The 54,155-nt window shown below is 64.1% G+C and carries 61 protein-coding genes (1 of these 61 running past the window's edge); 21 read left to right on the forward strand and 40 right to left on the reverse strand.

Annotated elements, in window-relative coordinates; genetic code table 11:
- Window positions 1-112: 112 nt before the first annotated feature.
- The 5 genes from BLV07_RS28055 to BLV07_RS28075 all read right to left on the reverse strand — a co-directional run bounded on the left by BLV07_RS28055 (window position 113) and on the right by BLV07_RS28075 (window position 6,972).
- Complete coding sequence (locus BLV07_RS28055) at window positions 113-1,108, reverse strand: IS110 family RNA-guided transposase (RefSeq protein ID WP_091892429.1); 996 nt, start codon at window positions 1,106-1,108, stop codon at window positions 113-115.
- A gap of 409 nt (window positions 1,109-1,517) precedes the next feature.
- Entirely contained in the window at window positions 1,518-2,441 is a 924-nt protein-coding gene (locus BLV07_RS28060; protein ID WP_176945807.1) for an MBL fold metallo-hydrolase, read from the reverse strand.
- A gap of 186 nt (window positions 2,442-2,627) precedes the next feature.
- A complete protein-coding gene (locus tag BLV07_RS28065) occupies window positions 2,628-3,842 on the reverse strand; it encodes an acyl-CoA dehydrogenase (RefSeq protein ID WP_091892433.1) in 1,215 nt (404 codons plus the stop codon).
- 146 nt (window positions 3,843-3,988) lie between these two features.
- Window positions 3,989-5,065, reverse strand: coding sequence for a 3,4-dihydroxy-2-butanone-4-phosphate synthase (ribB, locus tag BLV07_RS28070; RefSeq protein WP_091892435.1), 1,077 nt, complete (start codon window positions 5,063-5,065; stop codon window positions 3,989-3,991).
- A 176-nt stretch (window positions 5,066-5,241) separates the two neighbouring features.
- Window positions 5,242-6,972 carry a cation:proton antiporter domain-containing protein gene (locus BLV07_RS28075; RefSeq protein ID WP_091892437.1) on the reverse strand — a complete coding sequence of 577 codons (1,731 nt, stop codon included), beginning with the start codon at window positions 6,970-6,972 and terminating at the stop codon, window positions 5,242-5,244.
- Between the two features lie 67 nt (window positions 6,973-7,039).
- Between BLV07_RS28075 and BLV07_RS28080 the strand changes: the two genes are divergently transcribed.
- Window positions 7,040-7,567 (forward strand): DUF3124 domain-containing protein, encoded by a 528-nt coding sequence (locus BLV07_RS28080; protein WP_349525478.1) that lies wholly within the window; start codon window positions 7,040-7,042, stop codon window positions 7,565-7,567.
- A gap of 51 nt (window positions 7,568-7,618) precedes the next feature.
- The gene (locus BLV07_RS28085) at window positions 7,619-8,851 is read left to right on the forward strand and encodes an aminotransferase-like domain-containing protein (RefSeq protein ID WP_091892441.1); all 1,233 of its coding nucleotides are present in this window, start codon (window positions 7,619-7,621) and stop codon (window positions 8,849-8,851) included.
- Between the two features lie 34 nt (window positions 8,852-8,885).
- Here the strand turns inward: BLV07_RS28085 and BLV07_RS28090 are convergent, their stop codons facing one another.
- Window positions 8,886-9,158, reverse strand: coding sequence for a helix-turn-helix domain-containing protein (locus BLV07_RS28090; protein WP_091892443.1), 273 nt, complete (start codon window positions 9,156-9,158; stop codon window positions 8,886-8,888).
- A gap of 157 nt (window positions 9,159-9,315) precedes the next feature.
- On the opposite strand from BLV07_RS28090, the gene BLV07_RS28095 reads away from it, so the two are divergent.
- Both BLV07_RS28095 and BLV07_RS28100 read left to right on the forward strand, forming a co-directional pair.
- On the forward strand, window positions 9,316-9,768 hold the full coding sequence (locus BLV07_RS28095) for a hypothetical protein (protein ID WP_176945808.1): 453 nt from the start codon (window positions 9,316-9,318) through the stop codon (window positions 9,766-9,768).
- A gap of 81 nt (window positions 9,769-9,849) precedes the next feature.
- Window positions 9,850-10,077: a hypothetical protein gene (locus BLV07_RS28100; RefSeq protein WP_091892629.1), complete on the forward strand. Its 228-nt coding sequence runs from the start codon at window positions 9,850-9,852 to the stop codon at window positions 10,075-10,077.
- Between the two features lie 402 nt (window positions 10,078-10,479).
- Here BLV07_RS28100 and BLV07_RS28105 read toward each other — a convergent pair whose 3' ends face one another.
- The 11 genes from BLV07_RS28105 to BLV07_RS28150 form a co-directional block, all read right to left on the reverse strand.
- Window positions 10,480-11,343, reverse strand: coding sequence for a DUF3108 domain-containing protein (locus tag BLV07_RS28105; protein WP_091892445.1), 864 nt, complete (start codon window positions 11,341-11,343; stop codon window positions 10,480-10,482).
- A 196-nt stretch (window positions 11,344-11,539) separates the two neighbouring features.
- Entirely contained in the window at window positions 11,540-12,154 is a 615-nt protein-coding gene (locus BLV07_RS28110; protein WP_244551233.1) for an SDR family NAD(P)-dependent oxidoreductase, read from the reverse strand.
- 174 nt (window positions 12,155-12,328) lie between these two features.
- On the reverse strand, window positions 12,329-13,306 hold the full coding sequence (locus BLV07_RS28115) for an SDR family NAD(P)-dependent oxidoreductase (protein ID WP_091892447.1): 978 nt from the start codon (window positions 13,304-13,306) through the stop codon (window positions 12,329-12,331).
- 154 nt (window positions 13,307-13,460) lie between these two features.
- Window positions 13,461-14,279 (reverse strand): aldo/keto reductase, encoded by an 819-nt coding sequence (locus BLV07_RS28120; protein ID WP_091892631.1) that lies wholly within the window; start codon window positions 14,277-14,279, stop codon window positions 13,461-13,463.
- Between the two features lie 264 nt (window positions 14,280-14,543).
- Window positions 14,544-16,118: an alkaline phosphatase D family protein gene (locus tag BLV07_RS28125; protein WP_091892449.1), complete on the reverse strand. Its 1,575-nt coding sequence runs from the start codon at window positions 16,116-16,118 to the stop codon at window positions 14,544-14,546.
- A gap of 177 nt (window positions 16,119-16,295) precedes the next feature.
- The gene (locus tag BLV07_RS28130; RefSeq protein WP_091892451.1) at window positions 16,296-16,715 is read right to left on the reverse strand and encodes a hypothetical protein; all 420 of its coding nucleotides are present in this window, start codon (window positions 16,713-16,715) and stop codon (window positions 16,296-16,298) included.
- Between the two features lie 108 nt (window positions 16,716-16,823).
- On the reverse strand, window positions 16,824-17,825 hold the full coding sequence (locus BLV07_RS28135) for an NAD(P)H-dependent flavin oxidoreductase (RefSeq protein ID WP_091892453.1): 1,002 nt from the start codon (window positions 17,823-17,825) through the stop codon (window positions 16,824-16,826).
- Between the two features lie 97 nt (window positions 17,826-17,922).
- The gene (locus BLV07_RS28140) at window positions 17,923-19,542 is read right to left on the reverse strand and encodes a DHA2 family efflux MFS transporter permease subunit (protein WP_091892455.1); all 1,620 of its coding nucleotides are present in this window, start codon (window positions 19,540-19,542) and stop codon (window positions 17,923-17,925) included.
- Window positions 19,539-20,693, reverse strand: coding sequence for an HlyD family secretion protein (locus BLV07_RS28145; RefSeq protein WP_091892633.1), 1,155 nt, complete (start codon window positions 20,691-20,693; stop codon window positions 19,539-19,541). Before BLV07_RS28145 ends, BLV07_RS28140 begins: the two co-directional genes overlap by 4 nt.
- Before the next feature lie 191 nt (window positions 20,694-20,884).
- Window positions 20,885-21,046 (reverse strand): hypothetical protein, encoded by a 162-nt coding sequence (locus BLV07_RS47790; RefSeq protein WP_165405280.1) that lies wholly within the window; start codon window positions 21,044-21,046, stop codon window positions 20,885-20,887.
- Between the two features lie 15 nt (window positions 21,047-21,061).
- Window positions 21,062-21,436 (reverse strand): PRC-barrel domain-containing protein, encoded by a 375-nt coding sequence (locus tag BLV07_RS28150; protein ID WP_091892457.1) that lies wholly within the window; start codon window positions 21,434-21,436, stop codon window positions 21,062-21,064.
- Between the two features lie 158 nt (window positions 21,437-21,594).
- Between BLV07_RS28150 and BLV07_RS49015 the strand changes: the two genes are divergently transcribed.
- From BLV07_RS49015 to BLV07_RS28185, 7 genes are all read left to right on the forward strand, one after another.
- A complete protein-coding gene (locus tag BLV07_RS49015; protein ID WP_143035506.1) occupies window positions 21,595-21,951 on the forward strand; it encodes a thiamine pyrophosphate-binding protein in 357 nt (118 codons plus the stop codon).
- An 8-nt stretch (window positions 21,952-21,959) separates the two neighbouring features.
- Window positions 21,960-22,187 (forward strand): hypothetical protein, encoded by a 228-nt coding sequence (locus BLV07_RS28160; protein WP_091892459.1) that lies wholly within the window; start codon window positions 21,960-21,962, stop codon window positions 22,185-22,187.
- An 86-nt stretch (window positions 22,188-22,273) separates the two neighbouring features.
- Entirely contained in the window at window positions 22,274-22,825 is a 552-nt protein-coding gene (locus tag BLV07_RS28165; protein ID WP_091892461.1) for a DUF4142 domain-containing protein, read from the forward strand.
- A gap of 202 nt (window positions 22,826-23,027) precedes the next feature.
- Complete coding sequence (locus BLV07_RS28170; RefSeq protein WP_091892463.1) at window positions 23,028-23,918, forward strand: SDR family oxidoreductase; 891 nt, start codon at window positions 23,028-23,030, stop codon at window positions 23,916-23,918.
- 99 nt (window positions 23,919-24,017) lie between these two features.
- The gene (locus BLV07_RS28175; RefSeq protein ID WP_091892465.1) at window positions 24,018-24,605 is read left to right on the forward strand and encodes a phosphatase PAP2 family protein; all 588 of its coding nucleotides are present in this window, start codon (window positions 24,018-24,020) and stop codon (window positions 24,603-24,605) included.
- Window positions 24,602-24,949, forward strand: a complete 348-nt coding sequence (locus tag BLV07_RS28180) for a DUF3147 family protein (RefSeq protein WP_091892467.1) — start codon at window positions 24,602-24,604, stop codon at window positions 24,947-24,949. Before BLV07_RS28175 ends, BLV07_RS28180 begins: the two co-directional genes overlap by 4 nt.
- Window positions 24,949-25,434 (forward strand): hypothetical protein, encoded by a 486-nt coding sequence (locus BLV07_RS28185; RefSeq protein WP_091892468.1) that lies wholly within the window; start codon window positions 24,949-24,951, stop codon window positions 25,432-25,434. Before BLV07_RS28180 ends, BLV07_RS28185 begins: the two co-directional genes overlap by 1 nt.
- A 148-nt stretch (window positions 25,435-25,582) precedes the next feature.
- Here BLV07_RS28185 and BLV07_RS47805 read toward each other — a convergent pair whose 3' ends face one another.
- Window positions 25,583-25,741, reverse strand: a complete 159-nt coding sequence (locus tag BLV07_RS47805; protein ID WP_176945809.1) for a hypothetical protein — start codon at window positions 25,739-25,741, stop codon at window positions 25,583-25,585.
- Window positions 25,742-25,915: 174 nt separating this feature from the next.
- Between BLV07_RS47805 and BLV07_RS28195 the strand changes: the two genes are divergently transcribed.
- Window positions 25,916-26,164, forward strand: coding sequence for a hypothetical protein (locus BLV07_RS28195; RefSeq protein WP_091892472.1), 249 nt, complete (start codon window positions 25,916-25,918; stop codon window positions 26,162-26,164).
- 142 nt (window positions 26,165-26,306) lie between these two features.
- Here the strand turns inward: BLV07_RS28195 and BLV07_RS28200 are convergent, their stop codons facing one another.
- From BLV07_RS28200 to BLV07_RS28205, 3 genes are all read right to left on the reverse strand, one after another.
- Entirely contained in the window at window positions 26,307-26,510 is a 204-nt protein-coding gene (locus tag BLV07_RS28200) for a hypothetical protein (RefSeq protein ID WP_091892474.1), read from the reverse strand.
- An 80-nt stretch (window positions 26,511-26,590) separates the two neighbouring features.
- Window positions 26,591-26,722: a hypothetical protein gene (locus tag BLV07_RS49780; protein ID WP_283806538.1), complete on the reverse strand. Its 132-nt coding sequence runs from the start codon at window positions 26,720-26,722 to the stop codon at window positions 26,591-26,593.
- A gap of 112 nt (window positions 26,723-26,834) precedes the next feature.
- Window positions 26,835-27,029, reverse strand: a complete 195-nt coding sequence (locus BLV07_RS28205) for a hypothetical protein (RefSeq protein ID WP_091892476.1) — start codon at window positions 27,027-27,029, stop codon at window positions 26,835-26,837.
- 93 nt (window positions 27,030-27,122) lie between these two features.
- On the opposite strand from BLV07_RS28205, the gene BLV07_RS28210 reads away from it, so the two are divergent.
- Window positions 27,123-27,635, forward strand: a complete 513-nt coding sequence (locus tag BLV07_RS28210) for a DUF4142 domain-containing protein (RefSeq protein WP_091892478.1) — start codon at window positions 27,123-27,125, stop codon at window positions 27,633-27,635.
- Window positions 27,636-27,638: 3 nt separating this feature from the next.
- Here the strand turns inward: BLV07_RS28210 and BLV07_RS47810 are convergent, their stop codons facing one another.
- Complete coding sequence (locus tag BLV07_RS47810; RefSeq protein WP_176945810.1) at window positions 27,639-27,932, reverse strand: hypothetical protein; 294 nt, start codon at window positions 27,930-27,932, stop codon at window positions 27,639-27,641.
- A 278-nt stretch (window positions 27,933-28,210) separates the two neighbouring features.
- Here BLV07_RS47810 and BLV07_RS28220 point away from each other — a divergent pair, with 278 nt between their 5' ends.
- Together BLV07_RS28220 and BLV07_RS28225 are read left to right on the forward strand one after the other, a co-directional pair.
- A complete protein-coding gene (locus BLV07_RS28220; protein ID WP_091892483.1) occupies window positions 28,211-34,507 on the forward strand; it encodes a HAMP domain-containing protein in 6,297 nt (2,098 codons plus the stop codon).
- Between the two features lie 13 nt (window positions 34,508-34,520).
- Window positions 34,521-36,011 carry an HWE histidine kinase domain-containing protein gene (locus tag BLV07_RS28225; RefSeq protein WP_091892485.1) on the forward strand — a complete coding sequence of 497 codons (1,491 nt, stop codon included), beginning with the start codon at window positions 34,521-34,523 and terminating at the stop codon, window positions 36,009-36,011.
- 88 nt (window positions 36,012-36,099) lie between these two features.
- Here the strand turns inward: BLV07_RS28225 and BLV07_RS28230 are convergent, their stop codons facing one another.
- Window positions 36,100-36,321, reverse strand: coding sequence for a hypothetical protein (locus BLV07_RS28230; protein WP_091892487.1), 222 nt, complete (start codon window positions 36,319-36,321; stop codon window positions 36,100-36,102).
- Between the two features lie 140 nt (window positions 36,322-36,461).
- Here BLV07_RS28230 and BLV07_RS28235 point away from each other — a divergent pair, with 140 nt between their 5' ends.
- Together BLV07_RS28235 and BLV07_RS28240 are read left to right on the forward strand one after the other, a co-directional pair.
- A complete protein-coding gene (locus BLV07_RS28235; RefSeq protein WP_091892489.1) occupies window positions 36,462-36,719 on the forward strand; it encodes a hypothetical protein in 258 nt (85 codons plus the stop codon).
- 94 nt (window positions 36,720-36,813) lie between these two features.
- On the forward strand, window positions 36,814-37,056 hold the full coding sequence (locus BLV07_RS28240) for a hypothetical protein (RefSeq protein ID WP_091892492.1): 243 nt from the start codon (window positions 36,814-36,816) through the stop codon (window positions 37,054-37,056).
- Window positions 37,057-37,264: 208 nt separating this feature from the next.
- Here BLV07_RS28240 and BLV07_RS28245 read toward each other — a convergent pair whose 3' ends face one another.
- Genes BLV07_RS28245 through BLV07_RS28255 form a run of 3 tightly spaced genes read right to left on the reverse strand, consistent with a single transcriptional unit; the run spans window position 37,265 to window position 37,952 of the window.
- A complete protein-coding gene (locus tag BLV07_RS28245; protein WP_091892494.1) occupies window positions 37,265-37,468 on the reverse strand; it encodes a hypothetical protein in 204 nt (67 codons plus the stop codon).
- Window positions 37,469-37,502: 34 nt separating this feature from the next.
- A complete protein-coding gene (locus BLV07_RS28250; protein ID WP_091892496.1) occupies window positions 37,503-37,712 on the reverse strand; it encodes a hypothetical protein in 210 nt (69 codons plus the stop codon).
- Window positions 37,713-37,730: 18 nt separating this feature from the next.
- Entirely contained in the window at window positions 37,731-37,952 is a 222-nt protein-coding gene (locus BLV07_RS28255) for a hypothetical protein (RefSeq protein WP_091892498.1), read from the reverse strand.
- Between the two features lie 115 nt (window positions 37,953-38,067).
- Here BLV07_RS28255 and BLV07_RS28260 point away from each other — a divergent pair, with 115 nt between their 5' ends.
- The gene (locus BLV07_RS28260) at window positions 38,068-38,262 is read left to right on the forward strand and encodes a DUF3072 domain-containing protein (RefSeq protein ID WP_091892500.1); all 195 of its coding nucleotides are present in this window, start codon (window positions 38,068-38,070) and stop codon (window positions 38,260-38,262) included.
- Between the two features lie 88 nt (window positions 38,263-38,350).
- Window positions 38,351-38,635: a DUF6496 domain-containing protein gene (locus tag BLV07_RS28265; protein WP_091892503.1), complete on the forward strand. Its 285-nt coding sequence runs from the start codon at window positions 38,351-38,353 to the stop codon at window positions 38,633-38,635.
- Window positions 38,636-38,641: 6 nt separating this feature from the next.
- Here BLV07_RS28265 and BLV07_RS28270 read toward each other — a convergent pair whose 3' ends face one another.
- Window positions 38,642-39,004, reverse strand: a complete 363-nt coding sequence (locus BLV07_RS28270; RefSeq protein ID WP_091892505.1) for a hypothetical protein — start codon at window positions 39,002-39,004, stop codon at window positions 38,642-38,644.
- A gap of 275 nt (window positions 39,005-39,279) precedes the next feature.
- Complete coding sequence (locus BLV07_RS28275) at window positions 39,280-40,824, reverse strand: Do family serine endopeptidase (protein WP_091892507.1); 1,545 nt, start codon at window positions 40,822-40,824, stop codon at window positions 39,280-39,282.
- A 209-nt stretch (window positions 40,825-41,033) separates the two neighbouring features.
- On the opposite strand from BLV07_RS28275, the gene BLV07_RS28280 reads away from it, so the two are divergent.
- Window positions 41,034-41,870 (forward strand): universal stress protein, encoded by an 837-nt coding sequence (locus BLV07_RS28280; protein ID WP_091892509.1) that lies wholly within the window; start codon window positions 41,034-41,036, stop codon window positions 41,868-41,870.
- 20 nt (window positions 41,871-41,890) lie between these two features.
- Here BLV07_RS28280 and BLV07_RS28285 read toward each other — a convergent pair whose 3' ends face one another.
- From BLV07_RS28285 to BLV07_RS28325, 9 genes are all read right to left on the reverse strand, one after another.
- Window positions 41,891-42,103 (reverse strand): hypothetical protein, encoded by a 213-nt coding sequence (locus BLV07_RS28285; protein WP_091892637.1) that lies wholly within the window; start codon window positions 42,101-42,103, stop codon window positions 41,891-41,893.
- Between the two features lie 536 nt (window positions 42,104-42,639).
- Window positions 42,640-43,377 (reverse strand): ribulose-phosphate 3-epimerase, encoded by a 738-nt coding sequence (gene rpe, locus BLV07_RS28290; RefSeq protein WP_091892511.1) that lies wholly within the window; start codon window positions 43,375-43,377, stop codon window positions 42,640-42,642.
- On the reverse strand, window positions 43,374-44,306 hold the full coding sequence (gene cbbX / locus BLV07_RS28295; RefSeq protein WP_164934624.1) for a CbbX protein: 933 nt from the start codon (window positions 44,304-44,306) through the stop codon (window positions 43,374-43,376). Before cbbX ends, rpe begins: the two co-directional genes overlap by 4 nt.
- 98 nt (window positions 44,307-44,404) lie before the next feature.
- A complete protein-coding gene (locus BLV07_RS28300) occupies window positions 44,405-44,812 on the reverse strand; it encodes a ribulose bisphosphate carboxylase small subunit (protein ID WP_091892515.1) in 408 nt (135 codons plus the stop codon).
- A gap of 10 nt (window positions 44,813-44,822) precedes the next feature.
- Window positions 44,823-46,283 carry a form I ribulose bisphosphate carboxylase large subunit gene (locus tag BLV07_RS28305; protein WP_091892517.1) on the reverse strand — a complete coding sequence of 487 codons (1,461 nt, stop codon included), beginning with the start codon at window positions 46,281-46,283 and terminating at the stop codon, window positions 44,823-44,825.
- 29 nt (window positions 46,284-46,312) lie between these two features.
- A complete protein-coding gene (gene fba, locus BLV07_RS28310) occupies window positions 46,313-47,398 on the reverse strand; it encodes a class II fructose-bisphosphate aldolase (RefSeq protein WP_091892520.1) in 1,086 nt (361 codons plus the stop codon).
- Between the two features lie 12 nt (window positions 47,399-47,410).
- Entirely contained in the window at window positions 47,411-49,429 is a 2,019-nt protein-coding gene (gene tkt / locus BLV07_RS28315; RefSeq protein WP_091892523.1) for a transketolase, read from the reverse strand.
- A gap of 31 nt (window positions 49,430-49,460) precedes the next feature.
- Window positions 49,461-50,336 (reverse strand): phosphoribulokinase, encoded by an 876-nt coding sequence (locus tag BLV07_RS28320; protein WP_091892525.1) that lies wholly within the window; start codon window positions 50,334-50,336, stop codon window positions 49,461-49,463.
- Between the two features lie 12 nt (window positions 50,337-50,348).
- Window positions 50,349-51,386 carry a class 1 fructose-bisphosphatase gene (locus tag BLV07_RS28325; protein WP_091892527.1) on the reverse strand — a complete coding sequence of 346 codons (1,038 nt, stop codon included), beginning with the start codon at window positions 51,384-51,386 and terminating at the stop codon, window positions 50,349-50,351.
- Between the two features lie 120 nt (window positions 51,387-51,506).
- Between BLV07_RS28325 and BLV07_RS28330 the strand changes: the two genes are divergently transcribed.
- A complete protein-coding gene (locus tag BLV07_RS28330) occupies window positions 51,507-52,484 on the forward strand; it encodes a LysR family transcriptional regulator (RefSeq protein ID WP_091892529.1) in 978 nt (325 codons plus the stop codon).
- A 257-nt stretch (window positions 52,485-52,741) separates the two neighbouring features.
- Here BLV07_RS28330 and BLV07_RS28335 read toward each other — a convergent pair whose 3' ends face one another.
- The 3 genes from BLV07_RS28335 to BLV07_RS28345 all read right to left on the reverse strand — a co-directional run.
- A complete protein-coding gene (locus BLV07_RS28335; protein WP_091892639.1) occupies window positions 52,742-52,951 on the reverse strand; it encodes a hypothetical protein in 210 nt (69 codons plus the stop codon).
- Between the two features lie 138 nt (window positions 52,952-53,089).
- On the reverse strand, window positions 53,090-53,509 hold the full coding sequence (locus BLV07_RS28340; RefSeq protein WP_091892531.1) for a DUF4118 domain-containing protein: 420 nt from the start codon (window positions 53,507-53,509) through the stop codon (window positions 53,090-53,092).
- Between the two features lie 138 nt (window positions 53,510-53,647).
- Window positions 53,648-54,155, reverse strand: partial view of an MFS transporter gene (locus tag BLV07_RS28345; protein WP_091892533.1) — the 3' portion only. Its footprint extends 686 nt past the window's final position; 508 of the gene's 1,194 nt are visible here — the last part of the coding sequence; its start codon lies off the right edge, out of view — the gene reads right to left on this strand; it ends in the stop codon at window positions 53,648-53,650.

The raw sequence follows: 54,155 nt of genomic DNA on the forward strand, positions 1-54,155 counted from the left end.
GCGGGGAGCAACTGTGTTGAAGTAGCCCGGCGATCGGCCGGCCTCAAGGCTGGCGCTTGCGCGCCACCGCCTCCGGCGGCTGACGGCCTTGACCCCGTCCGCTCACCGGTCTTCAGGCCGTGCATGCGCTCGGCGGAAGCCGAGCGGAGTCGCTCACTTCGTACCGACTGGCGTCCCATTTCTCACCGCGCGCGATCATAACGTTGAGGATCACGATCAGCTTGCGCATACAGGCAGTAAGCGCAACCTTCGGCTCTTTGCCTTTGGTGATCAGGCGATCGTAGAAGGCCTTGAGCACGGGGTTGTGCCGTGTCGCAGCTCCCATACACGCCATGTAGAAGAGATTGCGGACTTTGCGGCGCCCGCCCTGGATATGGCGGATGCCTCGACGCTTGCCGCTGTCGTGATCGTAGGGCGCAGCCCCCAGCAACGCCGCAGCAACTTTGTTGCTCATCTGGCCGAGTTCCGGCATCGACCCGATGAGCCCGGCGGACGTGCTCCCGGCAAGACCCGGCACGCTCTCGATGATCTCGGCGAGCTCGGCAAATCGCGGCGTGGCCTTGATCAATGCTGCGATCGCGGCTTCGAGCTTGGCAATTTCGGCGGCGATCTGCTTTCGCAGGCGATCCTGCATCTTCCGCACGACGTCAGGTGTGGAATGCTCCCTCCTGTTTTGCAAGCTGGTCTGCGCGTCGATCAGAGCCTGGCGCGCAGTCACGATCTGCGCCAGCTTCTCACGTGCCGCATCGTAGGTTTGGCCTCTTGCCTCGATGAAGGTCTCGGTGAACCAGGCGATCATCGCCGCATCGATCGGATCGTTCTTGGCGAGTCGTCCAGCCGATTTGGCGAAGTTCCGCACCCGCTTTGGGTCCACGACCAGGGCTTCGATACCAGCCTCGCGCAGCGCCTTGGCCCACTCCCGCTCATAGCCGCCGGAAGCCTCCATGGCTGCCTTGCCGACTTTGTGCTTGCGAAGCCAGCGGATCAGTGATCGCCGTCCCTCTGGCGTGCTTGGGAACGTCTGCCGTAGCGACAACGAGCGAATGCACGCATCCACCTTGTCCTTGGCCACATCGAGACCGACGACAATCAGCTCATTCTGTGCCATCGTCCACTCCCTTCCTTGCTCGGTTCGGGCTCCAAGCCCTTGCAACTGTTCGGGTTGAGGAAGACACCGGATCTGTCCCTCGCTCCCCGACAGGCTCGAGGCCTTTGAGGTCGGACGGGCTCAGATCCAGCGACGGGCGGTTGGTCAGAACCGCCCGTTCGCACATCCTGGCAAATTTTACAGACACAAGAGGTCGGATTGCTTTGGCGCGCAATTGCGCGCCTGAGCAATCCGGGTCAGGGGCCGCAACATTCGGCGACGCCGTAACCCCTCACCCGGATCGCATCTTTCGATGCGATCCGACCTCTCCCTACGGGAGAGGTGAATTCCGGGCCGCCTAGGATATCGAGATTGTGGCGCAAGATTCCGGGCTCGATGCTGCGCATCGTCCCGGAACGACAGTGGGACACTAGGCGCTAGCCATCCGATATGTCCCGCCGATCACGGGATCGCCATCCGTCGCGACCACGCCTCGCGCGACCAGATCTTCCAGGTGCGCCAGCACGGAGTAGCCAGCGGCGGTTGTCAGCCTGGGATCGATCCCGATATAGATCGCGCGCACCATGGTCGGGATGTCGGCCTCGCCCTTGGCGAGGCGATGCAGGATCGAAGCCTCGCGCGCCTTGCGATGACGGATCAGGAAACGCACGAAGCGCGGACCGTCCGGAATCTCCGGGCCATGGCCCGAGAAATAGAGATCTTCCTCGCGGGACGCGAGGCGGTCCAGCGAGTCCATGTAGTCGATCATCGAGCCGTCGGGCGGCGCTACGATCGATGTCGACCAGCCCATGACGTGATCACCGACGAAGTTGAATTTCCGCTCGGGCCAGGCAAAGGCGAGATGGTTTGCGGTGTGGCCGGGCGTTGCCACCGCCTCGAGCTGCCAACCGGCGCCTTCGACGACGTCGCCATGGGCGATCCTGACATCGGGCGCGAAATCGCGGTCCGCGCCGGATTCCGGATTGTGCTTCTCGCTCTCGAAGCGCGGGCGCGAGGCCCGGTGCGGGCCTTCGGCATAAACAGGCGCGCCGGTCGCCTGCTTGATCCGCGCGGTGTTCGGCGAATGGTCGCGGTGGGTGTGGGTGACGAAGATATGGCTCACCGTCTCACCGCGCACGGCATTGAGCAGCGCTGCCGCATGCGCCGCGTCGTCCGGGCCGGGGTCGATGATTGCGACATTGCCGGTGCCGACGATGTAACTGACCGTGCCGGTGAAGGTGAAAGGGCTCGGATTGTTACAGAGCACGCGCCGCACGCCGGGGCGGACCTCCTCGACGATTCCGGGCCTCAGCGGAAAGTTGCGGTTGAACGGGACATCGTCATTGTCGGACATGGGACTTCCTGTGCACTGCTGCCCCAACCCCCGCCGTCATACCCCGCGAAGGGGTATCCAGTACGCCGCGGCGCCTGTGACGAAGGCGAGGTCTCTGGGATACCGGATCGCCCGCCCCAGTGCGCATTGCGCACAAGGCGGGTGATGACAACGGAGCAAACTAGCCACAGCCGAAGAAAGCGGCGACTAGAAAAACGCCTGAATGCCCGTGATCGCGCGGCCCAGGATCAGGGCGTGGACGTCGTGGGTGCCCTCATAGGTGTTGACCGTCTCGAGGTTATGGACGTGGCGCATCACGTGATACTCGATCGAGATGCCGTTGCCGCCGTGCATGTCGCGGGCGGTGCGGGCGATGTCGAGCGCCTTGCCGCAATTGTTGCGCTTCATGATCGAGATCATCTCGGGCGCGAACTTGCCCTCGTCCATCAGGCGGCCGACACGAAGCGAGCCCTGCAGGCCGAGCGCGATCTCGGTCTCCATGTCGGCGAGCTTCTTCTGCACCAGCTGGGTCGCGGCGAGCGGCTTGCCGAACTGCTTGCGGTCGAGCGTGTACTGGCGGGCGCGGTGCATGCAGTCCTCGGCGGCCCCTAACGCACCCCAGGAGATGCCGTAACGGGCGCGGTTGAGACAGCCGAACGGGCCCTTCAGGCCGGAGACGTTGGGCAGCAGCGCGTCTTCGGGAACCACGACGCCGTCCATCACGACCTCGCCGGTAATGGAGGCGCGAAGCGACAGCTTGCCGCCGATCTTCGGCGCGGAGAGGCCCTTCATGCCCTTCTCCAGCACGAAGCCGCGGATCTGGTTGTCATGCGCCGCCGACTTGGCCCACACCACGAACACATCGGCGATCGGCGCGTTCGAGATCCACATCTTGCTGCCGGTGAGGCGATAGCCGTCCGAAACCTTCTCGGCGCGCGTCTTCATGCCGGCCGGGTCGGAGCCGGCATCGGGCTCGGTCAGGCCGAAGCAGCCGACCCACTCGCCGCTGGCGAGCTTCGGCAGGTACTTCTTGCGCTGGTTCTCGTCGCCATAGGCGTAGATCGGATACATCACCAGCGAGGACTGCACCGAGTTCATCGAGCGATAGCCGGAATCGACCCGCTCGATCTCGCGCGCGACGAGGCCATAGGCGACGTAGCTCGCATTGGCGCAGCCATATTCCTCGGGCAGCGTGATGCCGATCAGGCCGAGCTCACCCATTTCGTTGAAGATCTCGCGATCCGTTTTCTCTTCGAGATAGGCCTGGGAGACACGTGGCAGCAGCTTGTCCTGGGCATAGGCGCGGGCAGTGTCGCGCACCATGCGCTCGTCTTCGGTGAGCTGCTCGTCGAGCAGGAACGGATCGTCCCACTGGAAAGAAGCCGCAGCCGGCTTGTCCTTGGCCTGAGGGCGCACGCTCATGAAACGTCCTTTCGCGTCTGGTTCCGTCATAAATTGCCCGACAAATTAAAGCGCCGCGGCAACAAGTGCAATTGCATCCTGGTTTCGGTCATTCCGGGGCGAGGCGAAACGTCGAACCCGCAATCTCCTCGCCTCTACACTACGTGTCAGCTTTCGAGCTGCTCGTTGGCAACGATCTCGATGCCGAAGCCCGACAGGCCCTTGTAGTCGTGCACCGAGGAGGTGAGATGCCGGATCGAGGTGACGCCGAGATCGCGCAGGATCTGCGCGCCAACGCCGACCTCACGCCACTGGCGGTTGCGGTCGGCTTCCGTGGACGTCTCGTCCGGCAGCGGCTCCACGGGCACACCGGCTGCGCCATCACGCAGGTAAACCAGCACGCCTCGGCCGGATTTCTTGAAATGCTCGAGCACCGCCGCCATGCGCTTGTGGCCGGTGAAAGCGTCCTTGACGATGTTCGGCTTGTGGAAGCGCGTCAGCACGTTCTTGCCGTCACCGACGCCATTGTAGACGAAGGCGACGTGGGCGATGGAATCGAACGGCGAGCGATAGGCATAGCCCTGCAAGGGCCCGATCGGGCTCTCGGTGACGAAGGTCGAGACCCGCTCGATCAGCTTCTCGCGCCCCTGGCGGTAAGCGATCATGTCCGCGATGGTGACGTGCTTGAGCTTGTGCTCGGCGGCGAAGCGGGCGACTTGCTCGCCCTTCATCACGCTGCCGTCGTCGTTCATGAGCTCGCTGATGACGCCGACCGGCGGCAGGCCGGAGAGCTTGCAGAGGTCGACTGCGGCCTCGGTATGGCCGGAGCGCAGCAGCACGCCGCCATCCTTGGCGATCAGCGGAAAGATGTGGCCCGGGCGGGCGAAGTCGTTGGCGCCGACATTGGGATTGGACAGCGCCCGGCAGCACGAGGCGCGCTCCTCGGCGGAGATGCCGGTGCCGCCGTCGGGCTTGTAGTCGATCGAGACCGTGAACGCGGTGGTGTGCGCGGAATCGTTGTGGGCGACCATCGGATCGAGCCGCAGGCGGCGCGCGTCCTCCGTGGTCACGGGCGCGCAGACGATGCCGGAGGTGTGGCGGATGATGAACGCCATCTTCTCGGCGGTGCAGAGCGAGGCAGCGACGATCAGATCGCCCTCGCCCTCGCGATCCTCATCATCGGTGACGACGACAAGCTCGCCCCGGGCAAAGGCCTGCAAGACTTCCTGAATGCTATCGGGCATTTCCCAATCTCTATCGGTTATGGCCGGGAGGCTTAGCCGGACTTGAGCCGGGGCGCTAGTCTTCCCAGCGCAACCACATATGCCGGACGGCAGGCCTGCCAGGGTGGTTCAGGCTTGCACCGAAGATACCAGGGATATAGGCGCCAACCGCTGGAAAGGAAGGCGGCCGGGCGCGGTCAGGGCAGCACTTCACGCCGCTCGCCGAGCCGCTGATCGAGCTCGGCGCGCTTGTCGGCCAGAAGGCCGGCCTGGGCGGCTTCGATTACCGTGAACAGCTCGTGGGCATCGCTGAGCCGGGTCACGGTGACATAGCTGGCGCCGGCGTCGTAGAGCTCGCCGACATCGGCCAGGAGGTCGGCGGTCGCCACGATCAGGGCGGTGGGGTTGAGCGCGCGGACGTGGCGGACCAGCTTCTCGTTGGTGGCGCCCTTCAGCAGGGAATCCGGCACGCTGAGAATGATCATCTCGGACTTGCCGACACCGGCATGGAGCAGCGTGTCGACATTGCTGATGTCGCCATAGATCACGTGCAGGCCGCGCGAGAGCAGGGTCTGGTACACATTGGGGTTGAAATCGACCACCGTGATCTGCTCCAGCAGCACCGGCGTCTGCCGTTCGATCTCGGCCAAAAGCGCGCTCGCCGCACGGAAAAAGCCGAGGATGACGATGCGGCGGGCCTCGCCATGGCCACCCCCATGGGCCTCCTCGGCATGTCCGCTGCCATGATCGAGGTCGCGCAGGCCGATCCGCTTCAGGGGGCCGATCATCCAGCGGGTGATCTCGTCGCTGCGCGTCATCACGAAGGTGGAGAGCACGGCCAGCACCACGAAGGCGAAGGAGGCCGCGTTCGCCGTCTCCGGCGCGATATGGTGGTCGGCGATGCCGGTCTGGATCACCACCAGCGAGAACTCGGAGATCTGGGCGAGGTTGAGGGCCGGCAACAGGCTCGCACGGAGCCCCTGCTTCATCAGGTAGAGCGGGATGAAGGTGGTGATGAGGCGGCTCACCACGGTAAACGCCGCGATCATCAAGGCGAGCCCGATCACGGAGAGGCCGGGCACGGGAATGGTCATGCCGAGCGCGACGAAGAACAGCGTGATGAAGAAATCGCGGAGCGTGGTGACCTTGGCGGTGACGTCGAGCGCGTAAGGAAAGGTCGAGAGCGAGACGCCGGCGATCAGCGCGCCCATCTCGCGCGACAGCGACAGCCGCTCCGCCGTTTCGGCGACGAGAAAGCACCAGGCGAGCGCGCCGAGCAGGATCAGCTCGGGCCGTCGTGCGATCTGGTGGAACAGACGCGGCAGCACGTAGCGGCTGACCAGGAGCGCGGCGGCGACCAGCACCGCGACGCGGCCGATCGAGAGCAGGATGACGCTGACTTGCAGATTGGCGAGGCTCGGCTGCACCGCCAGGAACAGGATGGCGAAGATATCCTGAAGCACCAGCACGCCGAGGGTGATGCGGCCCGGCAGCGTGTCGAGTTCGCGCTTCTCGTAGAGCACCTTGACGATGATGACGGTGCTCGACAAGGCGCAGGCGACGCAGAGATAGACCGCATCGAAATGCCCGCCGCCGAGCGACAGGCCGATGCCGACGAAGAACAGGACCCCGAGCAGGCAGCCCCCGAGCAGCTGGCCGCCCGCCGCGAACAGGATCACCTTTCCCGCCCGCACGATCTTCTTCAGGTCGATCTCCAGCCCGATCATGAACAGCATGAAAATCAGGCCGAGCTCGGAGATGACGCTGATCGATTCCTGCGATTTGACCCAGCCGGCGCCGAATGGACCTATGCAGAAGCCGGCGATAAGGTAGGCCAGGATCAGGGGTTGCCGGGAGAAATGGGCGAGCAGGCCCAGCATCCAGGCAAACAGAATACAGAGAGTGATGTCGCGAATGAGCTCGTGCATGCTAAATTGGTCCGTTTTGCCGCACCCTAGAGACGGGTTGCGGTGCGGCAAGCGAGCAATTCGTCACATGTGGAAAGGGCTCTTCACGGCAATGCTGCTATGCCCCCTCGCCTACGCCGTGCCGGCCGCCGCGCAATCCAAGGTCAGTATCGAACAAAACTTTGCTGATTCGCTAACCGCGATGCCGAAGGAAGAACTTGCCGTCTCCGGCGGGTTCTACGTGCCCGCCTATTCCAGCGTCGCGATGAGCCAGGGCAAGCTGCGTGTCGACTTCTCGGTGACGCTGAGCGTGCACAACGCCTCCGAGACCCAGCCGCTGGTGGTCAAACGCATCGCCTATTTCGACACCGCAGGCAAGCAGGTCGAGAGTTATCTGAAGGCGCCGGTCGCCTTGAGGCCGCTCGCCACCGTCTCGATCTTCATTCCGACCGACGACGTCCGCGGCGGGACCGGAGCCAATTTTCTCGTCGACTGGGCCGCAACAAGCGAGATCGCCGAGCCTGTGGTCGAGGCCTTGATGGTTGGCGGCGTCGCCAATGCGCATTACGCTTTCATCAGCCAGGGACGTCCGACCCGGACGGCCAGCAGGAAGTAAGACAGGCCGGTGCAACGCCGGCCACCAACAAGAACAAGACGAGGAACGCCCATGACCTCCAGCTTCGATTTCGCGCCCCTGTTTCCCGCAGGGCTGCCGGCCCCCTCTGCGCGCTGGACGGGCCTTGCCAAATACAGCTTCGTCGGCGGCAACAACGACTCCGAGCAGGTGCCGCTCGAGGGCCTGATCGAGGCGACGAACCTGGCGCTGCAACGCGAGGGCCGCTCGCTTGCCACCTACGGGCTGGCGCACGGTCCCCAGGGTTACCTGCCCTTGCGCGAATTCCTGGTGACAAAACTCAAGCGCGATGCCGGCATCGCCTGCACGGTCGACGATCTCCTGATCGTCTCGGGCTCGCTCCAGGCGCTCGACCTCGTCAACGCCACGCTGCTGACGCGCGGCGATACCGTGATTTTCGAGCAGGAGAGCTATCAGGGCGCGCTGACGCGCCTGGCGCGGCTCGGCGTCAATGTGGTGGGCATTCCCCTCGACAGGGACGGCATGCGCATGGATGTGCTGGCTTCCACGCTAGCCGACCTGAAGAGCCGCGGCATCCGGCCGAAATACATCTACACCATCCCGACTGTGCAGAACCCGACCGGCAGCATCATGCCGGAGAGCCGGCGCACGGAGCTGCTGCGCCTGTCATCGGAATACGGCGTGCCGATCTTCGAGGACGATTGCTATGCCGATCTCGTCTGGTCGGGCCAACGGCCACCTGCGATCCATGCGATGAGCCGAAACGGCGGCGTGATCCATATCGGCTCGTTCTCGAAGTCGATCGCGCCGGCACTGCGCGTCGGCTTCGTCGTGGCGCCCTGGGATGTGATGTCGCGGATGCTGGCCCTGAAGACGGATGCCGGCTCGGGCGCGTTGGAGCAGATGGTGCTCGCCACCTATTGCAAGCCGCATTTTTCCACCCATGTGCCGGCCCTGACAAAGGCGCTGCGCACCAAGCTCGATACGCTGATGGAAGCCCTCAACGAGCAGTTCGGGACGGCGGCGGAGTTCGAGGAGCCCAAGGGCGGCATCTTCCTCTGGGTGAAGCTGCCCGACCAGGTCGATACGCTCAAGCTCTATCAGGCCGCGCTGGCCGCCGGCGTCTCGATCAATCCGGGGCCGGAATGGTCGACCAACAAGAACCATTCCAGCTCGCGGCTGAGGCTCTGCTTTGCGAGCCCGACGCATCAGCAGATCCGTGAGGGCGTCGCTGTGCTGGCCGAGGTCTGCCGCAAGGAATTTGGCGTGCCGGCCCGTAGCGCCAATGTGGAGAAGCGGGCCTAAGGTTCGCTTCAGGCCACCTCCTTAGGCCAGCTCCTTAGGCCGCCTGGGGCTGGCTGCTGTGGATCGCGGAGGCGAGCCGCAGCAACAGGACGATCGAGACGTTGCCCTTGCCGGCCTCGATCTGGGCGATGTACCGCTCGGAAATCCCGGAGCGGCGGGCCAGCTCGCGGCGCGACAGGTCGCAGCGCGTACGCGAGGACCTTAAGCGCTCGCCCAGCTCGGCCAGAAACGCGGTCTCGGAATAAGGCGGCACGGCGCAGCTCCCCGGGAGCACTTCGCCCGCAAAATCCACGACTTGATTCAGCATTGGTCTATCCACGTTCGCCTTCGGGAAGCACATCCTAACCCGGAAACGGCCGGCCTCATTGACGCGGATCAAATTCGCGCGCGATCGGCAGCTGGCGTGGACGGCCGTGCGCGGGATGCTACACTTTGGAATTCTTCGAGGCGGGGCTTGCCAGGACATGACGCGTTGTTTGAGCCGCTGGATCGCGGCTGCGCTGCTGTGGGTCGCACTCGCGTCCGCGGCGCGTGCCGAGACGCTTGCGGCGACGGTCGAACAATGGGGCCTGCTCGGCTCTTGGGCGGTCGACTGCGCGGTTCGGCCCGACCGCGACAAGCGCGCGCTCTTGACCTACGAGATCAGGAAGGACGGCCGGGTGATGTACCGGCGCAACTTCGGCGACGCCAGGGACGAGAACGAGGTGGTCTCCGCCACGGTCAATGCCGAGGGCCTGCTCAATGTGATGGTGTTCTTCCCCTCGCTGCATCAGACGCGCGAATTTGGACTCCTCTTGCAGAAGGATGGCAGCCTGCGCGCGATCTACAATCGCAGCGAGCGCGGCGAGTACACGATCAGGGACGGCAAATACGTCGCGACTGGCGCGCCGACACCGGCGCAGCAACGCTGCGATTAACAGCCGTTCAGAATTCTCCCGCAGTTCCTCCGGAACGTTCGCGTGCACGCGCGGTTGTGCATTCGATTGGAGGAGGACATCATGAAGAGGCTTGGTTATGTGGTTGCAGCACTCGGCGCGCTGGTGATCGCGGCGCCGACGCTGGCGAGCGCCGAGACGGTGGTGATCAAGCGCGGTCATCATCACGGCCCGTACGGTGCCCGCGCCGAATATCGCATGCACCATGACTACGGCTGGCATCGCGGCTGGCACCATCGCGGTGACAAGGTCGTCGTGATCAAGCGCAGTCACCGCCACCACTGGGACTAACGCGCAACGCAGCATGGAGATGGCCCCTCACGGGGCCATCTCTTTGCGTTCTTTCTTCCTTCTCCCCTTGTGGGAAAAGGACGAATTGGCCGAAGGCACTGAGAAGAAAGGTTCTTCCCATCTCCGGCCTTCGGGCAATACTGTAATTTGATACTGTATTCCCAGGCCCCGCCTATCCTGCATATCCCCATGAAAAAAGCGGCCCTGGATCGGGGCCGCCCGCCTTCGGAGGGGCGGTCAGTGCGGCTCAATATCATCGGGCGGCGAACGCTGATATGCGGCGCCATCCTGATCGTGGCGACCATGATCGCTCATTGGTTCGGATGGCCCGCCGGCCTCTCGGAGTTGCGCGGCAGGAAGGCTGCTTCGGCCGGAACCAGAAACATTGCGATGTTCTCAACATCATCGTGCACTTGCTCTGTTGGACACCATCTGCGCCGGCTCGATGCTGTACTCTTCAAGCGCCAATCTTGCCGTCCCCAACGGCAGCGGCACCGTCGCGGATATCAGCATGGCGTAAGGGACGTCTGACAATGGGGCCAGCCGAACCTTGATGTCCTGGTTAGCCATCATGGACTTCGTCATGGTGGAGTCCGGATTGTAACCAGCGATCGGCTTGTAGCTTACCGAGCAAACCGCGACGGACCCTGTGTAAGCTTTCGATTTCAAATCTTCGTAACCGGCATAAGCAAATTCGATGTCCGCGCGAGTCGCTCCGGTGAACAGGCGCAAGGTCCGATTGCACACTGAGGGGCCGAGCTCTCCGCCGCTCTGTGCCAGTGGCATGATTAGGGCACTTAGAGGGTCAACGACGTTCCTCTTGTGCTCTTCGACCAGCGGAACCAGCGGGCCGCTCTTCTCAAACGGCGGCTCGATTTCGGCGGCCTTTGCGTTGCCGCCTGCCAATGCCACGCGGATGGTGCGCGTCTCGGATCCGGTTTGGCTTAGCAAGTAGGACGAGGGCCGGATCAAGCCGCCTTTCAACGCGCCCTTGGACTTTATGCTTATGTTGAAGGACCTCGCGACCGCCGCTAAGCCGCTGAGCCGCGCATTTAGATCAGCTTCATAGTTCACCGGACCGACGTTGTTCACGATAATGAGTTCACCGAGTTGAACCCCCAGATATGACACTGAATACCTGGCGCGGATCGTGGCGGCGTCAGCCGTTGGCACCTGCGTCGTCAGGGTTGACGCCAGGAAGATCACCTGAAACGCACGTCGCTTTGAGAAGATTAGTTGGCGCAAAAAAACCGGGGCAGCGCTCATAAGGATTTCCTCTCATTGTCGCGGTAGCGGAACCGATCGCGCCATGTGAATCCGAGTCCGGTTGGGATGTCGGCTATCCGCATCAAGATTGGGAAAGCGCTCCGCCAAGACACTGTCCAACCGATATTGCTTCACGATCACGAGGGACGGGTGATCTCCTTTTGGAGGTTGATCTCCAACATGGTCTTCCTTCACATCACGCGTGAGGCTGCACCGGTAGGATCGCCTCAGCCCGATCGCGCTTGGAAATGAGGGTCAAGATCTCCTCGGCGATTTCGTCGGGGTCGATCACAGGCAGCCTCGGATCGAGCGGCTTGCCGTCGGATGTCATGGCGCGAAGCCCCGCCGAGCGATCAATGACCGCGCCGATGTTGACCGTACCGGCGTAGACGCCCTTGGACGCCACTTCGGCATTGAGCGTGAAGGCGTAATTGCGCGCGGCCGCCATCAACGGGCCGACACCACTTATGCCAGCCATCGTCACCACGGCCGTGAGGCCGCCGACAATGACCACCGCGCCATCGCCACGAGCGAGCATGTTGGGCAACACAGCGTGCGACACTTCGATCGGCGCGAACGTGAAGATAGGCGCCATCGACTGAAGCTTTGATGCGTCGAGGTCGACTGCCGGTACAAAGCCGATGTGGGAGGGGACCGGACAGTAGACGGCGACGTCGATTGAGCCGAGCCCCTCCTGGATCGAGCGGACGAGTTCGGGAATGCCCTCAAGGTTTGTGAGATCCGCCGGGAACGCCGCGGCCTCGATACCGACGCGAGCGAGTTTATCCAGCGGTTCAGCGCGACGCGCCACAAGTGCGACGCGATAGCCTTTGCGCCCGAACCGATTGGCGAAGGAAGCCCGAGGCCACTGCCGGCACCGAAAATTGCGATTGTCTTCTTGTCAGTCATAACGCACTCCAACTCCATGATGACGGGCGCAAAAGAATCGAGGACGTAAGACTTGAGGTCGAGCGCCGCTCCGGTTTCAGCTTGCCGGAGGTAAGCCGGGATCGATCCCTGTCATCTTGACGGATACGTCCCACAGCCGCCGGGCAAGCTGCGGATCTCTCGCCTCCTTGGAACAGGCGGCGGAGTTTTCGTAGGACGGTCCCCGCAAACCAGAAAGTCCTGTCGGTCCGTAATAGCCACCGGGCTTTATCTTCTGGTCAGTCGCCGCTTGCAGTGCTCCCCCCGCGCCCATGGCGGGCGTAGTGCCCAAGAGCGCGCCCATCAACGACATCACCATGGTGCTCCACCCGCTATCGCGGGCGAGGCCTGTTCCCACAAGGCCCGGGTGACAGGCCACGGCCGTTACGGGCGCTCCCGCCGCCTGCAGCCGCCGGTCCAGCTCGAACACGAAAAGCAAGTTCGCGAGCTTGCTGGCGCCATAGCGAGGGAGCCACTTGTAGCTTTTCTCCGCGTTGAGGTCGTCCCATTCGATCTTCGCGCCCTTGTGCTGACCGCTGCTCTGGATGACGACACGCGACCCTGGTGTTTCCATCAGCTTGGGCAGCATGAGCGCGGTAAATGCGAAACAGCCTAGCTGGTTGACGCCGAAGGTCTGCTCGAAGCCTTGCGCCGTGTGCTTTAGCGTCGGCCCCAGCACACCGGCATTGTTGATCAGCACGTCGATGCGCGGCTCCTTGGCGGCTAATTCGGCCGCTTTCCGAACATTCGCCAGATCCGCCAAATCGAGCGGCAGGAAAGCGAGATCAGCGCCGGGGGTCCTCTGCCGGATTTTGTCCATGGCGGCTTTCGCCTTCGATTCGCCACGCGCTGGACGAAGACGGGCATCTCCCCAATGCAACTCGCCGAGCACCTCTCGGCAACGTCTGAGGGCATCAAGTTCAGCGCGAAGACTTCGGCCGAGTACCTCGACCGCATGCGCATCGCCGTCAGGATCGTTTGCTGCGGCGCTGCCCCTGAAGCCTCTGCTCGCTCCCGGAGAGCACCATGACGACATTCGTCATGACGGAAGCGACATCGGGCATCGGCAGACTCTGGCTTGGCGCGCGCGGCGCGCCTCCGGCTGTGCCCGCTCATCGGCGTTCTTAAGAAACGGCGGCCGAAGGCCGCCTATGCCACCCTCTCCCACAAGGGGAGAGGGAAGCAGCCAGCTAATCCCACGCCGGCGCGAAGCCGGGATTGACGCAGCGCCTGTCCTTCGGCAGCGCGGCGATCTTGTTGCGGTCGGCGTCGTCGAGCGTGATCTTCAGGGCATCGAGATTGGCCTTTTGGCTCTCGCGCCGCGAGGCCTTCGGAATCGCCGCGACGCCGTTCTGATCGAGCAGCCATTTCAGTGCGACCTGCGCGGCGGTCGCATTGTGCTTGATCCCGATCTCGCTCAGCACCGGATCTGTTGCGAAGCGCCCCTGCGCCAACGGACAATAGGCGACGAGCGGGATCGACTTGGCGTTGAGATAGGCCAGCACCTTCGATTGATCGAGCATGGCATGATATTCGATCTGGTTGCAGGCGATCGGCGCCTTGATGTCCTCGACGGCGATCTTGAGCAGCGCTGTGGTAAAGTTCGCAACGCCGATCGCCCGTGTGCGCCCCTCCTCCTTGAGCTTCATCAGGGTCTCGAACGCCGCGCCCCAATTGGCGGCTCTCGACGGCCAGTGCACGAGATAGAGGTCGACATGGTCGAGCCTGAGCTTGTTCAGGCTGGCGTCGAAAGCGCGACGGATCGCGTCCGGTGCCAGATTTTCGTGCCAGACTTTTGTGGTGACGTGCAGCTCGCCGCGCGGCACGCGGGAAGCGGCGATGGCCGAACCGATCGAGTCCTCGTTGGCATACATCTCGGCGGTGTCGATGTGGCGATACCCGATCGACAGCGCGCTCTCGACCGCGGCGCGGCAGACGTCGCCCTGCATGCGGAAGGTGCCGAGGCCGAGCTTGGGCATGCTGATGCCCCGTGTCTGCAGATGCTCCATGAACAGGCTCCTGACGTCATTCATCCCGCCGGACGCGCGGTGACAGACTCTTCGGTGATGGAAAGGAAGTGGTGGGAGTGGCCACCATAGCGCTGGTGGCGCCGGGCGGCCAATCAAGATCGGGTTAGCTTTGGGGCGCAGAATGCTTCCCCATCGTCATGGCCGGGCTTGACCCGGCCATCCACGCCTTGCCCCGCGGCACAAAGAACGTGGATGCCCGGGACAAGCCCGGGCATGACGACCAGGGCTCAGTGCGGCCGTCCCTCACGAATGCTGCGCCACCACAGCCGGTCGGGCCGGCCGCCGCGGCACGATATCGACCGACCAAAGGTCACGGTTGTCGACATCCTTCAAGGTCACGGTCATCACGCCGCTGCGGCCGTCGATGTCGACCCGGCCGAAGAACTGCAAGCCGAAGCACGGCGCCAGATTCTCGCCCTGCGCCGCGCTACAGCCGTGCTGGTACATCGCGACCGGACCAAACGTGTCATCGAGCTCGCCCGGCCCCCAGGTGCCGGCATGCAGCGGGCCGGAGACGAACTCCCAGAACGGATCGAAATCCTGGAATTGCGCCTTGCTCGGATCGTAGTAGTGCGCGGCGGTGTAGTGCATGTCGGCGGTGAGCCAGACGATATTGCGGATTCCGGCGCGCTTGATGAACGCCAGCAGATCGGCAATCTCGTGCTCGCGCCGGTCGGGCGGTCCATTGCCGAGCGCAACGGCGTCGAGGCTGATCAGGCCGATCGGCAAATCGGCCGCGATCACCTTCCAGGTCGCGCGCGAGGCGGCGAGCTCGCGCTTGAGCCAGGCGAGCTGCTCGTCGCCGAGAATCCAGCCGCGATGGTCGTTTCCCTTGTTCCAGGTCTCGTCGCGATAGCTGCGCATGTCGATCATGAAGACGTCGAGCAGAGGGCCGTAAGCGATCTTGCGATAGACCCGGCCCTGTCGCGCGCCGATGTCGCGGATCGGCATGAAGTCGAAGAAGGCGCGGCGGGCGCGCGCAACCAGGAGCGGCGTGCCGTCGTCCTCATAGCCGGCGGCGTCGTGGCTGCCGGTCGGCGACCAGTCGTTGGTGACCTCGTGATCGTCCCACTGCGCGAACATCGGCACTTGCGCGTGAAAGGCGCGAAAGTGCTCGTCGAGATGGTTGTATTTGTAATTGCCGCGGAACTGCGCCAGCGTGTGCGCGACCTCGGCCTTGTCCTCGGTGACGATGTTGCGCCAGGTCTCGCCGTTCGGCAGCTTCTGTTCGGCAGGAATGGTGCAGTCGGCGTAGATGTGGTCGCCGGAGTGGATGAAGAAATCGGGGCGGTTGTCGAGCATGGTGCGATAGCTGCGATATCCGCCGCGCGAGACATCGATGCCCCAGCCCTGTCCCGCGGTGTCGCCGGACCACAGGAACGAGATCGACCGGCCCGCGGCCGGCGCTGTGCGGAAATGGCCGATGCGGCTCTCGCCGGCGATACCGGTCGCAATATCGTCGAAGCAGACGCGGTAGAAGATGTCCTGCCCGGGCGGCAGATCGTTCAGCAGCAGCTTTGCAGTGAAGTCGGCATCGGGCAGCGCATCTCGCGAACCCGACGCAATGATCGTCTTAAAACTCTCGACGGTCGAGCATTCCACCTGCATCCGCGCCGGCCGGTCGGCGCGCGCCCAGATCACGGCGGCGCCGTCAGAGACATCGCCGGACTGGATGCCGCTCGTGATCTGCGGACGACCGGCGGCGCGACTGAGATGCGGCTTTGCGAGCGTCCCAAGCGAGGCGATGGCGAGGCTGGAGGTCGAGCGAACCAAAAATTGCCGCCGGGTCCATGCCCGCGCGGCGCGGAGCGTTGCCATTCAGGAAACCTTCGTCGAATCGCGACGGAAGGTGCCTGCGCTCCTTGACTTACAGCTTACGGTTTCTTGACTGCGCGCCTACGGTTTTGCGACGCGGGGATGACGACTTCGACGAGCTCAGCGTCCTGCGGTGCAGGCTCCCTCGCCCGCCGAGGTGAAGAGCCAGCAGGGCTGCGACTAACGCTTCCAGTTGCAGATGCCGCCGGAGCGGCACGGCCACGTCTGGATGCGCGTGTCCCTTGCCTGCGCTTCCAGCGGATTGCCGTGACGACGTGACAGTTTGGTGCGCGCCGCACCGCGCGGCTGGGCGCTCCGGGCGTGGCCGACCTTGGGCTCGGCCACGTGCACGCGTTCAGCGGCGACCTTCTTTGGCACGTCGATCGGCTCGACGCGCGCCTGCGCCTCGTTGCCGCCGCGTGCCTCCAAAGCAACCGGCGCGAATTTCGTCTCCGGACCGAGCCGCTTCGGCGACAGCACGGCCTTGGACAGATCGAGACCCAGGTATTCGTCAGGCTTGTAGTCGTCAGCGCGCGCGATGCCCGCCCCTGCGAGCACGAGGGCCACGGCAATTGCAAAGGGAACGCTTTTCAGGACCACGGACGCCTCCTGAAATCGATTATGAAAGGGGCAATTTACCCGTATTTAGGAGGCGTCGCGCGCAATTCCAGCGGCCAATTGCCGCCGTGGTTAAGAAGTTTGGCGATGTCAGGCGACCTTTCGCGTCGTCCCTGTCCCATCCAGGAACCCGATCAGGCGGCTGCGGATGATGGTTTCCGCCTCGCTCATGATGCGGTCGACGAGTTCCTTGCAGGAGGGAATGTCGCGGATGAGGCCTGCGACCATGCCGCAGCTCCAGGCGCCCGCGTCCATCTGACCATCCAGCATGATCCTGGGATACACACCCGCGACCTGGTCGTGAATGTCGTCGATCGTGAGCTTGGCGCCCTTCGCGCGCTCGATCTCGAGCAGACGGTCGACATTGGCGTTCTTCAGGACGCGCTCGGTATTGCGCAGCGCCCGCATGATCAGGCGAGTGTCGAGCTCGGTGGCGGCGACCAGCGCATTCTTGACGTTCTGATGCACCGGCGCTTCCTTGGTGGCGATGAAGCGCGTGCCCATGTTCATGCCGGCTGCGCCCAGCGACAACGCCGCAACGAGGCTGCGCCCGTCGGCCATGCCGCCGGAGGCGACGAACGGGATCTTCAATTCTTCCGCAGCGCGCGGCAGCAGGATCATGTTGGGAATGTCGTCCTCGCCGGGATGGCCACCGCATTCAAACCCGTCGACGCTGACGGCGTCGCAGCCGATCCGCTCTGCTTTCAGCGAGTGGCGGACTGAAGTGCACTTATGGATGACCTTGATGCCGGCGGCCTTCAGCGCAGGCATGTATGCTTCCGGGCTGCGGCCCGCGGTTTCCACCGCCTTGATGCCACCTTCGACGATGGCCGCGATGTATTCCGGATAGGGCGGCGCCGAGAAGGCCGGCAGGAAGGTGAGATTCACGCCGAACGGCTTGTCGGTCATGTCGCGGCAGCGCGCGATCTCCTTGGCCAGCAGCTCGGGCGTCTTCTGCGTGAGCCCGGTGATGATGCCAAGCCCGCCGGCATTGGAGACGGCGGCAGCCAGCTCGGCAAAGCCGACGAAATGCATGCCGCCCTGGATGATCGGGTGCTCGATGCCGAACAGTTCGGTGATCGCGGTCTTCACTTAGTTCTCCTCCCGGAATTTTGCCTGATGTCAGGTTCAGTCTAGCCGCAGTCTCGTGCCGCGGTCACCATTTCTCTCCGAACGGGTGGAGGGCCCGTCAGTGCCCCCGCGCCGGCGCGCGCAAATCGATCCGGCGCAGCACGGCCGCGGTGGGAATCATCAGCACCGCGACGATGGCGAGCGTCCAGAACACGTCGATATAGGCGAGGAAATCGACCTGTTGCTGCAAGGTCTTGCCGACCCATGCGACCGCCTGCGACGCTGCATCGCTCGCATTAGAGCCCTGCGCCTGGAAGTAGCGCGTCATCGCCTCGATGGTCTGCTGGTAACCGAGATCGGATGGCGCGGCATGCTCGATCAGGCGGCTCTGGTGGAATTGCTGGCGCTGCGCCAGAATGGTCTGCGCCAGCGCGACCCCCATGGAGCCGCCGATATTGCGGGCGACGTTGATCAGCGCCGAGGCTTGATTGGTCTTGTCCGGCGCGATGCCGTCATAGGAGGCGGTCGTCACCGGCAGGAACAGGAAGGGAAGACCGAGCGCGAGGAAGATGCGCGACAGCGCAGCGTAGCCGTAGGTGATGTCTCCGGTCAGCCCGGTGAGATGCCACATCGAGAACGCGGCGATGGCTGCACCAAACATGATGAGATATTTCGGCTGCACGATGCCGACGAGGCGGCCCACCACCGGCATCAGCACCAGCGTCGCGACGCCGCCGGGCGACAGCGCGAGACCGGCCAGCATGGCTGTGTAGTTCAGCTCGGTCTGGAGCAGTTGCGGCAGGAGCTGCGTCGTCGAGATCAGCACCGCGCCGGTGCCGAGCATGACGAGGAAGCAGGCACCGAACTGGCGCCGGCCAAGCAGGCGAAGGTCGACGATGGGCTCCTCCCGCGTCAGCTCCCACGGAATCAGCGCGAGCAGCGAGACGGCCGCGAGCACCGCGAAGACGACGATCATGTTCGATCCGAACCAGTCATTGCGCTGGCCTTCGTCGAGCACGAATTCGAGCGAGCCGAGCCCGATCGCGACGAGGGCGAAACCGACATAGTCGACGCGCAGACCCTTGCTGAGCAGCTTCTCCCTCTCCTCCTCCGCGCCCGACGGCTCCTTGACCAGCGTGCCGACCAGGAACAACGACAGCAATCCCATGGGAACGTTGATCAGGAACACCCAGTGCCAGGTATACGTATCGGTAATCCAGCCGCCGAGCGTCGGGCCGATCACCGGCGCGACGACGACGGCGACGCCGTAGATGGCAAAGGCCTGGCCGCGCTTATGCGGTGGGAAGGAGTCGGCGAGGATCGCCTGCTCGCTGGTTGCCATGCCGCCGCCACCGAGGCCCTGCAAGATCCGGAACAAGACCAGCGATTGCAAATTCCAGGCGGAGCCGCACAGGAGCGACGCGATCGAGAACGTCGCGACGCACATCATGTAGAAGCGCTTGCGGCCGATCACGGTCGACAGCCAGCCCGAGATCGACAGCACGACGGCGTTGGCGACGAGATAGCTGGTGATGACGTAGGTACTCTCGTCGATGCCGACCGCGAGCCCGCCGGCGATGTGGCGCAATGCGACATTGGCGATGGTGGTGTCGAGCACCTCCATGAAGGTCGCGATCGAGACCACGAAGGCGATCAGATAGGGATTGTGCCCACCCGCCGCCGAACGCTCCGGCGACCAGCCGCCGGCGGACGCACCGCCTTGCGTGAGGTCCGTCATCGCACCCTGGTCCAGGGCACGACCGACATGCCGGGACCAACAGGCAGATCGGGCGGCCAGTTGTCGACCACGATCTTCACCGGCACGCGCTGTACCACCTTGACGTAGTTGCCGGTGGCATTCTCCGCCGGCAGCAGGCTGAACGCGGTGCCCGAGCCCGGCTGCACCGAATCGACGTGGCCGGTCAGCTTGCGGCCGGGATAGGCATCGATGCGGATCTCCACCGGCTGGCCCGGACGCATGTCGTTGAGCTGCGTCTCCTTGTAGTTGGCGACGATCCAGACCTCGTCGGGCACGAACATCATCAGGCTCTGGCCGGCCGTGATGAATGTGCCCTTGGCGCCGCTCAGCTTGACGACGCGGCCGGACTGCGCGGCAACGACGCTGGTATATTGCAGGTTCAGCTTGGCCTGATCGAGCTGCGTTTGCGATTGCTCCAGCTGCGCCTTGGCGCCTTCGAGCTGCGCTTGCAGCGATTTGATGCCGAGTTGTGCCGCCGTGACTGCGGTCCTCGCGCGCTCTGTGTTGGCTTGCTGGGCTTGAAGATCGGAACGGGTCTGCTGCTGGCGCTGCACGGTGCCGGCGCCCTTCTCGACCAGATCCTGCGCCCGCGCAAATTCTTCCTGCGAGAACTGAAGCTGAGCTTGCGCCTGCTCGAGCTGAGCCTGGGCCTGCTTGATCTGCTCCTCCTGCGAAACGATCTGCGCCTCGACATTGTCGATGTTCGCCTTGGAGACCGCGACCTGCGCGTTGGCCTGGTCGGCCGCGATCCGGTAGTCGCGCTCGTCGATCTTGGCGAGCAGCTCTCCTGCATTGACGTGCTGGTTATCCGTGACCGGAACGTCAGTCACGTAGCCACCCACTTTCGACGCCACGGAAAAGCTGCGCGCGGCGACGAAAGCGTCGTCGGTGGATTCGTAATGGCGGATCTCGAGCCAATAAAGCAGACCGCCGACGAGCGCCGCAATCAGCACAATGGCGCAGCCAGTTGCGAGCAGCCAATGCTCGCGAAGCCGCGCGCGCAACGGCGGCGCCGGCTTGTCCGACTGGTCTTTGCCGTCGCGGGCTTGATCATGATTCGTTGTCGGAGCTTCCTTCGCCCTCTGCGGCTGCTCCGCGGACGGCCCACGCTCCCGGGTTTGAGCATCCACGCTGAACACCTTTTCTCGGGACTAACGGCCGCGAGCCGATTGAGCCGAGCTCGCGCGCCGGGAGCCCAACCACAGCGCAGAAGCATGGTTCCGTCTTGCCGGAACGCCGCTGCCATTCGTGAACGCGGTGCTCAAAAAAGCGCGGCGCCGGCGCGCCACGCTTCGATGGTCTTACGGGAAAGTACGCACCGCTAGTGCGTCTTGGTCTCGTGCCACTTCTCGAGGTCGGGCTTTACCTCTTTGTCCGAGACCTGTTCTTTCTCTGGATTGCCCTTCCAGGGCTTGTCCGTCTGTCTGTGCGAGCCCCAGTCGTTCCGATCCCGGGGATCGTCGGTGGGCCGTTCCTTGCTCATCGCATCGTCCTTTTGCTACACGAAGGGGACGCCGTAATAGGCATTGATACCGCGTACAGCAGCGTCATCGCCCCAGTTCCACTCGGTCTTTTCGCCGTATTTTGGAGCGCCTTCCAGATCCTTCGCGGTAATTGCGGTAACATAGCCGCCAAGTTCGGTGTCGTATTTCAGCGACTGCCAGGGCAATGGATAGTGGTCATTGCCAAGGCCGAGAAAGCCGCCGAAGCCAAGCACTGCGTAAGAGACCTTGCCAGTGATCTTGTCGATCATCACGCGTTCGATTGAACCGATCCTGTTTCGATCGGCCCCGTAGACCGATGTTCCCTCGACCTTGTCGCTCCCGATCAGGCGGCCCATCTCGTTCCGGTCAAGTTCGCCCTGATTCAGCATCGTAATTCTCCACTCAGCCATTCGTGAATCAACCGCGAGGGGTCAGCGATCGTTCCGGGTCGTGTTCCGCAAGCGCCAGGGAACAGCGCCAAGGAACATCGCTGTAAACAACAGGTTCTCTGAGGCTGACGAGGCCCCAACCGAGAGAGCCACGCGCAATGTCTCAGACCGTCTCCGACTTCATCGTTCAGCGCCTGCATCAATGGGGCGTGCGTCACATCTTCGGTTATCCCGGAGATGGCATCAACGGCGTGTTCGGCGCAATGAACCGGGCCGAAGGCAGGATGAATTTCGTGCAGGCGCGGCACGAGGAGATGGCGGCGCTGGCGAGCGATATGCCTGTCGTGCTGGAAGTGAAAACCGATCCCGAGGTGCCGCCGCTGCCGCCGCACATCACCTTGCAGCAGGCGAAGAACTTCTCGCTCGCCCTGATGAAGGGCGATCCGAACGAGAGCGGGATGATCAAGGGAGCTGCGCGGCAGGTGCTCGAATCGATTCTGCCCGGAAAGCAATGAGGTGAACCATGAGTGACTTCCGCGACATCCAGCACGGCGTCAACGACCCCGTCGACGGCGTCGACGTGAAGTGGCGTTTCAACGACAACCGGACGCCGCATGAGCGGGCACAGCGTCATGCCGACGTGCGCGCCGACGCCACCGCCGCGCCGGCCGAGTCGTTTCTGCCCGAGCGGCTTCGACGCAAGCCGACCGATCCCATCAATCCGCGCACGGGCCGCAATCCCACGGACTAGTCCGTTAGGAACCTCGGTCCTTGCGGCGTGTTGATCGGCGCAACATGGCGCGGCAAGTGGCCGCGACCAATTGGAGGGATCGGACCATGAAGCGAACCATCGTCGCTGTTGCTTGTGTGCTTCTGGCAGGCCCCGCATTGGCCCAATCGCTGGGCGAGAAGACCGGCGTCAATTCGGCGCTCGGCGTCGCGCCAACGACCGCCGACTTCGTCAAGGAGGTCGCCATCAGCGACATGTTCGAGATCGAGTCGAGCAAGCTCGCCGAGCAGAAGGGCAATGCGCAGGAGAAATCCTTCGCCCAGCAGATGGTGTCCGATCACACCAAGACCAGCGGCGAGCTGAAGGGACTGGTCGGCAACGGCAAGGTGCAGGCGACGCTGCCGACGGCGCTCGACAGCTCGCACCAAAGCAAGCTCGACAAGCTCAAGAGTGCGACCGGCAAGGACTTCAGCTCGGACTACAATTCCTACCAGGTCAGCGCCCATCAGGACGCCGTCTCACTGTTCGACCGCTATGCCAAGGGCGGCGATAATGCCGCGCTGAAGGATTGGGCCGGCAAGACGCTGCCGGCGCTCAAGCACCATCTCGACATGGCCAAGGAGCTCGGTAAGGCGCCGAGCGTCGGTCAGTCCAAGTAGGTCTCGACCGGGGACGCCGACTCTGCCGGCGTCCTCCTCGTCTCAGCAACGATGCCCTTCTCCGCGCGTTGGATCACAGAATCGCGGAGATCCTCATGGCGCAGCAAGACAAGACCTCGGTATCCCGCCGGGTCGTCACGCCGCGAGCGCAACGCTCGCGGCGGCTTCGCTGGCCTCCTCGACGGCGGAAGGAGATACGTCCATGGCCGAGCACGACCTGATCAATCCCGTCAGCCGCTATCCGAAGCCGCCGTTCAAGAAGCAGGCGCAGCCCTGGCCGGGCCTTGCCGGCAAGATGGAGCCGCGGCCGGATCATGGCGAGACCAGCTACAAGGGCTCCGGCCGGCTCGCCGGCCGCAAGGCATTGATCACCGGCGGCGATTCCGGCATGGGCCGCGCCGCCGCGATCGCCTATGCGCGCGAAGGCGCCGATGTCGCCATCAACTATCTTCCGGCGGAAGAGCCCGATGCGCAGGAAGTGATCGCGCTGATCAGGAAAGAAGGGCGCACCGGACTCGCGATCCCCGGCGACCTCAACGACGAGGCCTTCTGCAAGCAGCTGGTCGAGCAGGCCGCGCAAGGCCTCGGTGGGCTCGACATCATCGTCAACAACGCAGCGCGGCAGCAGACGCGCGCCTCCATCCTCGACGTCTCGTCGGAGGATTTCGACGCCACCATGAAGACGAACGTCTACGCGCCGTTCTGGATCATCAAGGCAGCGCTGCCGCATCTCAAGCCGGGGTCCTGCATCATCGGCACGACCTCCGAGCAGGCTTACGATCCCTCGCCGGATCTCTATGATTATGCGCAGACCAAGGCGGCGACGATGAACTATGTGAAGTCGCTGGCCAAGCAGCTCGCCTCCAAGGGCATCCGCGTCAATGGCGTCGCGCCCGGACCGATCTGGACGCCGCTCCAGGTCTCCGGCGGCGCCACGATGGAGAAGCTGGAAAAGTTCGGCGGCATGACACCGCTCGGTCGCCCCGGCCAACCGGTCGAGCTGGCCTCGATCTACGTGCAGCTTGCCGCGGCTGATGCAAGCTATGCGACCGGGCAAGTGTATGGCTCCGCCGGCGGAGCCGGACAGCCATAGTCGCGGCGCGGCCGGCTGATACCACGCGATTGAAACAGGAACATTCTTTGTCTCCGAGTTTTACAAAACTGACATGGAGGACATCTCGCCGGCGGACCGATGGCGCTTGTAGCAATCAAACCCACCCGGATCGACGCGGCGATCGCGAACGAGATCGCGCACAACACCACTTCGGGGCTCGAGCATGTCGCCCAGACATTGACCTGGGGTGCCGACGAGCACGTGCTCGTCGCGCTCGCCGCGGCGGGATGGCTCTACACCCGACTGCAGCAACCGCAGAAGCGTCGCATCGCCGATCACGTCCTGATGGTATCGCTGGCGACGGCCGTGCTGCCGCATGCTCTGAAATCCCTCTTCGATCAGACGAGGCCGGACCGGCTGACGGTTAGCGGCCACCGGCGCGGGATTCCCTATTCGGGGCGCCCGCGCGATGCGTTTCCCTCAGGTCACGCCGTGCACATGGGCGCCCTCGCCTCGGCCGCCGGCCTGTTGCCGCCGGTCCCGCGCCGCTTGGTGCGCTGCCTTGCCGTGGTCTTGTCGTTGACGCGCGTCGTGGTGCTTGCACATTGGGCCAGCGACGTGGTGGCGGGCTTCACCCTTGGCGTCGTCGTCGAGCGATTATTCAGGCCGTTCACGCTGGCAAAGTCACGGCAGCAGCGGCCTCCAGCCTCGCGGGTACGGCCATGACGGAATATCTCGTGCGCTTCGTCGCCGGCGGGCTGATCGTCTCCGTGTTCGCGATCGTTGGCGACATGCTGCGGCCGAAGAGCTTTGCCGGGCTTCTCGGTGCGGCGCCGTCGGTCGCACTCGCCACGCTTGGCATCGCCGTCGTTCAGCACGGCCCGCAATATGCCGCGGCCGATAGCTGGACCATGATCTACGGCGCGGTCGCCCTCGGCTGCTACAGCCTCGCCGTCTGCCACCTCCTGATGAGATTTCGTCTCGCCACGCTGCCGGCCACCATCCTCGCATTTGCGGTTTGGCTCGTGGTCGCCTTCGGCTTGCTTGCCGGGTTCGGAGGCGCCGCCTGATGCTGGTTAAGCTGTCATCATCCGCGCTGAAGCAAACGCATTGGTATGAATACGCGGTGCGCTTCGTGCTGGGCGGCCTCGCGACGGTAGCGGCAGGCCTGATCGGCAGCCATTTTGGCGTTGCCATCGGCGGACTCTTTCTCGCGCTTCCCGCCATCCTCTGTGCCAGCGCGACGCTGATCGAACGCCATGAACGCCGCGCCAAGGAAAAAGCCGGCCTCAGCGGGCGAAGACGCGGGCGGCAGGCCGCAGCGTTGGACGCGGCGGGCGCCGGCCTCGGAAGTATTGGCCTCGCAGCATTCGCAGCGGTCTTCTACGTCGTGGTGTCGGCGAGCATCACCGGGGCATTCGCCGCCGCCATCCTGGCCTGGGCCATGGTGTCCGTGTCGGCGTGGTGGCTGAGGCGCAAGCTTCGCGCCACCTCGGGCCGCCCGCAGCCCGAACGCGGGGCGCGATCAGCGAGGGGTTGGAGTTTCTTGCCGTAGCATCAGGAAATCGTACATCTCGGCGGCAGTCTGGAGCTGTTCGAGACGCGCAACAACGCAATCGCGTTGCTGCCCGTCCGGCAGCCTCGCCATCTCGTGCTCGAGCCGCACCCTCTGCGCCTCGAGACGTTGCTCAAATGTGTGTGGCTCAGAGCGTCTTCGCATTTTCCGTCCTTGGTGGCCGCAGGCCTGGGCTGTTCACCCAGCGCTCCACCTCCTCGATCACCTTCTGATGGCTGGGGCGCACTGGCTTCGATGCTTCTGCCTCTTCGGAAAGCTTGCGGGGCAACTTGACGTCGTCTGTCATCGCCTCTCTCCCTTCGCAGGGGAAATGCGCCAGCGCACGACTGGTTTCAATATTAACTTATTGATTTTACTTGCTATTCTTACTCATTTGGTGATTATTTCGACTCTTGTGGAACTCCCGCCAAATTCGTCGATTGAGTAAAATACTCAACTTGCTCAATTTGCGTGTTCGACCATGAATGACCTTCGCGCCGAGCGCCTTCAGGTTATGCTCTCGCCGGAAGAATTGGCCGCCATCGATGATTTCCGGTTCAAACATCGCATGCCGACACGGGCGGCAGCTGTCCGCGAACTGCTCAAGTTCGGGCTGGCCGCAGTGGGCGTCGATGCGGCAGCCGGCGTGAAGTCGAGCAGCTTCGGCGTATTTGGCCGCGGACCTGACGGACATACTCAGGGCGATCCCGACGGCGGGACCGAGAACTAACCCATAGGACGCTCCACAAACAAACGACCCCGGCACGGGGGGTGCCAGGGCCGTCCTTGGAGATTGCTTCCGGCGCACCGGGGGCATGACAACCGGAAGCAATCCGTCGACTCTTCGCGCGGGGATTCGTTCCTTGTAAGCGCTAACCCGTAGCGTCGCTCGAACCGTCCGGCATCACGCCGGAGCCTGGCGTCTTACTATCATCGTTCAGCTTGGGATCGCGTGTCGCCTCCCGCGACGGCGAACCTTTGGGATCCGTCTTGTGCACGGACTGCGCACGCCGCTTGTCACGCGGCTGCTCCTCCGCCCGCTTGTCCTTGACGATGCCGTGATCGGAATGGGCCATGATCTGCTCTCGCCTCTCTTGATGTTTCGCAGCGGTTACGCGCGGGCACGTCGATTGTTCCGGACGAGAGCACCCCGACGCTAGCTGTGTGCCGCGTGGACCGCAGCCGATGCATTTTCCAGATGCACCTGCCGCACCGTCGTTACCGTCGCGAAGGCGACCGAAACGCCAAAAGCGAGAATCAGGGAAAGAAGAGCCAGACGTGGAGTCATTGCGAAACCTCCTTCTGGAATCGAAAATCAACGCGATCGACTGTTCACGGATGATCCTGGATTGGTCTCTTGCATTCCGTGCGCGGTCTCACACACGGCCTCACGAGGACGACTATCTGTCCTGTTTTTGAGGGATATGGATCGTCACGGGCGGGATTTCTCCATCGAGCCAATCCTGTTCCGTCGCAAGCGCCGTCCAGGCGTCCGCCATGCGCGAATAGCGCCTGTAAGCGGGTTTCCCTTCCGCGCGCTCGGCGAGCTGAAGACAGTTGTCGGCGTTATCTCTGAAAATGTCAGACTGTTTCATGCGGAAGACGTGGGGACGGAACTCTCGGGTCGCAATGCCCTTACCGGATCGTAACGTTCAGGGAACTTCGCACGTCATCCGCCATTGATATCGATGCGAGTTCTCGTCGCCATAGTCCTGGTGTTCATCAGCACTGCGGCGCCTGCCGACAGTACTGGCGAGCGAAACCTTGGCGACCGCATGCCGAGCGCAACCGACGTCATCGGCGGCCTCTACGCCTTCAGTCGCTTCCAACAGGGTCTGCTGGAGAGCACCGACCTGAAGGGCAACACGGAGGTCAAGAATCTCGCCGCGCTGCGGGCCGAAGAAGCGGCCAAGCGCGACAAGGCGCTGAAACGAATTCAAGAGACGATCGGTGCGGAGCCGCGCGTCAGCAAGGCGACGTCGGCAAGCGCGAGCCTCATCGAACCCGAAACTTCGGACGGACCGACTTACGTCAGAAGCTTCTATGCCTCGCAGATTCCCGAATATGAAGCGGCCATCAACCTGCTTGAACGCTACCTGAAGGCGCCCGACAATGCTGCGCTTGCAGCGTTCGCGCGCGAGCAGCTCCCGATGCTGCGTGCGCAGGTCAAGGCTGCCGAGCGCACCATGGCGGACAAGTAGCCTTTACTTGTCATTCGGATGATGCTGCTGACTCTGCGGCCGCACGGTCCGGTCGCTCTCAGGCATTCTGTCCCGGCCTGCATCGCCATTGTCATCCTTGCCGCCCGAGGTCGAGGTGCCGCTGCCGCTCGGGTTCGATCGGGTCGCCGTTCCCGTGGTGGACGGATCCGCGCGGGGCGTGGCTGAGCTCGCGGCGGGATCGCCGGTCACGGCCCCCCGGCCACTGGGCGCCCCGCCTTGTGCGAAAGCTGGTCCGGCAAGCAACATGACGACTATCGCAGCCAATCCAGCTTTCATCTGCACTCTCCCTGCTCTTTGCGGGCTAACCGGCTGCCGCTGCGTTCCGCAAGGAGTGGCCCGCGAGGCGCCGACCAATGGGGGCCGCCGAGGCCAAATTCTTTGGAAATTGCGTGGAACCAGTCCGATTATTTGCGGTTAGTACAATCGGGCTGAGCAAAGCAGGTTCCATTTCCCTGCGCCGCAACCTTGGTGCTTGATTTCGAATTTGGCTGACGCTCTATTTTGACGAAACGCGTCTTGCCTGGGATTCGGCCGACGCCTGCGGGGGAATCAGTATGAGCGACCTCGATCCCGGCACTGCATCACGCTCCGGTCGTCGCGTCCCAAAGCCAAAACCCAACGGTACGTCGGAGCAGGATTCCCGGGCCGAATTGCTGCTTGCCTTGCAGGCGATGCGGAGCGGCGATTTCTCCGTGCGGATGAGTGGCGACTATCTCGGCATCGACGGCAAGATCGCCGACACTTTTAACGAAATCATCGCGGCCAACCAGCGCATGGCGCAGCAGCTCGAGCTGGTCGGCCAGGTGGTGGGCCGCGAGGGCAAGACTCGCCAGCGCGTGAAGTTCGGCCTCGCCTCGGGCTCCTGGGCCGACATGGAAGGGTCCGTCAACACGCTGATCGACGACTTGTTGTGGCCGACCCGCGAAGTGACGCGTGCAGTCGCGGCGGTGGCGCAAGGCGACCTGCTCCAGACCGTCAAGCTCGACGTCGACGGCCGCCCCCTGCGCGGCGAGTTTTTGCAATCGGCGACCATCGTCAACACCATGATCAAGCAGCTCGGCGTGTTCACCTCCGAGGTGACGCGCGTGGCGCGCGAGGTCGGCACCGAAGGCAAACTCGGCGGCCAGGCCCAGGTGCCTGAGGTGACCGGCGTCTGGAAGGACCTCACCGAGAGCGTCAACTCGATGGCGAACAACCTGACCAACCAGGTTCGCAACATCGCCGAGGTGACGATCGCGGTCGCCAATGGCGACCTGTCGAAGAAGATCACCGTCGACGTCCGCGGCGAGATCCTCCAGCTCAAGGAAGCCATCAACACGATGGTCGACCAGCTCCGCTCCTTCGCCTCCGAAGTGACGCGCGTGGCGCGCGAGGTCGGTACCGACGGCAAGCTCGGCGGCCAGGCGATCGTGCCCGGCGTCGCGGGCACCTGGAAGGACCTCACCGACAGCGTCAACGCGATGTGCGGCAACCTGACCGCACAGGTGCGCAACATCGCCAACGTGACCACCGCCGTGGCGCGCGGCGACCTCTCGCGCAAGATCACCGTGGACGTGCGCGGCGAGATTCTGGAGCTGAAGGACACCATCAACACCATGGTGGACCAGCTCAACTCGTTCGCTTCGGAAGTGACGCGCGTGGCGCGCGAGGTCGGCACCGAAGGCAAGCTCGGCGGCCAGGCCCAGGTGCCCGGCGTCGCCGGCACCTGGAAGGACCTCACCGACAACGTCAACTTCATGGCGTCGAACCTGACCGCGCAGGTCCGCAACATCGCCGACGTCGCCACTGCGATCGCGAGCGGCGACCTGTCGAAGAAGATCACCGTCAACGTCTCGGGCGAGATCCTTCAGCTGAAGGAGACGCTCAACACCATGGTCGACCAGCTCAACGCCTTCGCCGGCGAAGTGACGCGCGTCGCCCGCGAAGTCGGCACCGAGGGGCGGCTCGGCGGTCAGGCCAACGTGCTCGGCGTCGCCGGCACCTGGAAGGATCTCACCGAGAGCGTCAACTCGATGGCCTCGAACCTGACCGCGCAGGTTCGCAACATCGCGGAGGTGACGACGGCGGTCGCCGGCGGCGACCTGTCGAAGAAGATCACCGTGGACGTGCGCGGCGAGATTCTGGAGCTGAAGGACACCATCAACACCATGGTGGACCAGCTCAACGCCTTCGCCGGTGAAGTCACGCGCGTCGCGCGCGAGGTCGGCACCGAAGGCAAGCTGGGCGGCCAGGCCGTCGTGCGCGGCGTCGGCGGCACCTGGAAGGACCTCACCGACAGCGTCAATTCGATGGCCTCGAACCTGACCGGACAGGTCCGCAACATCGCCGAGGTCGCGACCGCGGTGGCGAAGGGCGATTTGTCGAAGAAGATCACGGTGAACGTATCGGGCGAAATCCTTCAGTTGAAGGAAACGCTCAATACCATGGTGGACCAGCTCAATGCCTTCGCCGGCGAGGTGACGCGCGTGGCGCGCGAGGTCGGCACCGACGGCAAGCTCGGCGGCCAGGCCGGCGTGCCCGGCGTCGCCGGCACCTGGAAGGATCTGACCGATTCGGTGAACTCGATGGCGGGCAATTTGACCGCCCAGGTTCGCAACATCGCCGAAGTCGCGACCGCGATCGCCGGAGGCGACCTCTCGCGCAAGATCACCGTGGACGTACGCGGCGAGATCCTCCAGCTCAAGGACACCCTGAACACGATGGTCGACCAGCTCAACCGCTTCGCGGGCGAGGTGACGCGCGTTGCGCGCGAGGTCGGCACCGAAGGCCGCCTCGGTGGTCAAGCCAACGTGCCCGGCGTCGCCGGCACCTGGAAGGATCTCACCGACAGCGTGAACTCGATGGCGGGCAACCTCACCGCCCAGGTCCGCAACATCGCCGAAGTCACCACCGCCGTCGCGCGTGGCGACTTGTCCCGCAAGATCACGGTGGACGTGAAGGGCGAAATCCTCGAGCTGAAGAACACCATCAACACCATGGTGGACCAGCTCAATGGCTTTGCCGGCGAAGTCACGCGCGTCGCCCGCGAGGTCGGCACCGAAGGCAAGCTCGGCGGTCAGGCCGAAGTGCCTGGCGTCGCCGGCACTTGGAAAGACCTCACCGACAACGTCAACTTCATGGCCTCCAACCTGACGGCCCAGGTCCGCAACATCGCCGAGGTGGCGACCGCGATCGCCGGCGGCGACCTCTCGAAGAAGATCACGGTGGACGTGCGCGGCGAAATCCTTCTCTTGAAGGACACGCTGAACACCATGGTCGAGCAGCTCCGCTCCTTCGCCGCCGAAGTCACGCGCGTGGCGCGCGAGGTCGGCACCGAGGGCCGGCTCGGCGGCCAGGCCGTCGTGCCCGGCGTCGGCGGCACCTGGAAGGACCTCACCGACAACGTCAACCTGCTCGCCGCGAACCTCACCACGCAGGTCCGCAACATCGCCGAGGTCACCACGGCGGTCGCGCGCGGCGACCTCTCGCGCAAGATCACCGTCGACGTGAAGGGCGAAATCCTCGAGCTGAAGAACACCATCAACACCATGGTGGACCAGCTCAACGCCTTCGCCGGCGAAGTCACGCGCGTGGCGCGCGAAGTCGGCACCGAAGGCAAGCTCGGCGGACAGGCGCAGGTGCCCGGCGTTGCCGGCACCTGGAAGGACCTCACCGATACCGTGAACCTCATGGCCGCGAACCTGACCGAGCAGGTCCGCGGCATCGTCAAGGTCGTGACTGCGGTCGCCAACGGCGACCTCAAGCAGAACCTGACGATGAAATCGCGCGGCGAGGTCGCGGCCCTCGCCGATACCATTAACAACATGACCGAGACGCTCGCGACCTTCGCCGATCAGGTGACGTCGGTGGCGCGCGAGGTCGGCGTCGAGGGCCGCCTCGGCGGCCAGGCCAATGTGCCCGGCGCCGCCGGCACCTGGAAGGACCTCACCGGCAACGTCAATCTGCTGGCGGCCAACCTGACCTCGCAGGTGCGTGCGATCGCGGAAGTCGCGACCGCCGTGACCAAAGGCGACCTGACGCGGTCGATCCAGGTCGATGCCCGCGGCGAGGTCTCGGAGCTGAAAGACAACATCAACACGATGATCACGAATCTCCGTCTGACGACGGACGTGAACACGGAGCAGGACTGGCTGAAGACCAACCTCGCGAAATTCACCAACATGCTCCAGGGCCAGCGCGATCTTACGACCGTCGGGCGGCTGCTGCTCACCGAACTGTCGCCGCTGGTGAACGCGCATACCGGCGTGATCTACCAGGTCGAGAACGAGGACAATTCCCAGCTCCTGCTGCTGGCGTCCTACGCCAGCGACGGCATCTATCCCTATCAGCGCGTGCTTCAGTTCGGCGAAGGCCTGATCGGCCAGTGCGCCCTCGACAAGCGGCCGCGCCTGGTCGCCGACATTCCATCCGACGTGGTGCCGATCAACTCGGCACTGCTCCGCGTCGCACCGAAGAACCTCGTGGTGCTGCCGGTGCTGTTCGAGGGCCAGGTCAAGGCCGTGATCGAACTTGCTTCGCTGATATCGTTCACGACGTCGCAGATGACGTTCCTGGAGCAGCTCACCGACTCCATCGGCATCGTGCTCAACTCGATCGAAGCGACGATGCAAACCGAAGGCCTGCTCAAGCAGTCGCAGCAGCTCGCCGGCGAGCTCCAGACCCAGCAGCGCGAATTGCAGCAGACCAACGACCAGCTCGAACAGAAGGCGCAGCAGCTCGCCGAGCGCAACGTCGAGGTCGAGCGCAAGAACCAGGAAATCGAGCAGGCCCGCCGTGCGCTGGAGGAAAAGGCCACCGAGCTCGCACTGACCTCGAAATACAAGTCCGAATTCCTCGCCAATATGAGCCACGAGCTGCGCACGCCGCTGAATTCGATCCTGATCCTCGGACAGCAGCTCACCGACAATCCGGACGGCAACCTCTCGGCCAAGCAGGTCGAATTCGCCCGCACCATCCACGGTGCCGGCACCGACCTGCTCAATCTCATCAGCGACATTCTCGATCTCTCCAAGATCGAGTCCGGCACGGTGACGGTCGACGCCGAGGAAATCCTGACCGCGAACCTGCTCGAGACCGTCGGCCGGCCGTTCCGGCACGAGGCGGACAACCGCAATCTGTCGTTCAAGATCGACATCGATCCGAACCTTCCGCGCAGCATCGTCACCGACTCCAAGCGCCTGCAACAGGTGCTGAAGAACCTGCTCTCCAACGCCTTCAAGTTCACCGCCGAAGGCGAGGTGCGGCTGAAGGTCGCCGGCGCGGTCGGCGGCTGGGGGACCGATCACCCGGTACTGAACTCCGCGCCGGCCGTGATCGCGTTCGAAGTGACCGATACCGGCATCGGCATTCCCCTGGAGAAGCAGAAACTGATCTTCGAAGCGTTCCAGCAGGCGGATGCCGGCACCAGCCGCAAATATGGCGGCACGGGCCTCGGGCTTGCGATCAGCCGCGAGCTCGCAAGCCTGCTCGGCGGCGAAATCCACCTGCGCAGCTCGCCGGGCAAGGGCTCGTCGTTCACGCTTTACCTGCCGTTGAAATATTCCGGCCCGACGCTCGCACCGCGCGCGGCGCCTGCGCCACACCAGTACAGCCAACCGCCGGCGCTGCAGCCGGCCGCGCCCGACCAGCAGCGCGTCATCGAGCAGCTTCCCGACGACCGGCTCAACCTCGAGCCCGGCGACACCATCCTCCTCATTGTGGAAGACGATCCGCACTATGCGCGCGTGCTCGTCGATCTTGCCCGCGACAAGGGCTTCAAGGTCCTGGTTGCGGCCCGCGGCGCCGAAGCGCTGGAGCTCGCCAAGCAGTACCAGCCGATGGCCGTCTCTCTCGATGTGTTCCTGCCGGACATGCTGGGCTGGACCGTGCTGAGCCAACTCAAGCACAATCCTCTGACCCGCCATATTCCCGTGCAGATCATCACGCTCGACGAGGACCGCCAGCACGCGTTGGCGCGCGGTGCGTTCTCCTTCGTCAACAAGCCGACGACGACGGAAGGCGTCTCCGCCGCGCTGACGCAGATCAAGGAATATGCGCGGCCGCGGCGCAAGCGACTCCTGATCGTCGAGGACAACGAGGCCGAGCAACTCTCGATCCGCGAGCTGCTGCATCACGACGACATCGAGATCGTGACGACGGATACCGGTGCCGGCGCGCTCTCGACACTGCGTCAATCCCCGTGCGATTGCGTGGTGCTCGACCTGCGGCTGCCCGACATGAGCGGCTTCGAGGTGCTCGACGAGATCCGCAACGACGAGGCGCTGTCGAACGTCCCGGTCGTGGTGTTCACCGGCCGCGAGCTTTCGGCGGAAGAGGATGCGGAACTCCACACCATGGCGCGCAGCATCGTGGTCAAGGGGGTGGAATCGCCGGAGCGCCTGCTCGACGAGACCGCGCTGTTCCTGCACCGTGTCATCACGGAACTACCGGTCGAGAAGCAGCGCATGCTGGAGAAGCTGAACAGTTCCGACGAGGACCTGATCGGCAAGACGGCCCTGCTCGTCGATGACGACGCCCGGAACATCTTCGCGCTGTCGAGCGTGCTGGAACGGCGCGGCATGAAGGTGCTGACGGCCACGACCGGCAGCGAGGCGGTCGCGCTGGTCGAATCCAATCCGGAAATCGCCATCGTGCTGATGGACATCATGATGCCGCAGATGGATGGCTATCAGACCATGGGTGTGATCCGCGAGAACCCGGCCTTCGCGCGGCTACCGATCATCGCGCTGACCGCCAAGGCGATGAAGGGCGACCGTGAAAAATGCCTGGAAGCCGGCGCGTCCGACTACCTCGCCAAACCCGTCAACACCGATCAATTGCTGCTTGCGATCCGCATGTGGCTGCACCGCTGAGTTGGATCCGCGAATGGACCAAGAGAAGGTCAACATCCTGCTCGTCGACGACCAGCCAGCCAAGCTGCTGGCCTATGAGGTGATCCTGAAGGATCTCGGCGAGAACCTCGTGATCGCCTCGTCTGGACGCGAAGCGCTGGAGGTTCTGCTCAAGACCGAGATCGCGGTCATCCTGGTCGACGTCTGCATGCCCGAGCTCGACGGCTTCGAGCTCGCCGCGATGATCCGCGAGCATCCGCGCTTCCAGAAGACCGCAATGATCTTCATCTCGGCCATTCAGGTGAGCGATATCGACCGGTTGCGCGGCTACGAGATGGGCGCAGTCGACTACGTTCCGGTGCCCGTCGTGCCGGAGGTGCTGCGCGCCAAGATCAAGGTGTTCTCCGAACTCTATCGCAAGACCCGCGAGCTCGAACGACTGAACCAGGAGCTCGAGGACCGCGTCCGCGCACGCACCGCCGAGCTGGAAAACTCCACCGCCAAGCTTCGCGAAAGCGAGCAGCGGCGCAGCATGGCGATCGCCGCCGGCAAGATGGGCTCCTGGGATTGGGACTGGATCACCGGCGACTGGATGTGGGACGAGGGGCAGTATCGCATCTTTGGGGTCAGCCCGGAGAGCTTCGAGGTCAACCCGGCCAACGTTCAGGCGCTGTTGCATCCCGATGATGTCGATCAGTTGCGCAAGGCGATCGCCGAGTTCAACAAGGGCGCGCGCGCCTACGAAACGGAATTCCGCATCGTGCGGCCCGACGGTGATGTGCGCTGGTGCGTCGGCACCGCGGCGGCAACGGTCGACGAGAGTGGTCGCGTGGTTCGTGTCAGCGGCGTCACCGTCGACATCACCGAACGCAAGCGTGCCGAGGAGCGGCAGAATCTCCTCGCGCGGGAAGTCGATCATCGCGCCAAGAATGCGCTGGCGCTGGCGCAATCGATCGTGCGCCTCACCCGCGCCGACGAGGTCAAGGCCTATGTCAATGCCGTCGAGGGGCGCATCAATGCGCTCGCGCGCGTCCACACCATCCTGTCGCTGTCGAGCTGGCAGGGCGCCGAACTCTCCAAGCTGATCGACGAGGAGCTTGCGCCCTATTCGCTAGGCGGCCAGATCAAGCTTGCCGGGCCCGAGGTTCAGTTGCTGCCGGCGACCGCCCAGACGCTGGCGCTGGCGCTGCACGAGCTCTTCACCAATTCGGCCAAGTATGGCGCACTGTCGACGCGATCCGGTCGGCTCATGATCGGTTGGCAGACCGAGGACGACCGCCTCACACTGACCTGGGAGGAATCCGGCGGCCCGCTGGTCAGGACGCCGAAATCCCGCGGCTTCGGCACGCGGAGTCTGCTTGCAAGCATCGAGTCCCAGCTTGGCGGACAGGCGCAATTCGATTGGCGCGCCGAGGGCTTGTTGTGCCGCCTGCAGGTGCCGTTGACACGCAAGCCGGTGGCGACGACGGCACCCGGCAAATTCGATGCCGCCGCCGCGGCCGAATTGCAGCGCGCATCCGGTTAGAGCGTTCTCCAGCGAAGTGGTGACCGGTTCGCGTCAAGAAAACGCGTCAAGCGAAGAATCGAGAGCTACCGCAATCGGAACGGAAGCTCTAGCCGGACGCCGCGCTCGTCATGCGCTGCTCCGTCCGTGGATCGCGCGCGACGCGTCCTTCGAGCCAAGCCTCCGTTCGAGCGAGATCGCGTAGCGCCTTCGCATAGCGGCGAGCCGCGCTTCGTTCCGCGCCACGCGGGAGCTTACGCGCCTTGCGCAGGATGTCCGCGGCCGCGTTGCGATAGGCCAGCGAGCGGTACAGAAAGACTACCTTGCCCATATCGATATTCCCGTGTTGATGCCGCTCATCTTCGCAAGCCGGGCATGAACGTCGGATGAAGCTGGCGATGACAATTCCTTCATCCTGATGGAACCAATGACGATCGCGCGCGTTTGCCTGCCAGATCGGGACATAGTTCCATGCGCGCGAAAAAGTCGTCGAACCTGATCTCTCCCACCGGCCTTATCAAGCTGATGACACATGCGATGATGGGGGCAGCCCTCGGCCTCGCCTTCAGCCTCGCACTCATTCTGACCAATCCAGCCGTCGCCAACCTGCTGAGCCATGGCGGAAGCCAAGCCGCTATTGTCTTCGCTCTCACGCTGGTGACGACCTTCGCGATCGGCGCGACGCTCACTGGCATCGTGTTCATCCTCGAAGAGAACAAGCAATCTTGAAGCGTGCGCGACGCGTGGAGAAGCTTTGTTGGGAACTCCTGCGAGGAACGGCCGTTGGCCGCCTGCGTCAATTTAACCCAGGGAGTTCCCCCATATGAAGACAGTCAAGCTCGTCCTCACCGCAATGTTGGCAACGGGCCTCGCCGCCGCGCCGTTCGCCGCGCAGGCGAAGTCGCACAAGGCCAAACATGGATCCTCGATGTCATCGTCGCAGACCACGGGCGCGAATACCAAGTCCTCCAAGGGTGCCGATCCCTCCGGTCAGGGCGGCTCTGGCCCCGGCTCCGACCAGGGCGGCACGATGACGAACAAGGGCGGCATGAGCAACACCAAGTGAGCTCTGCCCATAAGGTGAGAGTCCCGCGTTCAGCGCGGGGCTCTTCACTCGAGGACGACGACGATTCATCCTGTCCCCGTCGCGCTCCAAAGCGCGATGAGATTTGGATGAATCGTCATTGCGCTTTAGGTTATTGTTTGAGCATTATCTTATCGGAAAACCGCTGCACACTTTGCGCTAACCCGGCTCTTCGGGTCCGGATCATGCTCTAGCGCCACATCGTCGGCACGCCGACCAGCGCATCGCGACCGTCCTGCTTCAACTCCTCCAGGGAATAGCGATCGGCGCGCAAGGCCTCGCGCAGTTTCGCGGCAATGCGGCGGCGGGTCACCACGTCGGATGAGGGAACGTTGACGCAGACCTCGTTCAGCACTGCCCGCAGCAAGGCGGCCAGTTCGGCGTCCGATGGCATCGACAATCTCCAGCATGTCGCTTGCGCGCACGCCTTAGCTGCGTCGGATGTCAGTGATGTTGAGACAGCTTGCCGCGGAATTCGTCTTAACGAGATGCTCGAGCTGCGCCCGCTTGCGCGCGATCAGGAGTTGGGTCGCAGCGTCGTCGAGGCCCTCGCGCTGCAATTGCCGGATGGCGGAGCCCAGTTCGAGAATCTCGGCGCGCAATTTCAGGATCCGGTAGTTGTCCGGGTCTTCCTCCACCGCGCGGCCCCCAATGTCTCAGCGACGGGCCAACACGCGCGCCGGCTTGTCGACATTCTTCAAGGAGCGAAGACGCATCCGGTCGCGGACGTCGGGCAGGACATCGCCGCCCCCGGCCGACTTCCATTCGTCGATGAGCAGGTTGATCTTCCGGCGCAGATTGATCTGCGCCAGAGCTTGTTCGCTGCAGTCGCAATCGCCGTTGACGAGAGCGCGCACAGACGCCTCGACATCGACCATTTCCAGCCTCAAAGCGCTGATTTTACGCCGAATTTCATTAATTCTGTTGTCCATGGCTTGTTAGAACAAAATAAGAACATATAGTCAAGCCAGATTTCAAGGACGGAGGAGCGACATGCAGATCCAGGCCAAATACGACGCCAGGGTTTTCCTTGGCGAGCAGATGACACGGGCGCAGGGATTGAGATTGAAGCGGCTGAGCGAAGAGGCCTATCAGCCGGCACAATATGCGCGAGATCTGTCCTCTGCCGAGGCTGCGCGGCGCATTCAGGTGCTGGAGGCGGAGATCGAGCTGGCGAATTCGTTCTGAGCTGCCTTCACCGCCCGGAACATTGCAGGCGTGCTGTCGGAACCATGCCAGTGTCGAATGGTTCTCCCTCCGCCAAGGGAGAACAGGCATGGCACGCAAGGCAAAGAAGCGCCGCTACTCACGCAGCTCCGGCAGCGATGTCGAAAGCGAGATGCGGCGCTACAAGAAAGGTACCGCGAAGAGCGGACGTGGCGGTCGCGGCGGACGCGTGAAGAGCCGCAAGCAGGCGATCGCGATCGGGCTGTCGAAGGCCCGCAAGAAGGGCAAGAAGGTCCCGAAGAAGGCCTCCAAGCGGAAGACGTCCAAGAAGAAGGCGTCCAGGAAATCTTCCAAGAAATCGTCGAAGCGCAAATCCAGCAAGCGATCGCGCTGACCTCAATCAGATCATGCTGCCCGGCATGAAGCAGCGGATCGAAATCCCGAACGCAGTCTTCACCGGCCACACCATGGTGCGGCCGGTGCGGTTCGGCTCGGTGATCACGGCTTCATCCGGCACCTCGACCCATTGCCCGTCCAACCGAACACGATAGTGCCCGTTGTGCGATTCCCAATCGGGATCGGAGACAGCAAAGCCATCCGCATCCGAGCAGCACGGACCGAGGTGGCTGCGCAGACTGTCGAACCATGGCTTCAGGGGCGAGTTCGCATAGCGGCCATCGTCGCGCCCGAAGGCGTTTCCAGCCGGCAGCACGAACAACGCCACGAGCAGCGTACTCATCAGCGAGAGCTTCAATCGATCCATGTCGGCACCGATCAATGTGAACCAGCGGCCAGTTCCACAAAGCGGCCGGAGGTTCGAAGGTTCCACGCTCGCGAGCCCACTCCGCGGCTGCGTTGCCGCCGAGCAGATGCCCGACCAGAAAGTGTGATGGCCGAACACGGCTTTTTCGGACGAACCGGGTCACCCTCCCTGCCGTTAACGAGAATGTTATCGGCGACTTGTGGGAATCTTGGGTGGCGAATGCGAAAGGCGGCCCGAGGGGCCGCCTTTTTGAATTGTACCGATCGAGGTTCGCCTTACGCGAGTGGCACCGCGACGAACCGGATGGCATCCGCGCTTCTGATCTGCAACAGCACGCTGCGCTTGCCTGACGATTTGGCCTGCGCCAGCTCAGAGCGCACCTCGCCGACATTGCTGACAGCCTTGCCGCCGACATTGAGGATGACGTCACCGGTCTTGATGCCGCGCTGCGCGGCCGGCCCTTCCGGATCAACCTCGGTGACGACGACACCCTTCTGGCCGGCGCCCTGCACATCGCCGGCCGGAGCCAGACCGAGCCCGAGGCGCGGCGTGCCGGCGCCCGGCTGCACCTTGCCGTCATAAGCCTTGCCCTGAGCCTGCCGTTCGTTCGGCAGTTCGCCGAGCGCCAGCGTCACCGTCTTGCTCTCGCCGTTGTGGAAGACGTCGAGCTTGACTGAGCTGCCGGGCGCCAGGGTGGCGATGGTGCGGGCGAGATCGCGGGAATCCTTGACCGCCGTGCCGTTGACGGCGGTGATGACGTCGCCCGCCTCGATGCCGGCCTTCGCCGCCGGGCTGTCGGGTTGCGGATTGTCGACGATCGCGCCGCGCGCCTGCTTCAGGCCGAGGCTGTCGGCAATATCCGACGTCACCGGCTGCACCTGCACGCCGAGCCAGCCGCGGGTGACCACGCCCTTGTCCTTCAACTGCGCCACCACCAGTTTTGCGGTCGTGGCCGGAATGTCGAAGCCGATGCCGACCGAACCGCCGGAGGGCGAGAAGATCGCGGTGTTCACGCCGATCACGTTGCCGTTCATGTCGAAAGCGGGACCGCCGGAATTGCCTTTGTTGATCGGCGCGTCGATCTGGATGAAATCGTCATAAGGACCATTGCCGATGTCACGGCCGCTGGCCGAGACGATGCCGGCGGTGACGGTGCCGCCGAGCCCGAAGGGATTGCCGACCGCGACCACCCAATCGCCGATGCGCGGCTTCTGGTCGGAGAATTTGACGAACGGAAAATCCTTTTTGCCGTCGATCTTGATCAGCGCGAGATCGGTTTTCGGATCGGTGCCGACGACCTTCGCTGTGTAGGTCGTGCCGTCATCCATGGTCACCTGCACGGACTCGGCGTGATCGACGACGTGGTTGTTGGTCACGGCATAGCCGTCGGCGGAGATGAAGAAGCCCGAGCCTTCACCCGTGATCATCTGGTGGCGCTGACGCGGCATGCCGTTCATGCCACCATCCGGGAAGCGGAAGCCGAACTGCCGCGAGAACTGGTCGAACGGCGAGTCTTCGTCCGAATCCATCCGATTATGTTGCAGCATCGCGCTCTTGTCGCTGTCCTGGTCGATTCTGACCCGCACCGAGATGACGGCGGGTTTGACCTTGGCCACGAGATCGCCAAAGCCCGGCGGGGTCGCAGCCGTTTCCGCGGCCTGGGCCGGCGCGACGAAGGAGGTCAGGCCGAATGGCGAAGCACCGGGAGCAGCCGCCAGCACGGCCGCGCCAAGCGCGGCTGCGGTGCCGAGCAGCGCGAGCCTGCGCGGCCTCAAGATCTTGCGGGACGTGGGGGTGTCGGAATTGACGCGATCGTTCATGTCGAAATGTCCATGTTGAGCAGGTGTCGCCTTGCGCGTAACATGGGCGTTGCCACCTTACGGCGTCCCGTCCAGGCGATTAAATCTTGGCAAAGGATTGGGACCGGGCACCGCGGCAAGTTCGTCGCTGCACATTTGATGCAGCTCAACGCAGGTCCTTCGTGCAGTGAAAAACTGCGTCACCGGATGATGTTCATCGGAGGCGCGCCATGTACAAAGACATTCTCGTCCACATCCCGACCGAGCGTCCGATACGTCCCGCGATCGATGGCTCGATCTCGCTCGCGGCACACCTCAACGCCCATCTCGACGCAGTCGCGGTCGGCTATATCGCAACCAGTGCGGCTTCCGTCATGGAGGGTGGCGCCGCCGTGGCGGCCGTATTCGAGCTGGAACGCGAGCGCGCGATGGAGCGGGCCGAGGCCGCGCTCGCAATATTCAGGAGCGAAGCGGTGAACGCGGGCATCTCCTACGCCTGCCACCCGCTCGGCGCGATCCCGATGGACGGAGCTGGCACGCTCGGCGAGATGGCGCGACTGCACGACCTCAGCATCGTGCTCCAGCCCGATCCGACGCAAGGCTCGTTCGACAACGACATGCCTGGCGAGATCCTGTTCCAGGCGGGCGGCCCGGTGCTGTTCCTGCCGTACACCTTCCGCGGGACCTTCAAGGCGAACCGGATCGGCATCTGCTGGGACGGCAGCCCCCTCGCTGCCCGCGCAATGCGCGACGCAGCCCCGTTCCTGGCCCGCGCCGAGGCAATCGTGATCATCACGATCAACGAAGCCGATGTAGCCTGCGGCGAAGCTTCAGCGACCAATCTGGCAAGACATCTCGGCCGACGCGGGCTCTCGACCCGCACGGTCGGCCTGTCGGCCACGCGCGCCGACATCCAGCCCACGATCCTGTCTCTGGCGGCGGATGAGAGCCTCGATCTCCTGGTAATGGGCGGCTACGGCCATTCGCGGTTGCAGGAGCGTTTTCTCGGCGGCGTCACCCGCGCCATGCTGGAGGCCATGACGGTTCCGACGCTGATGTCGCACTGAGCCGAGCCGGCCCGCCGCCGCTACGCCGCGGCAGGTGTCTTCAATGCGACGGCTTCAGCGACGTCCTCGCCGCCTTGTGCATTGCACGCATCGAAATGCGCCTTGAGCTCGACTTCCGCGAGATATTCGAAATGTTCGGCCTGGCCGAGGAGCTCCCAGTTCTGGAGCGGCCGGTAAGCGGCCTGCTGACGACAGAGGGACGCCAGCGCCCGGTAGCGACGTACGTTCTCCATGAGACCCTCCCTCGCATTCACAGGGCTTATTGCCCCGATTTGCGTCAGGCCGATGGCGGTCATGCAAAAGTTTTGCTGCGCCCGCCGCGGCGCCGACTTCGGCTAGTTCTAGCAAATGCCCAAGGAAGCCAAAGTTCCAGTCGACGCGGACTCTCGCTCTGAATTCCCGCCGCCCCCATCAAGGGCTAGGCATAGAGGCGGCGCTCGACGGTCACGCCGACGAGATCGAGATAGCGCTCCTCACGGCTGCCGAATTAGAGCACGAGCTGAGCGGGCCCGAGCAGTGGATCAGCTCCGCGCCAGCCATGGGCAGTATTCCAATGGAGATATTGAATGTGCATCTACGCCCTTCTGCAGTTATTAAACCACAGATTGTAGCGCGGCGCATTAATCGAACGCGTGCTTCGGCGCCCTTGGTTACCCCGGCATGAAGGGTGTTGCCGATTCGCGCTGGATTCTCCGTAGAACCCCGGAAAAATGCGCGCTATGAAGCGATCGATACCTCGGCGCAATCGCCTGGTGATGCTCTCCGTAGTCTACCGGATGCGCGCACTTTCTCCGACGCGCAGCGGCCGCGCGGCATTATCTTTCTTCTTTGGAACCTGGCCGGCCTCGGCGGCGGTGCGAATGGCCGCAATATTGGCGGCGTATTCGGCGGCGCTCTTGCCGCGAAACACGGCGGACCCCGCCACAAGCGTATCGGCGCCCGCGGCAGCCACGGCAGCGGCATTGTCGCGCGTGATACCGCCATCGACCTCGAGCCGGATCGGCCGGTCGCCGATCATGGCCTTGATCCGTGCGATCTTCGCCAGCTGGGAGTCGAGGAAGGACTGGCCGCCGAAGCCGGGATTGACCGTCATCACCAGCACGAGGTCGAGACGATCGAGCACATACTCGATCGCGCTCTCCGGGGTCGCGGGACACAGGCTAACGCCGGCTTTCCTGCCGAGCGCGCGGATCGCCTGAAGCGAACGATCGAGATGCGGGCCGGCTTCGGCGTGCACGGTGATGACGTCCGCACCGGCCTTCGCGAACGCGTCGAGGTAAGGATCAGCAGGCGCGATCATGAGATGCACGTCGAAGACTTTCTTCGTCAGCGGCCGGATTGCCTTGATGACGTCCGCGCCAAAGCTGATGTTCGGCACGAAGTGTCCGTCCATGACGTCGCAATGGATCCAGTCGGCCCCGGCCGTATCGATCGCCGCGATCTCTTCGCCGAGGCGCGCGAAATCCGCGGCCAGGATCGAAGGAGCAATGATCATCTCTCTCGTCATGATTTTGCACTCCGCGAGTCGGCGCCGCCGCTGAAGACGCGGCTCGCCAGGACGTCCATGGGATCGATGGTTTCGAGGTCGGCGACGTCGAGCATGCGATCGAGATCGGACACCAGGCGATCGGCCTGCCGCAGGCGAATGCGGTCGACGGCGTTGCGGATCGAGCGCGCATTGGAGAAGAACGGCTGGGTTCGGCGCAGCGCGATGTATTTTTCGAACGCCTCGCGCGCCGCTGCCGAAAAGCGATAGCCGCGCTCCTTCAGCATCAGCTCGGCGATGACGAGCAGCTCGGCTTCGGCATAGTCCGGAAATTCGATGTGGTGCGCGATGCGCGAACGGAAGCCGGGATTGGAGGCGAAGAAGCTCGTCATCCGCTCGCCATAGCCCGCGAGGATCACGACCAGATCTTCGCGCTGGTTCTCCATCACCTGGAGCAGAATCTCGATCGCCTCCTGGCCGTAGTCGCGCTCGTTGTCGGGCCGGTGCAGATAATAGGCCTCGTCGATGAACAGCACGCCGCCCATCGCCTTCTTCAATATCTCCTTGGTCTTCGGGGCGGTATGGCCGATATACTGGCCGACGAGATCGTCGCGCGTGACCGAAATCACCTGCCCTCGCCGCACGAAGCCGAGGCCGTGCAGGATCTTGGCCATGCGCAGCGCCACCGTGGTCTTGCCGGTGCCGGGGTTGCCGGTGAACGACATGTGCAGCGTCGGCGGCGCGGAGGCCAATCCCGCGCGCTGCCGAATGCGTTCGATCAACAGCAGCGAGGCGATCTGGCGCACGCGGTTCTTCACCGGCTTCAATCCGACCAGTTCCTGCTCAAGCTGTTGCAGCGTGTCGGTGATCCCGGCCGCTTCGGCCTCCTTGCGGAGATCGAAACTGGTCTCGCTGTGTTCAGTCGTCGTTGCGTGGGGCACATCGAGCATCGGCACCTCGAAGAAAAGGGCTTCGCCGCGGGGGAGCGGCGAAGCAGTGGTCCGCCAAGGATGCGGAGCAGGGAGAGCTCCGCGCGGAAGCGGATGCCTTAAGTTGACGCGTGCGCGGCCGGTCGGCGCACGGTGGTGTAACGGATTGCGCGGCCGCCCACCTCCTGCCGCACCAGCTCGAGCTCCGCTTCCTGCTTCGGCCGGTTGACGAGGAAGGAGATGCGCACCGATTCCCAGCCATGGCTGGAATCGAAGCCGCTGATGCGGATGTAGCGGTCGCCATACACCCTGCGGCACTCGGCGAGCTCCATCATCACACCGGCGGCATCCTGGAGATCGAACATCGGCAGGCCCCACATCTCCCAATAAGTGTTGCGGGGATGCGGATCGTCGGTGAACTCGATGTTCACCGCCCAGCCTTTGGCGAGGCAGTACTGCACCTGGCTGTAGATCTGGTCATCGGTCAGATCAGGCAGGTATGAGAAGCAGCCCTGGGTCAGTTTCATGTGAATCTCCTCAAACGGTTTCCAGCGCCGTCGGCACGAAGTCCGGCGTGTCGGTGGATTGATAGTTGAAGGTGACGTCCTTCCAGACTTCGAGCGCGGCCTTCAGCGGCGTGCAGGTCTCGGCCGCCTTGGCGAGGATCTCCGGACCTTCGTGGACGTAGTCGCGGCCCTCGTTGCGGGCGAGGATCATTGCTTCCAGCGCCACGCGATTGGCGGTCGCGCCGGCCGCAATGCCCATGGGATGGCCGATGGTGCCGCCGCCGAATTGCAGCACGACGTCTTCACCCAAGAGGTCGAGCAGCTGGTGCATCTGCCCGGCATGGATGCCGCCGGAGGCGACCGGCATCATCTTGTTCAGGCTCGCCCAGGACTGGTCGAAGAACAGCCCGTGCTCGAGCTTGGTCGGATTGAAGTCCTCGCGGCAGACGTCGTAGTAGCCGCGCGTGGTGTTGGGGTCGCCTTCGAGCTTGCCGACCACCGTGCCGGCATGGATGTGGTCGACACCGGCAAGCCGCATCCATTTGGCGATGACGCGGAACGACACGCCGTGGCTCTTCTGCCGCGTATAGGTCGAGTGGCCGGCGCGATGCAGATGCAGGATCATGTCGTTGCGCCGCGCCCACTTCGCCATCGACTGAATCGCGGTGTAGCCGATCACGAGGTCGATCATGACGACGCACGATCCGAGCTCTTTGGCGAACTCGGCGCGCTCGTACATGTCCTCCATCGTGCCCGCGGTGATGTTCAGGTAGGTACCTTTGACCTCGCCCGAGGCTGCCTGCGCGCGGTTGACGCCCTCCATGCAATAGAGGAAGCGATCACGCCAATGCATGAAGGGCTGCGAGTTGATGTTCTCGTCGTCCTTGGTGAAGTCGAGTCCGCCCTTCAGCGCCTCGTAGACCACGCGGCCGTAGTTGCGCCCCGAAAGACCGAGCTTGGGCTTGATGGTCGCACCCAGCAAAGGGCGGCCGAACTTGTCGAGCCGTTCACGCTCGACCACGATGCCGGTCGCCGGTCCCTGGAACGTTTTCACATAGGCGACCGGAAAGCGCATGTCTTCCAGACGCAGCGCCTTGAGCGGCTTGAAGCCGAACACGTTGCCGATGATCGAGGCCGAGAGGTTGGCGATCGAGCCCGGCTCGAACAGATCGAGGTCATAGGCGATGTAGGCGAAGTAGGAGCCCGGCGAGCCCGGGACCGGATCGACGCGATAGCACTTGGCGCGGTATTTCTCCGCGGCGGTTAACCGATCGGTCCACACCACGGTCCAGGTCGCGGTTGAGGATTCACCGGCGACCGCAGCCGACGCCTCGATCGGGTCGACCCCGTCCTGCGGCGTGACGCGAAACAGCGCGATAACGTCGGTGTCCTTTGGCGTGTAATCGGGCTCCCAATAGCCCATACGCTTATATTCCATCACGCCCGAGCGATATCGTTCCTTGCCGCGAACGGTTCCTGCGTGTGCGTTCATGACTCTCTCCTGCTCTTCTCTCTGAATGACTAGGCAGCGACCGGTTCGCGGGCGTCGATGCGCGGATCAAGTTCGCCGGCGCGATAGCGCCGCGCCATCTCGCTCATCGGGACGACCTTGATCTTACTGGCGTGGCCTGCCGTCCCGAACTGCTCGAAGCGCTCGCGGCAAAGCTCGCGCATCGCATCCATCGCCGGCTTGAGGAACTTTCGTGGATCGAACTCGGAGCGCGCTTGCGCGGCGACCTTGCGGAATACCGCAGTCATCGCAAGACGGCAGTCAGTGTCGATATTGACCTTGCGCACGCCGCTTCGGATGCCGCGCACGATCTCCTCGACCGGCACGCCCCAGGTCTGCGGCATCTCGCCGCCGAACTGGTTGAACATGTCCTGCAGCGGCTGCGGCACCGAGGACGAACCGTGCATGACGAGATGCGTGTTCGGCAGCCGGCGATGGATCTCCTCGACCACCCGCATCGCCAGGATGTCGCCATCCGGCTTGCGGCTGAATTTATAGGCGCCGTGCGAGGTGCCCATCGCGATCGCCAGCGCATCGACCTTCGTCGCGCGGACAAAATCGACGGCCTGGTCCGGATCGGTCAGCAGCTGATCGTGGCTGACCTTGCCCTCGACGCCGTGACCATCCTCCTGCTCGCCGCCGCCGTGCTCGAGCGAGCCGAGCACGCCGAGCTCGCCTTCGACGGATGCGCCGACCCAATGGGCGAGGTCGACGACACGGCGGGTGATCGCGACATTGTAGTCATAATCGGCCGCCGTCTTGGCGTCGGCCTTGAGCGAGCCATCCATCATCACCGACGTGAAGCCATGGGCTATGGCAGAGGCGCAGGTCGCCTCGTCATTGCCGTGGTCCTGGTGCATGCAGAGCGGGATGTCGGGATAGGTCCGCTCCAGCGCATCGATCATGTGCGAGAGCATGAGATCGCCGGCATAGCTGCGCGCGCCGCGCGAGGCCTGCATGATGACCGGCGCATCGACCTCGGCCGCCGCCTGCATGATCGCGATGCCCTGCTCCATGTTGTTGATGTTGAACGCCGGCACCGCGTAGCCGTGGCTGGCGGCGTGATCGAGCAATTGGCGAAGGGTGATACGAGCCACGATTGATCCTCCTTATTGTTTCTTGCGGGCGATCGCCCGCCAGGCGGCTTCCGCAATGCTTTGCGGTGTGATGCCGAACTCGCGGTACAGCACGGGCGCCGGCGCCGAGGCGCCGAAGCCGCGCATGCCGACGAACTCGCCCTCGGTGCCGATCCAGCGCGGCCAGTCGCCCGCTACGGCCGCCTCGATGCCGACACGCGGTGCAGTACCGAGCACCGTGGCGCGGTAGTCGTCTGGCTGTTCCTCGAAGAGGGCGAAGCAGGGTGCAGAGACGACTGCTGCGCGGATGTGCTCGGTCGCGAGCAGGCGGGCCGCCTCCAGCGCGATCGACACTTCCGAGCCGGTCGCGATCAGCGTCACGTCGCGGCCGCCGTCAGGGGAGACGACGAGATAGGCGCCGCGCGCGACACGATTTCTGCCGCGGACATCGCTGCGGAAGGTCGGCAAGGCCTGACGCGACAAGCACAACACGGACGGACGGCTCTCCGAGGTGAGTGCGCAATCCCAGGCTTCCAGCGTCTCCACCGCATCGGCGGGGCGGAACACCAGAAGGTTCGGAATCACCCGCAGTGCGGCGACATGCTCGACCGGCTGGTGCGTCGGGCCGTCCTCGCCGAGACCGATGGAGTCGTGGGTCATCACATGGATCACGCGCAGCCGCATCAAGGCCGCAAGGCGAATCGCCGGCCGGCTGTAGTCGGAGAAGGCGAGGAAGGTGCCGCCATAGGGGATGAAGCCACCATGCAGCGCGAGGCCATTCATCGCGGCAGCCATGCCGTGCTCGCGAATGCCGTAGTGGATGTAGTCGCCGGCGAACGCCCCGCGCGTGACGGGAGCCTGCACCTTGGCATGCGTGAGGTTCGAATGCGTGAGGTCCGCGGAGCCGCCGACCAGGCCCGGAATCGCCCCGGCGATGCCGTCGAGCACCTGTTGCGAGGCCTGGCGCGTTGCGATCTTGGGACGCTCGCTGGCGAAGCGCTCGCGCAACTTCGCCGCAGCCAGCGCATAGGCGCCCGGCAAGGCGACGGCCTTACCCTCGACGAACAGGTCGCGCTGCTCGGGCGTCGCACGTTCATAACGATCGAGCCAGGCGAGACGGGCGACCTGCCCGCGCTGTCCGATCATCCGCCACGCCTTCGAGATCGGGAGCGGCACCACGAAAGGCTGATAGTCCCAGCCCAGCGTCCGGCGCGCGGCCGCGGTCTGCTCAGTGCCGAGCGGCGCACCATGCGCCTTCTCGGTGCCCTGTCTATCAGGCGCGCCATAGCCGATGATGGTGCGGCAGGCGATCAGCGACGGTTTTGTCGTCTCACGCTCCTCCGCGATCGCCTGTGCAATGGCTTCGGGATCGTGTCCATCGACACGGCGCACCGACCAGCCGGAGGCGGCGAAGCGCGCGAGCTGGTCATCGGAGGTCGCGAGCGAGGTCGGCCCGTCGATAGAAATGCCGTTGTCGTCGAACAGCACGATCAGACGCGCGAGCTGGAGATGACCGGCGAGCGAGATCGCCTCCTGGCTGATACCCTCCATCAGGCAGCCGTCGCCGGCGATCACATAGGTGAAGTGATCGACGAGGCCGTCGCCATGCCGCGCATTGGCCATGCGTTCGGCGAGCGCCATGCCGACCGCCGTCGCAATCCCCTGCCCCAGCGGTCCAGTCGTGGTCTCGACGCCCGGCGTGTGGCCGTATTCCGGATGTCCCGGCGTCTTGGAGCCCCATTGCCGGAACGCCTTGATGTCGTCGAGGCTGACATCGCCGCCGGTCAGATGCAGCAGCGCATAGAGCAGCATCGAGCCGTGGCCCGCCGACAGCACGAAGCGGTCGCGGTCGGGCCAGTTGGGATGGGCCGAGTCGAATTTGAGGAAGCGCGAGAACAGCACGGTCGCGACGTCGGCCATGCCCATGGGCAGGCCGGGATGGCCGGACTGCGAGGTCTCGATGGCGTCCACCGCGAGGAAGCGGACCGCGTTGGCGAGATCGTTGTGCGTGACCGCCGTAAGGTCGGCTTCGGCATGAACCGAGATATTCATCGGATCCTCCCGTTGTTGTCGTTGCTGTGCATCACTTCAGGCTTCGCTTGCGCTCGATCAGCTGCATGATCAGCGGCGTCAGGATCAGTTGCATCGCGAGATCGAGCTTGGCGCCGGGGCAGACGATCGAATTGGCGCGCGACATCCAGCTTTGCGGCAGCATCGAGAGCAGATAGGGGAAGTCGATGCCGCGTGGATTCTTGAAGCGGATCACGACCATCGATTCGTCCGGCGTCGGGATCCAGCGCGCGATGAACGGATTGGAGGTGTCCACTGTCGGCACGCGCTGGAAGTTGATGTCGGTCTCGGTGAATTGCGGGCAGATGTAGTGGATGTAGTCGGGCATCCGCCGCAGGATGGTGTCGGTGACGGCCTCGGTCGAATAGCCGCGCGCGCTGCGATCACGGTGCAGCTTCTGGATCCATTCGAGATTGATGACAGGCACGACGCCGATCTTGAGGTCGGCATAGCGCGCGACGTTGACCTTGTCGGTCACGACGGCGCCGTGCAGGCCCTCGTAGAACAGCAGGTCCGAATTCTCCGGCAGCCGCTTCCACTCGGTGAAGGTGCCGGGAGGCACGCCATGCAGCGCGGATTCCTCGGCGTCGTGGACGTAGTGACGCGTCGTCGCGGTGCCGGTCTCGCCATAGTCGCGGAACGCGCGCTCCAGCTCCTCGAACAGGTTGGTCTCGGGGCTGAAATGGCTGAAGTGCTTGTTGCCGCGCTCGGCCTCCTTCGCCATCTGCGCGCGCATCTCGGCGCGGTCGTAGCGATGGAACGCGTCGCCCTCGATGTAGACGGCGTTGACCTTCTCGCGGAAGAATATCTGCTCGAAGGTCTTCTTGACCGAGGTGGTGCCGGCGCCGGAGGAGCCGGTGATGGAGATGATCGGATGCTTCCTGGACATGGGACGCCTCGCTCAGAGCCGGAAGAATCCGCGCCGCGCGAACAGCGGTGCGGAGACGCTGGCAACCAACAGGGGATCGCAATGCAATTCCTCGACCCGCCGCACCTCGTTGCTCGAACCCATGATCAGCGGCACGCGCTGGTGCAGGCTTTGCGCAGACAGCTCGAGGATGCGCTCGCGCCCGGTCGTGGCCGAGCCGCCGGCCTGCTCGATGATCATCGCCATCGGGTGCGCCTCATAGGTGAGGCGCAGGCGGCCGTCGCCATAGCCGGGGCGCGCGTCCGAGGGATAGAGGAACACACCGCCGCGGGTGAGAATGCGATAGGCCTCCGCGACCAGCGAGCCGATCCAGCGCATGTTGAAATCGTGGTTGGCGGGCCCTTCGACACCGGCGAGGCATTCGTCGATGAAGGCGCGCACCGGCGCATCCCAGTGCCGGCGATTGGACGCGTTGATCGCGAACTCCTCGCAGGCCTCGGAGATCTGCACGCCGCTGCGCGCGAGGCGGAAGCAGCCCGCCTTACGGTCAAGCGTGAAGATGTCGACGCCGTCGCCGAGCGTCAGCACCAGCGAGGTCTGCGGGCCATAGGTGACGAAGCCCGCCGCGAGCTGCGCCGAGCCGCGCTGATGGAAGGCGAGTGAGAGATCATCGGGTGCCGGCAGGATCGAGAAGATCGTGCCGACGGTCATGTTGATGTCGATGTTGGAGGAGCCGTCGAGCGGATCGATCGCGACGCAGATGCGGCCTTCGCGGTCGACGATCTGGGCCTCGCGCATCTCCTCCGACGCCAGCGCCGCGATCGGCAGCCTGCCGAGACAGCGGCGCAGGATCGCATCGGCCTGGACGTCGAGATCGCGCTGGACATCGCCGTCGCTGTTGCGGCCGGTCGTCAGGCCCGAGGCGTCGGCGAGATCGCCGGAGACGATGAGGTCGGCGATCTCGATCGCCGCTGCCGCGATGGCATCGATTGCGGCCGCCACGGCGAGCGCGTGTGGCACGGTCTCTGAGTACCGTTGAAGGTGGTCGTCCAGCCTGAGTTGCCCGGTCATCTGCGTCCATCCCCTTGCTGGCGCCGCATCCATTTCCCTCCCCCTTGGAGGGTCGATGCGGTCCGTCCCAGCACGACGAGATTGACAGGGCCGGCTTAATAAGGAAAATTTCTATTCATAATGAGCCTCAAAGAATTTTCTTATAATGTCCCTGGCCATGCGGCGACCCAGCTCCGGCATCTGACGATCCGGCAGCTGCGCTCGCTTGCGGCGCTTTCGGCCAAGGGCAGCGTGACGGCGGCCTCCAGCCATCTCGGGCTGACCCAGCCGGCCGTGACCCAGCAGCTCCGCCAGCTTCAGGACCTCGCCGGCCTGCCGCTGGTGCAGCGGACCGGTGACGGCATGCTGCTGACGGAGGCTGGCAAGGAGGTGCTGGCGCTGGCCGAACGGGTCGAGGCCGCGATCATGGACTGCCAGGGCTCGCTCGACCTGCTGGCGGGGCGGACCGGCGGCACGGTGCAACTCGGTGCGGTCTCGACCGCAAAATATTTCGTGCCGCACGCGATCGCGGCATTCTCGAAGCGCTATCCCAAGATCGAGATCAAGCTCACCATCGGCAACCGCGAGGAGATCCGCGAGGCCATGCACGGCTACGACCTCGATTTCGCCGTGATGGGTCGGCCACCGGCCGACGTCACGGTCGACGTCCGCCAGCTCGGGCGCAATCCGCATATCATCGTCGCGCGCAAGGGACATTGGCTGGAGAAGGATTCCGGCCTCAACCTGACCGATCTCGTGCACGAGACCTTCCTCACCCGCGAGCCGGGCTCGGGTACGCGGACGCTGATGGAAGGCATGTTCCAGAAGTCGGATCTCGAGCCGATCATCGGCATGGAGATGAGCAGCAACGAGACCATCAAGCAGGCGGTGATCGCCGGGCTCGGCATCGCCTTCATCTCGGCGCACACCGTGGCGCATGAGCTCGCCGAGGGCCGACTCATCGTGCTCGACGTCGCCGGCCTGCCGATCGTCCGGCAATGGTACGTGATCCGCCGCAGCGACAAGGTGCTGCTGCCGCCGGCGCAGGCGATGTTCGATTTTCTGGGTTCGGAAGGCTCGAACTATCTGCCCGAGGTGCCCGAACTCGGCGGGCGATAGGCAGCCGAAGCTCAGCTCATCAGCTTCATGGCGATCGTCGCGATCAGAACCACGATGATCTGGAGCAGGCGCTCCGTCGTGAAGATGCGGTTGAAGGTGATCATCGCTTGCCCCGGCCGACGTGAAGAATCTCGTTGAGCCGTTGCTAGCACAGGCGCGTGCCGAGACAACTCCGAAATCGCCCCGTGGTGTCCCGTGCACGATCCGGCGATCGCAGCTTCGGCAAGATGGACCAAGGCCGCGCCGATGGTTAACAATCAGGCCGCGAGTGGGGCGGCGTAATCCGCGCGTGCCGCGAAATAGGCTTCCAGCTCCGACAGCGCCCGCGCTTCCCAATCCCTCGCCTGCTCCAGCAGCGACCAGCTCTGGCCCGGACGGAATGCAGCGGTCTGGCGATAGAGCGATGCGATGCCGCGGTAGCGGCGCACGTTCTCCAAGATGGCGTGACCGGTTATTTGGCCGTTCATGTCCGAAAACTCCCTCGTCATTCCCGCGGGAGAAACTGCGGCCAAATCTTTTTCGAAAAGTTAGCGGCGCGCGGCAAGCTCGCGGATGGTTGCCGAACTGTTGCGCGCGCGCAACGCGCACGGTCGTGCACGGCCGACTTATTGCGGATTCGTTGCCGCGCTCTCGCCCGGGCGCTTCAGCCCGCCGCGGTTGACGATCGCCATCGTCTCGCGGCAGAGATCGGCGAGGCCGATCAGCAGCACGGCCAGCAGGCAGAACAGGTTGATGGAATCGGTGTTCGCGCTGGTCAGCGAATTGAACTCGAAGAAGGGCGGCATGAACGCCCACCACACCAGCGGAACGGTCAGCAGCGTGGCGAGGGTCGCCGCCGGCACGCCTGCGACAAGCCCGAGCGCGAAAAGGCCGGGCAGGAACGCCGCGAAATAGAGTTTTGCGCCAAGCGCGACACAAATCCCCTGAAGCACCGCCGACATCCCGACGACCACGAATCCGAGCAGAAACGCCTGCCACGACCATGGCCGTACCTGCGGTACGCCAAACAGCCCCGTACGCCTCATCAGCCTCCCCCTGCCGCCTGTTAACCAGGTCCGCTTCCGACCAAAGTACTACAGCGGCGGCCGGACCGCGAGCCGGAAATTGCGGCCTCGCGGGGTTGGTAAACGGGCCGTATCGCACAATTCCGGCCATGCCGGCGGCTACTCGGTCGCCGCATAGAGCAAGCCGGCCACCGGCAGGGCAAGGCCAATGGCCGATGCCATCGTCCAGCCGCCTTGCGCGAAGGCGAAGGCCCCGAGCGCGGAGCCGGCGGCGCCAGCGGCGAAGAACGTCGCCATGTAGAGGCCATTGAGGCGGCTGCGGTGCTCGTGCCCGAGCAGGAAAATGGCGCGGAAGCCCAGCACCACATTGCCCTGCACGCCGATGTCGATCGCGATCGCGGCCACTACCAGGCAGGCGAGGCTCAGCAGCGATCCGGCCGCGCCGACATGCGTGATCAGGAAGCCGAGGGCCGCGAGCAGCATCGCGACCAGCGTCGCGATTCGGCTATGGCCGCGATCGGCGAGCCGTCCTGCGATCGGCGCCGCGAACACGCCGGCGACGCCAGCGAGCGCGAACAGCGCGATGCCGCGTTGGGTGAAGCCGAACGCGTTCGCGAGCTGGAGCGGCGCCACCGTCCAGAACAGCGTGAAGCAGCCGAACAGGCTC

It is taken from the genome of Bradyrhizobium sp. Rc2d, assembly GCF_900099855.1.
In the GTDB taxonomy this organism is placed as follows: domain Bacteria; phylum Pseudomonadota; class Alphaproteobacteria; order Rhizobiales; family Xanthobacteraceae; genus Bradyrhizobium.

What these genes read in the sequence shown, in the direction of transcription:
- BLV07_RS28055 (WP_091892429.1), bottom strand. Translation starts at nt 1,108, where the DNA reads ATGGCACAGAATGAGCTGATTGTCGTCGGTCTCGATGTGGCCAAGGAC.
- BLV07_RS28060 (WP_176945807.1), bottom strand. Translation starts at nt 2,441, where the DNA reads ATGTCCGACAATGACGATGTCCCGTTCAACCGCAACTTTCCGCTGAGG.
- BLV07_RS28065 (WP_091892433.1), bottom strand. Translation starts at nt 3,842, where the DNA reads ATGAGCGTGCGCCCTCAGGCCAAGGACAAGCCGGCTGCGGCTTCTTTC.
- ribB (WP_091892435.1), bottom strand. Translation starts at nt 5,065, where the DNA reads ATGCCCGATAGCATTCAGGAAGTCTTGCAGGCCTTTGCCCGGGGCGAG.
- BLV07_RS28075 (WP_091892437.1), bottom strand. Translation starts at nt 6,972, where the DNA reads ATGCACGAGCTCATTCGCGACATCACTCTCTGTATTCTGTTTGCCTGG.
- BLV07_RS28080 (WP_349525478.1), top strand. Translation starts at nt 7,040, where the DNA reads ATGTGGAAAGGGCTCTTCACGGCAATGCTGCTATGCCCCCTCGCCTAC.
- BLV07_RS28085 (WP_091892441.1), top strand. Translation starts at nt 7,619, where the DNA reads ATGACCTCCAGCTTCGATTTCGCGCCCCTGTTTCCCGCAGGGCTGCCG.
- BLV07_RS28090 (WP_091892443.1), bottom strand. Translation starts at nt 9,158, where the DNA reads ATGCTGAATCAAGTCGTGGATTTTGCGGGCGAAGTGCTCCCGGGGAGC.
- BLV07_RS28095 (WP_176945808.1), top strand. Translation starts at nt 9,316, where the DNA reads ATGACGCGTTGTTTGAGCCGCTGGATCGCGGCTGCGCTGCTGTGGGTC.
- BLV07_RS28100 (WP_091892629.1), top strand. Translation starts at nt 9,850, where the DNA reads ATGAAGAGGCTTGGTTATGTGGTTGCAGCACTCGGCGCGCTGGTGATC.
- BLV07_RS28105 (WP_091892445.1), bottom strand. Translation starts at nt 11,343, where the DNA reads ATGAGCGCTGCCCCGGTTTTTTTGCGCCAACTAATCTTCTCAAAGCGA.
- BLV07_RS28115 (WP_091892447.1), bottom strand. Translation starts at nt 13,306, where the DNA reads ATGTCGTCATGGTGCTCTCCGGGAGCGAGCAGAGGCTTCAGGGGCAGC.
- BLV07_RS28120 (WP_091892631.1), bottom strand. Translation starts at nt 14,279, where the DNA reads ATGGAGCATCTGCAGACACGGGGCATCAGCATGCCCAAGCTCGGCCTC.
- BLV07_RS28125 (WP_091892449.1), bottom strand. Translation starts at nt 16,118, where the DNA reads ATGGCAACGCTCCGCGCCGCGCGGGCATGGACCCGGCGGCAATTTTTG.
- BLV07_RS28140 (WP_091892455.1), bottom strand. Translation starts at nt 19,542, where the DNA reads ATGACGGACCTCACGCAAGGCGGTGCGTCCGCCGGCGGCTGGTCGCCG.
- BLV07_RS47790 (WP_165405280.1), bottom strand. Translation starts at nt 21,046, where the DNA reads ATGAGCAAGGAACGGCCCACCGACGATCCCCGGGATCGGAACGACTGG.
- BLV07_RS28150 (WP_091892457.1), bottom strand. Translation starts at nt 21,436, where the DNA reads ATGCTGAATCAGGGCGAACTTGACCGGAACGAGATGGGCCGCCTGATC.
- BLV07_RS49015 (WP_143035506.1), top strand. Translation starts at nt 21,595, where the DNA reads ATGTCTCAGACCGTCTCCGACTTCATCGTTCAGCGCCTGCATCAATGG.
- BLV07_RS28160 (WP_091892459.1), top strand. Translation starts at nt 21,960, where the DNA reads ATGAGTGACTTCCGCGACATCCAGCACGGCGTCAACGACCCCGTCGAC.
- BLV07_RS28165 (WP_091892461.1), top strand. Translation starts at nt 22,274, where the DNA reads ATGAAGCGAACCATCGTCGCTGTTGCTTGTGTGCTTCTGGCAGGCCCC.
- BLV07_RS28170 (WP_091892463.1), top strand. Translation starts at nt 23,028, where the DNA reads ATGGCCGAGCACGACCTGATCAATCCCGTCAGCCGCTATCCGAAGCCG.
- BLV07_RS28175 (WP_091892465.1), top strand. Translation starts at nt 24,018, where the DNA reads ATGGCGCTTGTAGCAATCAAACCCACCCGGATCGACGCGGCGATCGCG.
- BLV07_RS28180 (WP_091892467.1), top strand. Translation starts at nt 24,602, where the DNA reads ATGACGGAATATCTCGTGCGCTTCGTCGCCGGCGGGCTGATCGTCTCC.
- BLV07_RS28185 (WP_091892468.1), top strand. Translation starts at nt 24,949, where the DNA reads ATGCTGGTTAAGCTGTCATCATCCGCGCTGAAGCAAACGCATTGGTAT.
- BLV07_RS47805 (WP_176945809.1), bottom strand. Translation starts at nt 25,741, where the DNA reads ATGACAGACGACGTCAAGTTGCCCCGCAAGCTTTCCGAAGAGGCAGAA.
- BLV07_RS28195 (WP_091892472.1), top strand. Translation starts at nt 25,916, where the DNA reads ATGAATGACCTTCGCGCCGAGCGCCTTCAGGTTATGCTCTCGCCGGAA.
- BLV07_RS28200 (WP_091892474.1), bottom strand. Translation starts at nt 26,510, where the DNA reads ATGGCCCATTCCGATCACGGCATCGTCAAGGACAAGCGGGCGGAGGAG.
- BLV07_RS49780 (WP_283806538.1), bottom strand. Translation starts at nt 26,722, where the DNA reads ATGACTCCACGTCTGGCTCTTCTTTCCCTGATTCTCGCTTTTGGCGTT.
- BLV07_RS28205 (WP_091892476.1), bottom strand. Translation starts at nt 27,029, where the DNA reads ATGAAACAGTCTGACATTTTCAGAGATAACGCCGACAACTGTCTTCAG.
- BLV07_RS28210 (WP_091892478.1), top strand. Translation starts at nt 27,123, where the DNA reads ATGCGAGTTCTCGTCGCCATAGTCCTGGTGTTCATCAGCACTGCGGCG.
- BLV07_RS47810 (WP_176945810.1), bottom strand. Translation starts at nt 27,932, where the DNA reads ATGAAAGCTGGATTGGCTGCGATAGTCGTCATGTTGCTTGCCGGACCA.
- BLV07_RS28220 (WP_091892483.1), top strand. Translation starts at nt 28,211, where the DNA reads ATGAGCGACCTCGATCCCGGCACTGCATCACGCTCCGGTCGTCGCGTC.
- BLV07_RS28225 (WP_091892485.1), top strand. Translation starts at nt 34,521, where the DNA reads ATGGACCAAGAGAAGGTCAACATCCTGCTCGTCGACGACCAGCCAGCC.
- BLV07_RS28230 (WP_091892487.1), bottom strand. Translation starts at nt 36,321, where the DNA reads ATGGGCAAGGTAGTCTTTCTGTACCGCTCGCTGGCCTATCGCAACGCG.
- BLV07_RS28235 (WP_091892489.1), top strand. Translation starts at nt 36,462, where the DNA reads ATGCGCGCGAAAAAGTCGTCGAACCTGATCTCTCCCACCGGCCTTATC.
- BLV07_RS28240 (WP_091892492.1), top strand. Translation starts at nt 36,814, where the DNA reads ATGAAGACAGTCAAGCTCGTCCTCACCGCAATGTTGGCAACGGGCCTC.
- BLV07_RS28245 (WP_091892494.1), bottom strand. Translation starts at nt 37,468, where the DNA reads ATGCCATCGGACGCCGAACTGGCCGCCTTGCTGCGGGCAGTGCTGAAC.
- BLV07_RS28255 (WP_091892498.1), bottom strand. Translation starts at nt 37,952, where the DNA reads ATGGTCGATGTCGAGGCGTCTGTGCGCGCTCTCGTCAACGGCGATTGC.
- BLV07_RS28260 (WP_091892500.1), top strand. Translation starts at nt 38,068, where the DNA reads ATGCAGATCCAGGCCAAATACGACGCCAGGGTTTTCCTTGGCGAGCAG.
- BLV07_RS28265 (WP_091892503.1), top strand. Translation starts at nt 38,351, where the DNA reads ATGGCACGCAAGGCAAAGAAGCGCCGCTACTCACGCAGCTCCGGCAGC.
- BLV07_RS28270 (WP_091892505.1), bottom strand. Translation starts at nt 39,004, where the DNA reads ATGGATCGATTGAAGCTCTCGCTGATGAGTACGCTGCTCGTGGCGTTG.
- BLV07_RS28275 (WP_091892507.1), bottom strand. Translation starts at nt 40,824, where the DNA reads ATGAACGATCGCGTCAATTCCGACACCCCCACGTCCCGCAAGATCTTG.
- BLV07_RS28280 (WP_091892509.1), top strand. Translation starts at nt 41,034, where the DNA reads ATGTACAAAGACATTCTCGTCCACATCCCGACCGAGCGTCCGATACGT.
- BLV07_RS28285 (WP_091892637.1), bottom strand. Translation starts at nt 42,103, where the DNA reads ATGGAGAACGTACGTCGCTACCGGGCGCTGGCGTCCCTCTGTCGTCAG.
- rpe (WP_091892511.1), bottom strand. Translation starts at nt 43,377, where the DNA reads ATGACGAGAGAGATGATCATTGCTCCTTCGATCCTGGCCGCGGATTTC.
- cbbX (WP_164934624.1), bottom strand. Translation starts at nt 44,306, where the DNA reads ATGCTCGATGTGCCCCACGCAACGACGACTGAACACAGCGAGACCAGT.
- BLV07_RS28300 (WP_091892515.1), bottom strand. Translation starts at nt 44,812, where the DNA reads ATGAAACTGACCCAGGGCTGCTTCTCATACCTGCCTGATCTGACCGAT.
- BLV07_RS28305 (WP_091892517.1), bottom strand. Translation starts at nt 46,283, where the DNA reads ATGAACGCACACGCAGGAACCGTTCGCGGCAAGGAACGATATCGCTCG.
- tkt (WP_091892523.1), bottom strand. Translation starts at nt 49,429, where the DNA reads ATGAATATCTCGGTTCATGCCGAAGCCGACCTTACGGCGGTCACGCAC.
- BLV07_RS28320 (WP_091892525.1), bottom strand. Translation starts at nt 50,336, where the DNA reads ATGTCCAGGAAGCATCCGATCATCTCCATCACCGGCTCCTCCGGCGCC.
- BLV07_RS28325 (WP_091892527.1), bottom strand. Translation starts at nt 51,386, where the DNA reads ATGACCGGGCAACTCAGGCTGGACGACCACCTTCAACGGTACTCAGAG.
- BLV07_RS28330 (WP_091892529.1), top strand. Translation starts at nt 51,507, where the DNA reads ATGAGCCTCAAAGAATTTTCTTATAATGTCCCTGGCCATGCGGCGACC.
- BLV07_RS28335 (WP_091892639.1), bottom strand. Translation starts at nt 52,951, where the DNA reads ATGAACGGCCAAATAACCGGTCACGCCATCTTGGAGAACGTGCGCCGC.
- BLV07_RS28340 (WP_091892531.1), bottom strand. Translation starts at nt 53,509, where the DNA reads ATGAGGCGTACGGGGCTGTTTGGCGTACCGCAGGTACGGCCATGGTCG.